The organism is Serratia symbiotica, from assembly GCF_000821185.2.
GTDB lineage: Bacteria > Pseudomonadota > Gammaproteobacteria > Enterobacterales > Enterobacteriaceae > Serratia > Serratia symbiotica.
In genome coordinates this window covers 1262693-1320363 of record NZ_CP050855.1, presented here as the reverse complement: position 1 = coordinate 1320363, position 57671 = coordinate 1262693, and the positions used below count along the sequence as shown (strand labels likewise).

Here is a 57671-nt window from a genome sequence, read left to right as displayed (position 1 = left end):
GCGTCGTCGCGGGTGAGAAAGCTGGTGCCAATAATCATTAGATTCGGCAAGAAGACGAACAGCAATAGCCAAACTACCACGCCGACGATCACCGCATTTTGAAATACTTTACGCGATTTCTTCATCAGCCAGCACCACCTCCCAGCTTTCGACCCAAGTCACGGCCACCTTTTGGTTCAGCGAGCGGTTGACATCCGGATCGTCTCCGTTAAAGAATTCGCTGACCATTACCATCTTGCCATTCTCCAGTTTGACCACTGATTCCAGCGTCATGCCTTTGTAGTTGCGCTCACGTACATAGCCGATCAGACCATCCGGCTGTGCACCGTCGTTCACTGCCTCCACCCGTAGGTCTTCTGGGCGCAGCAATACCTTCAGCCGCTGGCCTGCTTCAACCGGCAGTTCGGCATAGATGTCGCACTCGCGACCTTCGACATCAGCACGTACCCGCCGTGGATCAAGGCGCTGCAATACCACGGCGTCAAAGGTGTTGATCTCGCCGATAAAGCGCGCGACGAACAGGTTCTTTGGCTCCTCGTAAATTTCGCGCGGTGTGCCGTCCTGCTCAATGCGCCCGTCACGCATCACCACGATGCGGTCTGACAGGGTCAGCGCCTCTTCTTGATCATGGGTGACGAACACGAAGGTGATGCCCAGTTTGCGTTGTAGTGCCTTCAGTTCGCTTTGCATTTGCTTGCGCAGCTTGTAGTCCAGCGCTGATAGCGACTCGTCCAACAGTAGCACCTTCGGCTTATTGACCACGGCACGAGCGATAGCCACCCGCTGCTGCTGACCACCGGAAAGCTGGCCTGGACGGCGCTGGGCGAACTTATCTAATTGCACCATGCGTAGTGCCTCATCGACGCGGGGCGTCAGTTCGGCTGCCGGGATTTTCTGCATCCGCAAGCCAAAGGCGACGTTTTCAAACACCGTCATATGCGGGAACAAGGCGTAGCTTTGGAATACGGTATTGACGTGACGCTGCTCGGCGGGGATGGCGGTGATGTCTTGGTCATCAAGCAGGATGCGTCCTTGATCGACAGTCTCCAATCCAGCGATCAAACGTAGCACTGTGGTTTTACCACAGCCGGAAGGGCCGAGAATAGTAAGGAATTCACCGTGGTTAATTGTTAGGTTGAGATCGGCAATGATCGTTTTACCGTCGAACTCTTTGCTTAGGGCATGCAGTTCAATAAGAGGTATCAGAGAGGATTTCTCAGTCATTTATAGTGTCACTCTATCCCGTGGTCTAATGCAGATAGAACCGCAACTGGAAAAGACTGCCGAAGCTTCTAGGGTTGCCCCAATGATTGAATGGAGCTTCAAAACCAGTTGCGCCAATAGAAAACTTTAGAGCGCGCATGATAGACGCTGAAAGGCGGAATTGAAAGCCGTTCCGGCTCAGTGTCGCTTATTTCATCATGATGCGACACATAATCCCAGCAATGCCTGCTTTATCGCACCGAGGGTAAAGCCGATCTGCGGTGGCACCAATGGCACCCAATTGCATTCTGTCGTGTCCAAATTTGTTTATCGGCGGTTACAATTGCCTCGGTGTGTCACTGGTGGGGATGGAACAGGCAGTGGCAGTAATCATCAGCGCAGAGCGGGAAAATAGCGTTAAATCCCATAAGCACCTACGGCACTACCCTGAAAGCTGACAGTGCCGCCACCTTCTCAGCGCTAGGATCAGTGGGTGAAATACCAATATCCGCTGTTCACCAACATGGCCAGCAGCGCCATAAATGACGGATCGTCCACTGCTTCGCCAAGCAAGGCTGCATCAACACTGAAGTTATGGCACAACGCATCTACTGCTGGCAAGTGATCGGTGTCGATTACCTCACCATTGATGAAGCATTGACCGCCGATGCGCAGTACACGCAGTCCGCCTAATCGCTGAAGCGATTCACCTTGTTGCAGCAATTGGTAAATTTCACTGATTTGATAGGGCGGCTCCAGCGGTGCGATATCCAACTCGTGGCGTGACTGAGAGATGAACTCGCCGAACCATTGCTGAAAGTGTTGCGGTTGCTGCACCAGCTCCAGCATCATTTGCCGCAGGGTATCGACTTCATGCGGCAGCACGTCAGCCGGGAGTTCACGCAGCTTGATGTCCGGGTCGCTGTAGCGCCTGCTGCCCAAATCGTGTGCTAACACATAGTCGGCAAAGTCACTGATCAGTTCGCGGCCATTCGGTGCACGAAAGCCCACTGAATAGTTCAGCGCATTTTCCAGCGCATATCCTTCATGGGGGAAACCCGGTGGGATATACAGAATGTCGCCCGGTTCCATCTCTTCGTCGATAATGGCACCAAAGGGTTCAACCTGTAGCAGATCCGGGTGCGGAATGTACTGCTTCATTGGCACCTTTTCGCCCACGCGCCAACGACGGCGACCAACGCCTTGAATAATAAACACATCATATTGATCGAGGTGTGGGCCTACGCCGCCGCCCGGCATCGAGAAGGAGACCATTAAGTCATCCATCCGCCAGTCCGGCAGTTGGCGGAACGGCCGCATCAGCGCACTGGAAGGCTGATGCCAGTGATTGACCGCCTGCACCAGCAGCGACCAGTTATTCTCGCCAAGGTGGTCAAAGTTCTCGAAGGGACCGTGCGCCACCTGCCAATGACCATCATGATGGCTGATCAGACGGCTGTCTACATCGTTTTCCATCGCTAACCCGGCCAACTCATCCGGGGAGAGTGGATCGATAAAGTTTTTGAAGCCGCGTTTCAGAACCACCGGACGCTTTTGCCAATAGCGTTGCAAAAAATCGTCCCAGTCCAGATCTAATCGATAATCCATTTTCTATTCCAACACAGTGGAGTGAGCCTAAAGTGCGATTATAACGGAAGTTTGGGCCGCTGGATCGGTACCTGCACGAGAGAATTTACCCGTGCAGGCCCTTTGAATAGCAAGCAGCCACCGAAAGACAGTGGCTGAAATTTAGCGGCAGGGCATGACGTGCTTGCCTGTGAAGGAACGATGCAGCCAGGTCGCCCGATGAAGCACAGACCCACTGAGGTGAGCCAGACGCTGTAGGGTGTCTCGCTCTTTTGGGCCGGGAGAATGTCAATCGTGATGATGGGAATCATGCTGACGGGCGAAGGTCACTTGCATGCGTGCGCCACCGAGCGGGCTGTCGCTGATGGTGATCTGGCCGTCATATTGCTCGATGATCTCCGCTGCCACCGACAGGCCGAGGCCCTGGCCGGGGCGCAGCGTATCGACACGCTGGCCACGTTTGAAAATCAGCGCGCGCTTGCTTTCCGGAATGCCTGGGCCGTCGTCGTCGATGACAATAGTGAGGTTTTTATCGGAGTGCAGCGAGGTGATTTCCACAAACTCCAGGCAATATTTACAGGCGTTTTCCAGCACGTTACCCATCACTTCCATAAAGTCGTTCTTCTCCCCCATAAAGGTCACTTCTGGCGAGATATCTAGCGTTATCACCACCCCTTTACGCTGATAGACTTTGTTCAGCGCTACTGTGAGGCTGTCAAGTAGCGCTGGCGCTGAGTGGATCTCGCGCGTCAGCATCGTTTGCCCTGAGTTGATGCTGGCTCGGTGCAGGTAGTAGCCGATCTGCTGCGAGATGCGGCCGATCTGATCCAGCATGATCGGTTCGGCTTCCTCAATGGTGGTCTGCTTGCTGGAACGCAGCGATCGCAGGGTCGTTTGCAGCACCGCCAGTGGCGTTTTAAGGCTGTGGGTCAAATCGGACAGCGTAGTATGGTATTTGGTGTAACGCTGGCGTTCGTTGCGTACCAAAATATTCAGGTTGCGCACTAGCCCGCGTAGCTCGCTGGGGGGGTTCTCGTCCAACTGCTCCCGCTCGCCATTCTCCAACTCGCCAACCTGATTGACCAGCGTCTTGATTGGCCGCAAGCTCCAGTAGGCTGCTAACCACAGCAACGGCACCACCAGCAGTAGGTTGGCCAGTAATACATAGCTGAACCATTCCCACACCACATCGGAGCGATGCAGCTCTTGTGGAATACTATCGACGACCACGACGGTTAGCGCCGGTAGGTGCTCGGTGGCGGCGTATGTGCTGATCGCCACTGAGTGGGTGAGTGCATTCTTATCGGTGTTGTTATAACCTTTCAACTGATTTTGCGCTTTGGGGTTGTTGCCCAGCACTTCACTACTGATACGGGTATCGGTATCGATCTCGTAGAAACCTGACTCCCTGAGCCATTCTTTGTTAATCAGCTTTTCCAATTCCGGCACTCTGCGCTGGTTCCACAACAGGTTGCCCTTTTCGTCGTAAATAAAGACCAAAGTAGGGAAATTAAGGTCGATATCAGGGGGAACGGCGATGGTGAGGTTATTGTCTTTCCATTGTGCCAAGCTAAAGAACAGGTTGCTTTCGCCGCGTAGCAGACGAAAGGCGGTTTTGTCGAAACTGACGATATAACCCACTACCGCCACCAAGCCGTAAGACAGAGACAATGCTAGGATCACGCCAGCAGTCGCCATTAAAAAGCGGGCGCGCAATGAAAACGGTTTTATATCCTTATTAAGCATGCTGCTCATTTCACATCAAAGCGATAGCCTTGGCCACGCACGGTAGTGATCACGTCCTGCGGATATTCTGCCTGTACTTTTTTGCGCAGGCGACCCATCAGCACATCGATAGTATGGCTTTCGCGCAATTCGGCGTCCGGATACAGTTGTAGCATCAACGAATCTTTGCTGACCACTTTGCCGGCATTGCGGATCAGCGTCTCAATAATGGTGTATTCAAAGGCAGTCAATTTGATGTTCTGCTCATTAACGCTCAGTTCGCGGCGAGACAGATCGATCTGGAACGGCGGCAGCACAATAATCTGGGAGGCCAAACCGCTGTTACGGCGCATCAGCGCCTGAATGCGAGCGATCACTTCTTCTAAATGAAACGGCTTGGTGACATAGTCGTCAGCACCGGCCTCCAGTACTGCCACTTTGTCCTGCCAGCTTTCGCGCGCGGTCAGAACCAGAATCGGCAATTTCATTTGGTGAGCGCGCCAGCGTCGGATCAGGCTAAGGCCGTCTTCGCCCGGCAGTCCAAGATCAACAATGGCAATATCTGGCGCATGTTCTTGCAGGAAGTAATCGGCTTCTTTTGCGTCTTCAGCAGCATCAACCTGATGACCCATTTCACGCATCTGAACGGAAAGGTGGTGGCGTAATAAACCATTATCTTCGACAACCAGTATTCGCACGGTGAACTCCTATGGATATGCGGGTGAACAGGCCTGGCACCCACGTTATAAAAGGTAACACGCTTTCTGGCGAACACGCACGGACACCTTATCCATTCGAAGTTATGGTAGATATAGCCTGCTTTGTTCGCAAGGTAAGCGGAAAAAACGTTATTGATTTTTGCTCGGACTCATTATCGGCAACGGCTGATAAACGCTGAATAAACAGTTTTGGTGCAAAGTTTAATGAAATTTAAACTTAGCGTTTCATCCAAAGGTGTATGTGAGAGCAGAATTTTTGCAGATAGCCAGGGGATGACGGGCATGCCTGAAGTGTAGGGCAAGTTGAACTATCGGCATAAAAAATCCGGAAACCAACAAGGTTTCCGGATAATTTCACTGCCACTGGTTCCAACTTATATTGGCTCGGCGATTACCTGGTTATCGCGCATTTAGCTCGCTGACCAAGGTAGCGGCACGGCCGATATAGTTGGCCGGTGTCATCGCCTTCAGGCGGGTTTTTTCTTCTTCCGGCAATGCCAGAGCATCGATAAATGCCTGCATGCCAACCGCATCCACGCGCTTACCACGGGTCAGCTCTTTCAGTTTCTCATAGGGCTTTTCGATGCCGTAGCGGCGCATCACAGTCTGGATCGGCTCGGCCAGCACTTCCCAGTTGTGATCCAATTCGTTGAGCAGGTGCGCCTGATTTACTTCTAGCTTATTGATGCCTTTCATGGTCGCCTGATAGGCGATCAGCGCATAGCCCAGGCCAACGCCGAGGTTACGCAGCACGGTGGAATCGGTCAAGTCGCGCTGCCAGCGGGAAACGGGCAGTTTGCTGGCCAAGTGGCCCAGCACTGCATTGGCCAGGCCCAGATTACCTTCGGAGTTTTCGAAGTCGATCGGGTTGACTTTGTGCGGCATGGTGGAGGAACCGATCTCACCGGCGATAGTTTTTTGCGTAAAGTGGTTCAGGGCGATGTAGCCCCAAATATCGCGGTCAAAGTCGATCAAAATGGTATTAAAGCGTGCCATGCAATCGAACAGTTCGGCGATATAGTCGTGCGGCTCTATCTGGGTGGTGTATGGGTTCCAGGTTATGCCCAAAGAAGTGACGAAGGTTTCGCTGAACGAGTGCCAGTCCACTTCCGGGTAGGCAACGATATGGGCGTTGTAGTTGCCGACCGCGCCGTTGATTTTACCCATGATCTCCACATGCGCCAACTGACGAAACTGGCGTTCCATACGGTAGGCCACATTAGCGAACTCTTTACCGACGGTAGATGGGGTAGCCGGCTGACCATGGGTGCGAGACAGCAAAGGAATGTCGCGATATTCCAGCGCCAGGCTTTTGATCGCGTCGATAATTTTGCGCCAGTAAGGCAGCACCACATCTTGACGCGCGGTTTGCAGCATCAGCGCGTGCGACAGGTTATTGATATCTTCTGAGGTACAGGCGAAGTGGATGAACTCGGACACTGCATGCAGGGCAGGGATCGTCGCCACTTTTTCCTTCAGGAAATACTCGACCGCTTTCACATCGTGGTTGGTGGTGCGCTCGATGGTCTTGATACGCTGTGCGTCTTCTTCGCTGAATTCCTCGACAATTTTGTCGAGGAAAGCGTTGGTGTTGGTATCAAAAGCGGGAACTTCCTTGATTTCTGCACAGGCGGCCAGTTTTTGCAGCCAACGTACTTCTACCTGCACACGGAATTTTAGCAGACCGTATTCGCTGAAAATGGTGCGCAGTGCGCTGACTTTATCACCGTAGCGTCCATCAACGGGTGAAATGGCGGTCAGTGAGGATAATTCCATCGGTAGCAACTCCTGGGATCTATTAACAATCAGCAATGATATTTTGTGCCTGCTTAAGCAGACGATGACGGGAAAACATGAGCTGCAGGCGGCTACCGCCAACCTGTTGCCACAACACCGCTGCGCGGATGCCCGCCAGCAGGACGGCGCGAACCTTGGACTGCACCTGTGGATTCTGCAAGATCGCCGACGAACCGATAACCTGAATGCGCGGACCGAGCGGGCTGACTACATCGACATACATGCCAGCCAGCGCGCTGATGATCGTGTCTGACTCAAGGTCAAAATGTGCCAACTGGCGATCGAGCTGGCTGAGACGATCGCCAAGGGTTTGCATTGCCTGTTTATTGGCGTGGAGCTTGCGTTCCAACACCATCAGGCTGAGGGTGTAGCGGGTCAGTTCAGCCCCCGCCCCTTTATTACTGACGTTGAGTACGGCCATCAGCGTTTCGAGGCCGACCTTAAGTTTGCGCTCTTCGCCGCCGAATACCGCTAACGTGGAAGGGGAGTCCATTTGTAGCAGGCTGCTTAGTGAGGTATGAAGGGCTTTGTGATCACATTGCCCTTGGTGTGCCAACTGCTGAACCAGCCGTGCTGACTGACTAATTCCAGCTATCGCCAGCGTGATGTCATAATAATTCTTCGCCACGGCTACTCCTGTAAACACGGTTAATGGTACATGGCTTACTCTATAAAATTATGTGTATCGAAAGGGTGACGGCAGTGGCTACAGATCGGTGATGATCGGCCATGGCTGTAACAACAACGATGACAACAAATGTTACAGATCATGCCACAAAATCAGGGCTAAACCCAGTGCCTAGTACGCCGACGCTAAGGCAGAGCTGCCGTGTGACGTGGAGCAGCGCAAAAACCGGCATGCTCTGGCGGGGGACACAGGCATATTGTAGTGGTCAGTTCTTCTCGCACTGATCGTGTCGGAACTATTAGAGCTTGTGCCTGATTGGGTAATTAAACATTTTAAATAAAGGTGTTCAGGGGCTGCGGTGATTGCAGCACCTGACCCTGTTTTACGTCAGACGTTGTTCGATAATGCCGCCTCCAAGGCAGATTTCTCCCTGATAAAACACGGCAGATTGGCCTGGAGTCACGGCAGCTACTGGCTCGTCGAATCGCACTTCGATGCGCTGATCGTCAAGTGGGGTAACGCGGCAGAGGATGTCCTGCTGGCGATAGCGGGTTTTCACCGTGCAACGGAATGGCTCACTGCGCGGCATGCGATCAACCCAATGCAGTTGTTGCGCGATTAGGCCAGCGGACATCAAACGCGGGTGGTCATGCCCCTGCGCGACGACCAGCATATTGTTGGCCACATCTTTGTCCACCACGTACCACGGCTCCTCGCTGCTGTCTTTCATGCCACCGATGCCTAGCCCTTTGCGCTGGCCCAGGGTGTGATACATCAGCCCCTGGTGCTTGCCGACGGTCTGGCCATCAACGCTGACGATTAAGCCTGGCTGAGCGGGCAGATAACGCCCTAGAAAGTCGCGGAACTTGCGCTCGCCAATAAAGCAAATGCCGGTAGAGTCCTTCTTCTTGGCAGTGACCAGCGCCAACTGCTCGGCGATGCAACGCACTTGCGGTTTTTTCAGCTCGCCGACCGGGAACAGGCTTTGCGCCACCTGCTCGTGGCTCAGCGTGTACAAGAAGTAACTTTGGTCTTTGTTACTGTCGATACCGCGCAGCAGGCGGCTTTTACCGTCGACATCCTGGCGGCGCACGTAGTGGCCGGTGGCAATAAAGTCAGCGTCTAGATCTTCTGCGGCGAATTCCAGGAAGGCTTTAAATTTGATCTCTTTATTACACAAAATATCTGGGTTAGGTGTGCGACCTGCTTGGTACTCTTCCAGGAACAGCTCAAACACGTTGTCCCAGTATTCCGCCGCGAAGTTCACCGTATGCAGCTTGATGCCCAGCTTGTCACATACCGCTTGCGCATCGGCCAAATCGGCCGCTGCTGAGCAGTATTCTTCATCATCGTCCTCTTCCCAATTTTTCATAAACAGCCCAGCGACCTGATAGCCCTGCTGCTGTAACAAATAGGCAGTAACGGAAGAATCGACGCCGCCGGAGATGCCGACGATGACTTTTTTCTGGCTGTTGTCTGACATGGGAGTCTCATGAACCGGCTGATAAAAACAAGCGCAGGATTTTATCACGTCGGGTATGTGGGCGCACGGCCCTTCATAGGGAATCAAGATTTTTCCATTCACCGGGTTGCAGCTCACCTAATGAAAGGTTGCCCATACTGTAGCGAATCAGGCGCAGGGTAGGGAAACCGATATGTGCCGTCATGCGTCGTATTTGACGGTTTCGGCCTTCGAACAGAGTGATTTTCAGCCAAGTGGTGGGGATTGATTTGCGTTCGCGGATCGGTGGATTGCGCGGCCACAGCCATTGCGGTTCGTCCACCCGTTCCACTATAGCGGGTAAGGTGGGGCCGTCTTTTAAGGTGACGCCGTGGCGCAAGGGTGTCAGATCGCGATCTTGCGGCACGCCTTCTACTTGCACGAAGTATACCTTACCGATGCGTTTGCCCGGTTGGGTGAGCTGCGCCTGCAACTTACCCTCGTTGGTGAGCACCAACAGCCCTTCACTGTCGCGATCCAAACGCCCGGCGGCGTAAACGTCGGTAAAGGGAATAAATGCTTTCAAGGTGGTGCGACCGGCTGCATCGGTGAACTGTGGCAGCACATCAAATGGCTTGTTGAATAATACCACTCGGTACAGATCTTGCGCTGCCACATGCTTGCTGAATCGTTTAAATTTTTGATTTTTAATAAATATTTTATTCATGGCAGTTGAGATTATGGCTGATAAGGGCATTATAACCGAATCTATTTCGGATTGGATCGGGCGGAATATTCGATGTAGTATCTACCCACATCTTACAAAACATTAACAAAAATTGCGCGTATAAGGAGAGATTGATGGAAAGCAAAGTAATTGTTCCGGCAGAAGGTAAAAAGATTACGGTCGATGCCCAGGGTAAACTGATCGTTCCAAATAACCCCATCATTCCGTTTATCGAAGGCGATGGCATTGGCGTTGATGTTACCCCTGCTATGATTCATGTGGTTGATGCAGCTGTAGAAAAAGCCTACCACGGCACCCGCAAAATCGCATGGATGGAAATTTACACTGGCGAAAAATCCACTCACGTTTACGGGAATGATGTGTGGCTACCGGATGAAACCCTGGATCTGATCCGTGACTACCGTGTTGCCATCAAAGGCCCGTTGACTACCCCGGTTGGTGGTGGTATCCGCTCCCTTAACGTGGCTCTACGTCAGCAGTTGGATCTATACGTGTGCCTGCGTCCAGTACGCTATTATCAGGGCACCCCAAGTCCGGTTAAACAGCCAGAACTGACTGATATGGTGATCTTCCGTGAAAACGCTGAAGATATCTATGCTGGCATTGAGTGGAAAGCCGGTTCTGCGCAAGCAGATAAAGTGATCAAATTTCTGCGTGACGAAATGGGCGTGGAGAAGATCCGCTTCCCAGAGCAGTGTGGGATCGGCGTCAAACCCGTCTCCGAAGAGGGAACCAAGCGTCTGGTGCGTGCGGCGATCGAATACGCTATCACCAATGGCCGTGATTCCGTGACCCTGGTTCACAAAGGCAACATCATGAAATTCACCGAAGGTGCTTTCAAGGATTGGGGCTATGAATTGGCGCGTGAAGAGTTTGGTGGCGAGTTGATTGACGGTGGGCCATGGCTGAAAATCAAGAACCCAAATACCGGTAAAGAGATTGTGGTGAAAGATGTGATCGCCGATGCCTTCTTACAGCAAATATTGCTACGCCCAGCGGAATACGATGTGATCGCCTGTATGAACTTGAACGGTGACTACATTTCTGACGCCCTGGCAGCCCAGGTTGGCGGTATCGGCATTGCACCTGGTGCCAACATCGGCTCTGACTGCGCGCTGTTCGAAGCGACCCACGGCACTGCGCCTAAATATGCCGGCCAGAACAAAGTGAATCCAGGTTCCATTATTCTCTCTGCCGAAATGATGCTGCGTCATATGGGTTGGACAGAAGCCGCCGACTTAATTGTTAAAGGAATGGAAGGGGCGATTGCCGCGAAGACCGTAACCTACGATTTTGAACGTTTGATGGATGGCGCTAAGTTGCTGAAATGCTCAGAGTTTGGTGACGCCATCGTTAAACACATGTAAGTATTGTTGTTAGCATATAGCCAACATAAATTGTTAGTTTTATGTTGGCTTTTGGTCTTCGAGTCTTCCACCAAAACTCTTCCCCAAAACTGTATAAAAAAAGTACGGTTTAAACTGCGATTACCCTCCACTCTTTCCCTCGATCATCGTTATATTTATCCGTCATTTTTTGCGATTTATGCCCCAGCAGTTTTGCGTCTCCAGCCCCTGTTCCCGATACAGACGTTCAGACAGAGAACGTTGTTCATGGAAAGTTGGCGCGGTTCCCTCCGCGAAAGGGGCGGGTTACTGGCCTGAGGCGTATGCAGATCGTACCGGGCTGTGGCGAATCAACGCCTGACAGGTCGCAATGCGCGATGGAAGTGACCAACGGCCTATAACCGGCGGTCAATAGCGGAAACTGCTTTGTACAGGGAAAAACCATTGTTCGGCGATTCGCTGACGTTACATGACTATCAGGATCAGGTTGCAGAGGTTTTGGCCATAGTGCGTGCTCTGAATAAAATGACCAAGGCAGGTAGGCCAAAAGTGTACGCATTGCCTGAGCGTCGGAGCTGCTGACCCAAAATCCGATTTATTCAACAAAGCCGATCAAAATACTAACAAGCAATCGCTGACGGACTTTTATAATAAAGCTCAGAGAGGGAGCGCTTTTCCCTACTCTGAGTATCAAGGCTATTTTGCTACTGACACTTGGCAATCCCACCTTTTTCGTTTTTTCAATAATTCGCACCAGCAGAGGGTGGCTCAATGATCACCGAGGGTCTGGCGTGATGGCCGGCTTTTGCGCGCGGCTGAACGCCAGCTTTAGCGCCCAGTAGAGCAGGCTGGCGGCCAGCAGTGAGTTGATGGTCGGTACCCCCCACTCGGTAACCAACCCGACGATGCCGCCAACGATACTGGCACCGATCGCTGCCCAGCCGATAGTGACGGTTTCATCCGGCAATTTACCGGTGAGCTGGCTGTCATCCAGGATTTTGCGGCTGCTGCGTAACAGATAGTAATCCACCAGCATAATGCCGATAATCGGCGGGAACACCACGCCGAGCACGGTCAGGAAATCGACGAAACGATCCAAAATACCCAGCACTGACAGCGTGGTGCCCAGTATGCCGATGACCAGCGTGGTATAGGTATATTTCAACTTCTTGCCGGTGATGCCTTCGACCGCGTTAACGATGCCCAACGAGGAGGAATACAAGTTGAGATCGTTGACGCGCAGGGTGGAGAATACCACCACCAGCAAGCCTGCGCCGCCCGCCGCCTGCGACATAATGGTCACCACGTCCGCAGTGCCCAGCGTTTTGGCGATCAGGATCGCCAGGCCGTTGACCACAAACTCACCGGCGACGATGGTGAAAATCGTCACGCCCAGCACATGCTTGCTGTTTTTGGAGTAGCGGGTCAGGTCGGGGGTCATCAGGCTGGCGACAATGGCACCGCCCACGACGATGGTGATGCCGGCGCTGATGGTCAGCGGTTCGCCTGGTGACGCCAGTTGAATGATTTCCTGCAAGTTATGACTGGACAGGGCGGTGACGGAGATAAAGGCCACCAGTATGATAAACATCGGCACCGCAATGCGCGCGGCGATGCGCAGCGCCTTGAAGCCAAAGGCGACTAAAAGGGTCAGCAGGCTGCCGGACAGCCCGGCGGCCAAGCCAAACCCCAGTTTGTTGCCCAAGGCGAAATCGAGCGACTTGGCGAAGATGGCGTTCTGGATGCCAAACCAGCCCAGCAGACTAACGGCCACCACTACACCGATCAGCACCGAACCGATGCGGCCGAAGCCGCACCAGCGCGCCAGCAGGCTGCCGGAAATTCCTTCACGCATGCCTGCCAGCCCGAGGCCGTAAGTCACCCCGCCAAAGATCAGGCTGCCGATGACAATGGTGCTGAAGGCGTCGATCAGCGTCATCGAGTTGCCAAGCACCGCCCCTAGCATAAACTGATCGAGGGCGGTCAGCATGCCCATATGTACTATGGCCACGCTTAAAAACGAGACTCTACTATCCTGCGGCACGCGGCTGAGCGGATAATCTTCAATCTTTATCACGGTGAGGTATTCCTTGCTGTTCAAATAAATTGGATGCCTTTGGCTATCAGGCGATCGGGAATATAGTTGTCCAAGCAGGCGTATTTGCAAAACTCTTCGAATTGCTGCTGCGTATGGACGTTGGCTTTTTGATAAATGTTATATATTCGATTTTCTATCGTTTTATTGCTGATGCTGTATATTCTTGCGATCTCTTTCACGGTAAACCGCTGAAGCATTAAAAATATCACGTCGAGTTCGGCTCGGGTGAACAAGTCATTATTCACTTCGGTGGTCAGCACGCTGGGTTTTTGCTGGTTAATGTACTTCAACGGCGACAGGCTGTTCATCGGCTTGGCGTTCCACATCACGCCGATCACCTGTTTGTCATCGTTGTATATCGGCAGTTTCTCACTGATAAACGGCGTCAGGCTGTCTTTCCCGTACCAATAGTGGGTTTCAATCACCGTGACGCGTTCGCGCGACGCCTCGGTCATTTTGTCATGCTCGATGAAATCGGCAGCGCATTCGGCCCAGTCGGCGGGGAATTCATGATCAAGCTTGCCAGCAACGTCAAAATTCAGCGGCGTGTTGGTATAGCGGTAGGCGGCCCTGTTCATGTAGAGGTGGCGAGACTGCTGGTCTTTGATGCCCCAGGGGTCGCTCAGGTGCTCTATCATGGTAGTGAGGCTCTTAAAATAATATTTATTATTTTTATTGGGGGGATCCATGCTTACCTCAGATCTGCTGAAGCTGATTTAAAGGTTTTTAGCCAGGTAGTGGCGAGTGTGCCGATGCGCATAGCCGGGCAAATCGCCAAAGACTCGGTAGCCGAGTTTTTCGTAAAAGCCTTTGGCTTGAAAATCGAAGGTATCCACACAGGCCATGTGGCAGCCGCGTTTGCGAGCTTCTTCTTCGGCCTGCAACATTAACTGGCGGCCATAGCCACTTTGGCGGTATTGGTCGCCAACCCAGAGATATTGCACCTCAAGGCCGCCCCACCAGGTTCTGGCGACCAGACCGGCGACTATCTGGTTATCGTCATCGGTTAGGGTCAGGAACAATGGGTGAATGTCGACGGGCTGAGTTTTATCGTTATGGGCCCAGAGGCTATCGATAACGAATTCTTTATCATTCGGGTTTGGTTGATCGGTTACGTTGATATTCATTTTTATTACCTTGATTAAATAGTTCAAATCTAAACCAAATAGATATATCCCAATGGGGTTTGCTATCATTTTTATTAATATATTACAAGGGTGATTTTCACCCTTTAGGTTGGTGGGTCTGGCGCTTATAGTTACTTCAACAGGACGAAAGAATAGCGCCTAGCGCGGTAATAATAGTTGAAGTCCTGTCCCACAGATTTTTCCTGCTTGCGTCTCACCAAGGCATTATCAGGTTGGGAGTTGTCATTGACGGCACCCTCATAAGAGCAAGATACCTTGCCGTGAGGGTGCCGTGCTTTTGTTGCGGTTTGTGTGTTACCGTGTCCCGGCACCTTGTTAAGAATTTAAACTTGACTAATGACTTCATCAGTTGCAATGCCTGACAGAAACCTGATCGGCTACTATTGTTTACGGCTAACCTCATCAAACCCGATTGCACCGGGCCATCTCGATGGCATCGCCTTTTGATTGCGCAGGGTGTAATGCGTGGTGCCGAGGATACGCTGCTGCTCCCTTCGGTGATTGAAGCCCTGTCTCTGATATCATGCTGGTGATGAACGCCAGCATTTTCTTTGCTGCTACATGCTCTGAGTTAGCCTTTGCCGCTGATAATAATGGGGTAGGCATAGTTTAAAAAAACATCACTCATGATTTGAGTCGCAAATTTATGTGAATCATATTTTGACAAATGTTAGCGCAATCGATTATGTATTTAGGGGATGCATGATGAGATCACAGATTTCAATGAATCAATGATTTCTATTATGCGGATACACGCGTTACCTAAATGTGTTTTGCACAGGTAACGCCAGGACTCATCGTCATCATCTTTTCTAATCTTGTGGGCAAGAAATGGCCCTTTAAAGCATGTGGTATAATAAAATGAAAAAAATAACTCTCACAGCAGGTGTACTTCTTGCTGCCTCTTACAATGCGTCGTCAATGGCTGATAGCAAAAACGGTGAGTATGTCTCCGATTGGTGGCATCAGAGCGCGAACGTGGTGGGCAGCTACCACACACGTTTTGGGCCACAACTGAACAATGACGTGTACTTGGAATACGAAGCCTTCGCAAAAAAAGATTGGTTCGATTTCTACGGTTACGTTGATGTGCCGAAGTTCTTCGGCGTGGGCAATACCCCGGATCGCGGCATCTGGGATAAAGGCTCCCCAATGTTTGTGGAAATCGAGCCACGTTTCTCTATCGATAAGCTAACCGCCACCGATCTAAGTTTCGGCCTGTTCAAAGAGTGGTACTTTGCCAATAACTACATCTATGATCTGGGCCACAATGTCGATGGACGTCAAAACACCTGGTATATGGGGTTGGGTAGCGATGTCAACACTGGCCTGCCGATGAGCCTGTCGTTGAATATCTATGCCAAATACCAGTGGGAAAACTATCAGGCGGCTAACGAAAATAGCTGGGATGGTTACCGCTTTAAGGTGAAATACCTGGTGCCGCTGACTCCACTATGGGGGGGCAACCTGAGCTATATTGGCTTCACCAACTTTGATTTTGGTTCCGATCTGGGCAAAGACAACGCTGCCAGTAAGCAGGTGCGCACCCGTAACTCAATCGCTTCCAGCCATATTCTGGCGCTAAACTACGATCACTGGCACTACTCATTTGTTGCTCGTTACTTCCATAATGGTGGACAATGGCAGGATGGTGCGGATATTGGCACGCCGCAAGGCCCAATCAAGTCCACTGGTTGGGCTTATTACATTGTTGCTGGTTATAATTTCTGATTTTCCATGGTATCGGAATAGAAATCTGAAAGAGTCCCAGCAATGAGGCACTAAAACAACAGGACAGGCATAGCGAGAGAGGTGATCTTTATTGTGTCCCCCCATTTAGAGCCTATCCCGGCAGGCGTACATTGTTGCAGCCAGTTTGGAGCAGGACAGCGTGCAACAATCGGCGCGTACAGGGAGTAGCTGAGGATGGTGAGCACTATCCGGGTGCAAAATGGCAAATAAAATAGCCTAATGGGATAGGTTCTAAATGAGATCTCCTCTATGCCTGCTTACCATATTTAAAGCGGACTGCACTGGAGTCACATCAAAATTGATGAGTTGTTCATGGCTCATGTTTTCTGACTGCACAGGGTGGTGCAAATCGCCGTAAAAATGTTGCTGATGAATTCTACGCCATAGATCCTACTTGCTTGCAGCAGAGTGATCGTGGTTAATTCTGTTGCTTAACACTGAAAAGGGAACCGTTATGTTTAGGGTATTACTGATAGCTTGCTGTTTGTCCAGTTTCCCGGTGCTGGCAGATAGCGCCGCCGCTATTGGCGGTCTGGTAAACCAACGGCTGTCCTTTATGAAGGATGTGGCTGGTTATAAAGCGCAACAACATTTGCCGATTGAGGATGTCACGCAGGAGGCCAAGGTCTTGGCTGTCAGCGAGGCGGAAGCAGAACGGCTGGGCTTAGTTTCGACGTCGGTGCGGCCGTTAATTGTAGCGCAAATGGACGCCGCTAAGGCGATTCAGTATCGCTATCGTGCAGACTGGCTGGCGACGCCAGAGCCAGGCTGGCAGCCACGCCCGCTAGACAGCGTGCGCTCGCAAATTGCTCAATTGAGTAGCCGCATCCTACAACAATTGGTCAAGCAACTACACACCGGACCGCTGACTGATGCGGATCGTGGGGATTTTTTGCGTACGGTTAATCAGGTCAATCTTAGCGATGCGGATAAACAGCGTCTGTTTGATGCCTTGCTGGTGGTCAAAGTTGGCAAGACAGGTTGCTAAAGATATTTTCCGCCGATGCTGCGGTGCCAGCACGCAGATGTGCATCATGTATGGGCTGGCAACCCTTCAGTGACCTTAGAGCCTATCCCATTAGGCTATTAATATTCAACCACAAAGCTAAGGTTGTCCTGATAAATACCTACCGGCCTTTCAGGCTGTGCCGCATTGACTGCGGCTTTGTAAGTAATGCTCTGCACCAGCCCGGTACCCACACCACTGCGCTTGTTAGTACTGTCCCAGATGGTCGTGGTGTTGGGTAAATAAATCTGATACTGCATAAAGTCGCTGAGGCCACTCCTCATTTGCCGCCAGTTGCCGGTAGGGTTATTGCCGTTGGTAAAGTAAGTGTTGTATCCCTCGGTTTTTGTGCAAGTTAGGGTAATGCTCTGATTCACCGGGTTAAACTGGCCTAGCAGCGCCATGTTGCCGAAGTTAACATTTGGCGCAGTGCCGATCAGGCAATCCTTGGTAATCGCCATACTAACGTTCACCGTGCTGGTCTCGTTAACACCGTCCCACCCAATGCATAATCCGAGTAGGCCAAGCCCACAGATATGATAATTCCAGACCAGATGGATGGTGTCGGTATAGGTGCCGGCGCGCACATTGGCACCGGCTGATGTCTTGATGTATAGCGGGAAGTCAGCATTGGTGGAAATCAAGATCAACGACAATAAATTCAATGAATTGTAGTCGATGGTTTGCCCAACGCTATAGGGATCCTGATAGTTGGCATCAGGATAGATCAGATAAGGGATATGATCGCCGGATCCATCGATATTGGCCAGCGCCATACCGTGGGTGGTGGCAGCAATTTTCACCGTTACGCTATTTTGCGACACTATCGATAGATTCAGGCCGGTGCAGTTTAACCCTGCTGTACCCTGAGCGCTGGTCTGGCCGTTATACACCACGAAAGAACTGCTGCTAGGCAGGATCACAGTGCCATCGGTGGTGATACAGTCTGCCAGCGCCCACCGGCAGTAAAACAGCAACAAACTTAGCAGTAACACTTTCAATCCCCGAAACATATTTATTCTCCGTAGCTGGGCTACCGACAGGTGACCGGGCCGATACGTTGGATGCCTTGGCTTTTTGCCAAGCTGAACTGCGCCTGGCAAGGTGAGCCGCCATCGGCTGGGATCACACTCAGCCGATTATGTTGCTTAACGGGGTCGATATAGGTCATACCGTCCCAGCCGACATAGCTTTGCTGATTGCTGCCGACCACCGCCACCTGGCTACCGTTGGGCAACGGTTTGCCCTGCACATCAACCAGTTCGACGTCAGCAGCGGAAATTGGTTGGATCGGGAAATCAATCAAGAAACCGCTGTGGTCGCGGATTGCCACGGTTTTTTCCACCGTAGGGAGAGTCACATCGGCGGGTAGACTGAGCGGATCGATCTGGAATCGGGCGTGATAATAAGAGGTGACTGTTGGCACCAGCAGATAGCCTTGCGTATTGGTCACCCCGATAAGCTGGTTTTCGTAGCGTACTGGGATGCCGGGATGGCCTTGGGTAGAAACTAAGGCAAAAGCGTCGTTAATAGTATTGCTCGCGTACAGGCCGCCATTCATCATTACCAACGAGCCGCTTACATCTCCCCGATAGGTGTAATCGTTGCCGGTGCTGTAGAGGCTGGTCTGTGCCTCAAGCAGGTGGGTGCGCCAGGTCAAATCAGCCTGGCGGTAGGCACCGCTGGCCTGACCATTGGCGTAGGAAAAATTCCAACCCAGACCGCCGTCAGTTGGCGCGGCGCGGCTGTAACCGACGCGTTCACTCCAGCGGTTGCGGCTGTCGCGAGCGACGCTCAGACTGGCGGTGCCCCAATGATCAAAGGGAATAGAAATCTGCAATTGGGCGCTGCTGCCACGGCTGCCTATCTCGTGGTTAAGTGAGGCGTATAGGTTGATATTGTTCCACGGTGACAGGCTGTAGGACAAGTTTACTAAGCGGGTGCGTTGGTTGATGGCATCCTGCACGTCGAAATAGCCTGCGCCAATGTTGCCAAAGCGATTAAGGCTGACGCTACCGGTCAGTTGATCGGTGCGTCGGCTCAGCCGATAGTCGCTTTTATACACCGAGATATCGCCAAAGCTGGCGCTGCGCAGGATGCGCTGGGCGTTTAGGCTGAAGTGTTGATTGCTATAGGTATGACCGACGCTAGTTTGAGTGCCATGCGTAGCGGTATAGCGGTAGACTGGTGGTGGGGTGAATTCATTCGGTTTTCCGCCATTGAAAGCGTTATCGCCTGCTTGACTGTAGCTATATGAGGCATTGAGTACTCCTAGTTGACCTATGCGAATATTCGCGCCCAAGCCGCCAACGGCCAGTTTTGCTGCACCTTCTACCCGGTCTTCCATCGTCAGCCAGTCAGTGACGCCGTAACGCCCGCTAGCGCTAACCCCCCACTGCCCGTAATCTGCTGATGCCGTGCCATAATTGTGCCGCAACACTCCAACGGAAACACTGAAGTCACTCATGCCGGGTTGTAGCAGATTACTGGCGACGTAAAACGGTACCGTGGTACTGACCTGGCGACCCTGTATATCGGTAGTGACTACCGTAGCCTGGCCGGCACCATTGATATAAGGCATGCTATCGAGGGTGAACGGCCCAGGATTGATGTTGGTGGTGCTGTCTTTATAACTGTTGATATACAGATCGACACTACTTGGCAGTGCGGCCTGACCGGAAAACTGCGGCAGCGGGTAGGTGATCAGATCTGGACGCACGCCGAAATTGCGTGCCAACTGTACACCACCGAGACGGACTGCGCTGCTCCAAGACAGCGAACCGGTCGTAAAGTCACCGACGGTAAAGCTTAACAAACGCTGATCGTCAGTGTAACGCCATTGGCTATCGTAGCGGATGTAGCGGTGACCAGCGCTATCGCTGGCTACGCTGTTAAAGCTGCTGCGGAAAATACCGGTATTGGCGATCACCCCGAAACCATCGAACAGCCGCTGTTCGCTCCAGGCGGATAGATAACCTCGCTGCCTGCTACTTTGGTTGGCATAAATGTCGTAGTTGAACAGCATACCGAGGCTGCTGCGCGCGGGTAGCGGTTGCAGCGGGTGTTGAGCGCCGATCCTTTGCTGTGGCAACCAATCATTGGGCACATTGATCAGCAACTGCTGGCTTTCGCCATTGTAGCTGACATCGACCTTATCTAGATGATCGACCGCAATTTCCTTTGTTTGTTGATTAGCCAGCGGTAGCCCCGCATCATTCAATTGCTGCGGGGTCATGTAATAATGACCGCCGCGATAATTCACTGGCACCACCTGGCCGGTTTGGCGGCCATTAACTACCGGCTCCAAATACAGTGTCGTGTTCGGCATAGGGAGACGACTGGGTGGCGGTGGTAGGTCATCGGCGTACGTAAACAATGGCCAGACTCCAGCTGCCATGCTCAGCACAACGTAGGCTAGTGGCTTAAATCCGAATTGCCGATCGATAGCAAGCACATGGGCCTCAGTAAGACGGGATGACTACGGGCTGCTCGTTATCATTGACCGTCGCCAGCAATTTGCCATGGCTGAAATTGCCCGCTGAGGGTAGGGCAAAGCGCATCTGAGAACTGGGCAGTACGTACCCTAATAGACCAGGATTCAGGGTATTGCCCTGCATCGTCACTTTGGAAATACGGGCATGGACTATGCCCTGATTGCGTACTACCAGCCAGCGCTGGTTGCCTTGTTGCAGCAACCGGTAACTGAGCTGCGGCTGGCTGGCTGTGGTGAAATCGCGTGGTTTTCCGCTAACTTGCTTAGTCCATACGCCCTTGCCACTGACAAACAGCGGCACCGAGTAACGCATTTGGAATTTCAGCCCCATCTGCGTGTCACTGATGGGCTGATCCTTCATCGGTACTTCATCGATCAACACGCGATAGGCACGCTCTTGGCCGGCTGAGGGTGCCGATTGTTTGATTAGGCGAATAAGCTGGCGTTTACCTGGGGCGATCGAGGCCACTGGTGGGCTGGCTATCACCGCGCTTTGCGTGCTGTAATCGTCTTTGTCGGCCATTTGTTGCCAGCCTAACACGCGTATTTGCATATACACCGGCACCTTGTCGCGATTTTCCAGCCACAGCTCGGTACCCGGTTGTTGATCTTCAATCACAGGATCGATGGGCCAGATCAGAATGGATGCGCTGGCCAGCGCTTGGTTTGAGCTGGTCAAAAGCCACACCGCCATCAGCGACAGGCGCAAGAGTGTGCACATAGCTATATCCTTATTCAGAAATTAATAAATTATCGTCAATAAGACGGTATCGCTGTAAATGCCACTGGTGGGCAGAATACTGCTCGAAAACAAACGGGCGTAAACATTGATTTCTTGCGTGTTGCCAGTAGCGGTGATGGTTCGCACCATACCGCCATTGCTACCGTCACCCCATAAAATGGAATAGTTGCTGTCTTGGTAAAGCTGATATAGCAGCGTTTCTCCGCTAGTGGCGTTTTGTAATTTGCGCCCAGCGGTGATCGAGCCAGTGACATGGTTACCGATACTCAGTGCTAATATCACGTTCAGCTCAGGGTTGCAGCGCAACTGGACCGAACCGGCACCGATACGGGAAACGATGCGAATATCGCTGTCTAGAGAGGATATTTGACCAAAGTTCAGGTTGCCGAAAGTGTCGGTGTCACTGGCTCCGCTCCCCAGCACGCAGCCCTTCACCACCGATGCGTTGACGGTAAACGGATGGCTTTTAGTCATCTCGTTAGTGCCGATATCGCCCAAGGCCGCGCACAGGGGGAGGCAGAACAATAATCCGCAGATTGAAACGCGCATTGTCATTACCAATTGATCGTAACCTGTACTGTATCGGTGTAGCTGGCGGGGGGCGGGGTCGTTTGAGCGGGTATCAGGCCATACATGGGCAGCCAGTTATCCACGCCGTTGGCAGTTTGCGACACGCCCGTTACATTATCCCAAACAGTGCTGTGAGCGGCACTGATATAAAGGTTGTAATTCACCCGCTGACCGGTAGCACTCTGCAGGTAGCGTGCTGCGGTATTGCCGCTTCGCCCGCCACTTAGCAAGACAGTGTAGCTGGTGCCGTTATTGCATTTTACCCGAATGGCACCGGCATTCTGCTGGCTGGCAGCGCTGACGGCACTGCTGAGAGAGTACAATGCGCCAAAGTTTAGCGAGCCAAAGCTGTTGTTACCGCTTGACGTGCTGCCTGCCTCACAGGCGCTCACCACAGTGGCGCTGATACCAATAATGGCGGTCTTGCTGTCTGCCATCGTCGCTGGGCAGAGTGCCAGCATGGTGCAGCAAAAAAACGTCCGTAGCACTTTTACCAGGTGATCGTCATGGTGACGGTATCTTGATAAATGCCTGCCTCTGGCGTGGCGGCAGCGGGCAATACACGTCCATAGACGATCAATGGGACTGCGACACCGGTACCGACGTTGGTCATGGCTTGGGCAGCGCTGCCCCAGTTGGTTAAGTAGGTAGCATCCTGGAACAGCTTATAGCTGACGAAAGTACCAGTGGTGCTGGCCATTCGACGGGTTTCGCCGGTAGCGTTTCGCCCGTTGTCCAGCTCAACTTTGTAGTGGGTGCCGGTGGAGCAGGCCAAAGATAAAGGGGTGGCGCTACCTTCAATGGCTTTGTCCAGTGAGGAATGAGTCCCAAAGCTGAGTCCGGCAAACTCGCTGATGATGCTGCCGACTGGACTACCGCTTAACGCACAGCCAGCACCGATGGTTAAGTCTACCCCCATAGTGCCTTGAATAGTGCCTTCGGCGTTGGCTATTCCGTTGGCTGTAAGCAGGGTGAGTACCGAGGTCAATACCTTCAGAGTCTTTTTCATATTATTTCCTTACTACGTTAATAGAAAACTCTTAATGACGCCACCTAGACTTGAGTTAAACACATTAATTTACTTACAGTTTAATTAATAGAATAAGAATACCAAATTGTCTTGATAGTAGACTAAAAATTTTTACTTTGCCGATTTTCTGTATCTTACAGCCTGATAAAAAATGCGATAAATGGTTATCATGCTAATTGATGGTTACATAATCATCATTGGTTCTTATCTTTCTCCAGTAGAAATACCTATCGGTATGGGAAGTAAGAACCTATCCCAGTAGGCGTACATTATTGCAGCCAGTTTTGATCAGCAAAGCGCATAACAACCGCAGTGTACAGGGAGTCCGTGAGGATGGTGATTACAGCTCAGAACCAAAATGGCAAATAAAATAAATAGCCTATGGGATAGGTTCTGAGTCATAGATGAAAATCCAGCGCACCATTGCGCACCAGATCACGCGGCAGGCTGTTTTTTATCCGGCTACCAATGCGCTTGGCGATGCCCAGCGGCTGTTGTTGATAGGTCACAATGCACTCGTCGCATTCCGGTGGCTGCTGCGGGTAGAGATCGCGGCCGTGATACCACTCCTGAGCTAATGTGGCATCCAACTCAAAACGGAGTTTGCCATCCGCGCTTGCCAAGGCAATCACCGCCTCATGTTGCCAGCGGAAACCTTTCGAAAAACGTTCTGCGAGCTTCAAGCCGATGCGTGAAAAACGTACTTTGCCGATCAATGGCTCTAGCTCTGTTGGGAATAGCCATATTTCTTTATCCCGCGCCCACAACTGGCTGGTTTCATCCCAGGCCAAGCCTAAAGCCGCTGCTGCTTGGCTGATCTCGGCCGACTCTTTACCAGAGAGCGGGGTGAACGGAAATTTACCCAGTTTATAGTGCGGTTTTGCTGGTGGAGTGATGGTATGGTTCTTGCGCAACCGTGCCACGAAGAAACCCTCGCTGTCGTAAATTTGTGGGAACACATGCAGAAAACCCTCAGCAGTGAGTGCTTGTTGTGCGCCAGGGAACAGCTCGCCGAGCGGTTCGACGCTGACTGCGTTGCCGTATGTTGTCAGCAACCATTGGACAATTTGTTGATTTTCCTGCGCGTTGAGGGTACAGGTGGAATAGACCATCACGCCGCCCGGTACCAGCGCGTGGAGAGCGCTGTCGATCAATTCGCGTTGGGTGTCGGCGATCTCGGCAACGCTTTCTGGCGACCAGTTGCTCATGGCGTCTGGATCTTTGCGTACCACACCTTCGCCGGAGCAGGGCGCATCCAGCAGAATGGCGTCAAAGCTTTCCGGTAGTGCAGCGCCGAACACCCGGCCATCAAAATGGGTTAGAGCGACGTTTTTCACCCCACAACGGCTTAGGTTGGCATGCAGTACCTTGACCCGGCTGGAGGAGTACTCGTTGGCGACGATGCTGCCTTGATTGTTCATCAGCGCCGCAATCTGGGTGGTTTTGGAACCCGGTGCCGCAGCAATGTCCAGTACCCGGTGCGGCTTGCCGCCATCGGCAAACAACGCGCTGACCGGCAGCATCGAGCTGGCTTCCTGAATATAGAACAGGCCGCTCAAATGCTCGGCAGTGCTACCCAGCAGTAGTTCTTCATCTTCACGATCAATCCAGAAGCCTTCCGCACACCAAGGGATCGGCTCCAACCGCCAGTCGTAAGCTTGCACCAGCGTCAAAAAATCGGCGACGCTGATCTTGAGGGTATTGACTCGTAGACTGCGGCGTAGAGGGCGTTGGCAGGCGGCGATAAAATCGTCCATCGACAGTTCGGCAGGCATAACGGCTCGGATTGCATCGAGGAAAACGGGGGGAAGAACAACGGCGGCGAATTTGGCCACGGGCGAACTCTCAGGCAGCAATAGAGGCGCAGGAGTTTACCACAATGTGCAACTGGCATGCGCAAATCCCTGTGGGAAGTGGAAAGATAGCGGTGTTGCATGCCATTTCGGCTCTGGTAGATGCAGCAGGCAGTATTTGTTCGGCAAACATGCCTCGCTGGGGAGCGTTTTGCGAAGCAACCGAGGATTGACCTTGTGACTCTACGCATTTAGTGCTTATTTTATAGGTTCTCAGTTTTAGGCTTGTAGTTATATTTGCTGGTTTAATGGTTAACACATGATAAAAGAACAATTCTACGCGGAATTAAAACGTGATTTGAGTACGCTACTGGACGGGGAAACCAACTTTATCGCCGTACTGTCCAATGCCAGCGCGCTGCTAAACCAGCGGCTGGACAGCGTGAACTGGGTTGGTTTTTACCTGATGGATGGCAATCAGCTAGTGCTCGGCCCGTTTCAAGGCAAAATCGCTTGTGCGCGCATTGCGGTTGGCAAAGGTGTGTGCGGTACGGCCGTAGCGGAAAACCGCGTGCAACGGGTCGGTGATGTTCATGCGTTCCCCGGCCATATCGCCTGCGATGCGGCCAGTAATGCGGAAATCGTGCTGCCGCTGTGCGTTAGTGGCCGGGTTATTGGCATTCTTGATATCGATAGCACAGTTTATCAACGTTTCGATAAAGAGGATGAGCAGGGCCTAAAAGCAGTGGTGGCGGGGCTTTGTGCACAGTTGGAACAGTGTGATAGTGCGAAATACATTACTGTGGCCGCAAGTTGATCTACGGTTAGCGTGGCATTTACCGATTGCGTCATTATAATGACGCCTGTTCATGCCTGCACTGGTTGGCAAACCCGTTGTAATCAGGAAATTTCATGGAAAATCAACCCAAGTTGAACTCTAGTAAAGAAGTCATTGCCTTTCTTGCCGAGCGTTTTCCGCTCTGTTTTAGTGCCGAAGGTGAAGCTCGCCCGCTGAAGATTGGTATTTTTCAGGATTTGGTCGAGCGTGTGCAGGAAGAGAACCTCAGCAAAACGCAACTGCGTGCGGCTTTGCGCCTGTATACGTCAAGTTGGCGGTATCTGTATGGTGTCAAGGTTGGCGCGCAACGCATCGATCTGGACGGCAATGCGTGCGGCGAGTTGGAACAGCAGCATGTCGATCATGCTCGTCAACAACTTGAAGAAGCCAAAGCGCGCGTTCAAGCGCAGCGTGCCGAACGAAACGCTAAAAAGCGTGATGCTGCCGGTGCCGAGCCACACCCTCCGCGCCCAGCCGGTAAAAAGCCTGTTGCACGCCGCGAAGGTGTAACGGCAGCGGAGAACCGCAAGCCGCGCCCACAGCAAGCCCGTCAATCTCGAGCAGTATCCAAAGAGGAAAGCCAACCACGCTATGCGCCAGTGACGGATATCTCTAAACTGAACATTGGCCAAGAGATCAAAGTCAGGGCAGGTAAGAGCGTGATGGTTGCCACCGTACTTGAAATTGCGAAAGACGGTGTACGTGTGCAACTCTCCTCCGGTCTGGCGATGATTGTGCGCGCAGAACACTTGCAGTTCTGATACGGAGGCCAACTAGGGCATGAATAAATTTGTCAGATTAACAGTAGTGGTGGGGTTGTTGTGGGCGGGGGGCAGTTATGGAGAGGAAACAGCCAATACTCGTATCACTCAACTGCCTCAACTGCATCAGAAAGCGCAGCACGCTACGGTTAGTGAGCGTGTTACCTCGCGGTTCATTCGTTCTCATTATCGGCAGTTTACCCTTGATGCAGACTTTTCAGGTAAGATCTTTGATCGCTACCTGAATATGCTGGACTACAGTCATAACGTGTTACAGGCTTGCGATGTGGCACAGTTCGCCAACGGAAAAACCCAGGTGGGTGAAGCGCTGAAAAGCGGTATGTTGGATATTTTTTACGATCTGTACAATTTGGCATTGAAACGCCGTTTTGAACGTTACACCTATGCGTTGTCGCTGCTGGAAAAGCCAATGAACTTTACCGGCACCGACACTATCGATCTTGACCGCAGCAAAGCGCCATGGCCGAAAGACCAGGCTGAGTTAGATAGTCTGTGGGATGCGAAAGTCACTTACGACGAGTTGAACCTCAAACTGGCTGGTAAGACCGACAAACAAATCCGCGACACACTGACCAAACGTTATCAGTTTGCCATCAAGCGCCTGACGCAAAGTAACAGTGAAGACGTATTCCAGTTGGCGATGAACGCCTTTGCACGTCAAATCGACCCACACACAAACTATCTGTCCCCACGCAATACCGAGCAGTTCAATACCGAGATGAGCCTATCGCTGGAAGGCATTGGCGCAGTGTTGCAGATGGAGGATGATTATACCTTGATTAATTCTATGGTGCCGGGTGGACCGGCGGCGAAGAGCAAGGCGATCACCGTGGGTGACCGTATTGTGGGTGTCAGCAAGGAAGCCCAAGGTATGGCGGACGTGATTGGCTGGCGTCTGGACGATGTCGTCTCCCTGATCAAAGGGCCGAAGGGCAGCAAAGTGCGTCTGGAGATCCTTCCTGCCGGCAAAGGGGCCAAAACTCGCATGGTTACTCTGACGCGAGATCGCATCCGTCTGGAAGACCGCGCGGTAAAAATGACTATCAAGACCGTTGGCAAAGAGAAAGTGGGGGTGCTCGACATCCCTGGCTTCTACGTGGGGCTGACCGATGATGTGAAAGTCCAATTGCAGAAGATGGCTAAGCAGAACGTCAAAAGTGTGATCATCGATCTGCGTACCAATGGCGGCGGTGCGTTAACCGAAGCAGTATCGCTGTCCGGCTTATTCATTCCAAGCGGTCCAGTGGTGCAGGTGCGTGACAATAACGGGAAAGTACGTGAGGACGCTGATACTGACGGAGTCACTTACTATAAAGGCCCACTGGTGGTGTTGGTTGACCGCTTTAGCGCCTCTGCTTCCGAGATCTTTGCGGCAGCGATGCAGGACTATGGCCGTGCGCTGATCGTCGGCGAGCCGACCTTCGGTAAAGGTACGGTGCAGCAGTATCGGTCGCTGAACCGCATTTATGATCAGATGTTGCGACCTGAGTGGCCGGAACTAGGATCGGTGCAGTACACCATCCAGAAGTTCTACCGCATCAACGGCGGCAGCACTCAGCGTAAAGGGGTGACACCAGATATTCTGATGCCGACTGGCGTCGATCCGGCGGAAACTGGTGAAGCGTTCGAAGATAACGCCATGCCGTGGGACAGCATCAAAGCGACCAACTATATCAAAGCGGGCGATATGACGGTATTCGAACCTAAACTACTGAAAGATCATCAGCAGCGCATCGCCAAGAACCCTGAGTTTCAATACATTATGCAGGATATTGCACATTACAAGGCGCTGAAGGACAAACACAACATTGTGTCACTCAATCTAGCCGTGCGTGAGAAAGAGACCCACGACGACGATGCGACCCGCCTGCTGCGCTTCAATGATCGTTTGCTGCGTACTGGTAAGAAACCGCTAAAGTCGCTAGATGATCTGCCGAAGGATTATCAGCAACCTGATCCGTATCTGGATGAAACCGTCTATATAGCGCTGGATCTGGCGCATCTTGAAAAAGACCAGGTGACTCAACAGTTGGTGGCTGCCAGGTAAGCCACTAATGTATCGTTAAAAACGCACTTTCAGGTGTAATGCCAATCAGTAAAGCTACTGACTGGCATTTTTTGCATTGGCAGTTATCTGTGCGGCTTTACTTTCGCCATTCGCCCTATTTGTCGGTAATTTTATCCCTACCCGCACTTTGCTTACTTTAAGGAGCAGCGCTGCCGATTTCCTATAAAAACGCTACTTAAATGTAACAATTGTTTAAATTTTTAAGCTCAGATGACATACCACTTGTGTAAAGTTTCGTATTTCTAGTGAGCTAATAGTGCGCAATTCTTGAAACTGTGATAAATACCCACACGTTCTAGGGTAGTGTAAGTAGTATCCTGTTAACATTTACGAGGAAATAAATATTTTATGATGCGTATAGCTCTGTTCCTACTCACCAACCTGGCGGTGATGTTGGTTTTTGGGCTGGTGCTCAGCCTGACAGGGATCCAGTCTAGTAGTGTTCAGGGCCTGATGATCATGGCCGGTCTATTCGGCTTTGGCGGCGCTTTTGTATCGTTGCTTATGTCCAAATGGATGGCGCTGCGCTCCGTTGGTGGGGAAGTGATTGAACAGCCGCGCAACGAAACTGAGAATTGGCTGCTAGATACGGTGCGCCGTCAGTCGCAGCAGGTGGGTATCGCTATGCCACAGGTTGCTATCTATCACGCGCCTGACATTAACGCCTTCGCCACTGGTGCGCGTCGCGATGCCTCGCTGGTTGCCGTTAGCACTGGCTTGCTGCAAAGCATGAGCCGCGACGAAGCGGAAGCAGTGATTGCGCACGAAATCAGCCATATCGCCAATGGCGATATGGTGACCATGACACTGATCCAAGGCATTGTGAACACCTTCGTTATCTTCCTCTCGCGTCTGATCGCGCAGGTGGCGGCTGGCTTCCTGAATCACCGTGATGGCGAAGAGGAAAGTAACGGTAACCCGGTGATCTATTTTGCGTTGTCGATGGTGCTGGAGCTGGTGTTCGGCATTCTGGCTAGTATGATCACCATGTGGTTCTCACGTCATCGTGAGTTCTATGCTGATGCAGGTTCTGCCAAACTGGTGGGTCGCGAGAAGATGATCGCTGCGTTACAGCGTTTGAAAACCAGCTATGAGCCGCAAGAAACAGGCAGCTTGATGGCATTTTGCATCAACGGTAAATCCAAGTCGTTCAGCGAACTGCTCATGTCACACCCGCCGCTCGATGTGCGTATTGAAGCGCTGCGTTGCGGCCAGTACCTGAAGTAATTGCCTGAACAAAAAAACGGGGTAGTTCCCTAATGCTGGTCACTTAAGGTGACCAGCAGTTCTTTTGTCAGGATATTTTTTCGCTTTTGTCTTGACCTCCCGTGGATAACTTCTCTCCCTCCTGCCCGGTAATATCAGCCATTTTGCATGCTCATACAGACTCCTCAGTTCTCCGGGGATTTTACCCGGAGAGGCCAGCGGCAGCGCGTTATCAGCAGTCGGGTTATATGGCTTATCGCACCGCTTAAGCTCAGCTGATAGGGCAGGTCATTCCCCTTTAGGTGGAACGCCATTCTAACCATTTGATACCGTACCAAGTTATACATCAGGAGTACGCCCCAGCGCTCCTGTCGTACCAGTTTCGGCAACCGGCTGCGCAGAGTCCACCTGCTGTTCAGCATTCCCTGTTTGGTTTCCCTGTAACCCAACTCTATTTCCCAGCGATGTTGGTATAACTCGCTGATTGCATTACCCATATACCTGTTATGGTCGGTCAGTGAACTCAGCATCTGCCGCTCTTTTCCGCCCACTTTCCGGGGCAGTTGCCTGGCAGTGATTTCTGTCGGTAGTCCGGGCCACTGTTTTCGTGCATGTGAGGTGGTTTTCAGGCTGACGATTTCATCAGCACGCCCCAGGCGGCGAATAACTTCATACTGTGTTTTTTTTCTCAGCAGTAACAGCCAGTGACGGTTCTTTCCCGCCATCTGCCAGTGGTGGAGTAGCCCCAGTGAGTAAAATCCTTTATCGAACAGCGTGATGCCTCGCTGTCAAAGATGCTGGCATTTATCAGATGGCTGCTCAGCTCCATCAGGCAAACCATACGCACCTGTGGGTAGCCACCTTCACCATGCTGATTCTGCGGTTTACTGAAGGCAACCCGGTTCTCTGGTGTGTCCTGAGTTCGCCAGACCAACCCATCCACGCCGAGCAGGTGCAGCCCGTACCATTGCGGATGGGCGGCTTGCTGATTCCAGTGTTGCTGCGTGATATCAAACAGCTCCCGGATCACATCCTCTCCAAACTTTTTACGGCGCTGAATAACTGAACTGCGCGCAGTAAAAGGCGCACCGGTTCGCTCAGTAATACCCATAAGATTAACGATTTCAGTCATCGGGCGGTTACAGAAGACCGCCATACCAACGACCAGCCAGACCATGGATTCGAGGGGGAGTTTACGCTTACGCAGTGTCACGGTATCGGTAAGAGCCAGCGCTTTATGAATAAGCTCTGCGGGAATGAGTTTGGACAGGGAACGAACCTGCTCCGCTGAGGTGATATTGATAATGCCAAAAGCCTGAGAAAGTTCTATCAAAAAGGATCCATGCAGAAACATGAACCCTTTTTACAGCAGCTACAGGATTGTTCAACCGCTCCTTAAATGATCGGCATTAAGGTAGTTCCCCGCTTTTTTTCGCTTAAAGGGAGACTAGTGGTGAGCAAGCCTCACTTTATCCTCGTTGTTCATCACTGCTTTATCTGTTTGCTTCATCAACTGGCTGGTAATGGTGCCAGCAACCATGGAACCGTTGACGTTGAGCGCGGTGCGGCCCATATCGATCAGCGGCTCTACTGAAATCAACAGGGCGACCAGTGTCACTGGCAGGCCCATTGCTGGCAGTACAATCAGCGCGGCGAAGGTTGCGCCACCGCCAACACCTGCTACGCCAGCGGAACTCAGGGTGACGATACCGACCAAAGTGGCTATCCACACAGGATCCAGTGGGTTGATACCGACAGTTGGGGCGACCATCACCGCCAACATTGCCGGGTACAGGCCGGCACAGCCGTTCTGACCAATGGTGGCACCAAACGAAGCCGAGAAGCTGGCGATGGATTCCGGCACGCCCAAGCGGCGGGTCTGTGCTTCAACGTTCAGTGGAATGCTGGCAGCGCTGGAACGGCTGGTGAAAGCGAAAGTGATGACTGGCCATACTTTGCGGAAGAACAGTATCGGGTTAACGCCAGTGAGGGTCAGCAAGGCGGCATGCACCACAAACATAAGCGCCAGACCAAGGTATGAAGCCACCACAAAGCTGCCGAGCTTACCGATGTCATGGATGTTAGAACCAGCGACCACTTTCGTCATCAACGCCAGCACACCATACGGCGTTAGCTTCATCACCAGCCGCACCAGCTTCATCACCCAGGCCTGCAAGGTATCGATAGCCATCAGCACTCGCTCACCTTTCGGCTTATCGTCTTTCAGCAGTTGTAGCGAAGCTACGCCGAGGAAGGTTGCGAAGATCACTACGCTGATAATCGATGTTGGGCGGGTACCGGTCAGATCGGCAAATGGGTTTGCCGGAATGAAGGACAGCAGCATCTGCGGTACGGTAAAATCAGCCAGTTTGCCCACATAGTTAGTTTGGATAGCGGACAAACGTGCGCTTTCCTGTACCCCTTGAACTAATCCTGAGGCAGTGAGGCCGAACAGGTTAGTCATCAGCACGCCCACCAGTGCCGAGATCAGTGTGGTGAACAGCAGAGTGCCGATGCTCAGGAAGCTGATTTTGCCCAGTGAAGATGCATTATGCAGTTTAGCTACCGCACTTATGATCGAGGCAAACACCAACGGCATAACGATCATTTGCAGCAACTGCACATAACCGTTGCCGACGATGTTGAACCAACTAATGGATGCTTTCAGTACTGGGTTGTTCGAACCATACGTCAGTTGCAGCGCCAAACCGAATATCACGCCGACCCCCAGGCCGACCAAGACTTTTTTCGCCAGGCTCCATGGCTTGTGACGGGTTTGTGCTAACAGCAATAGAAGGGCGACAAAGATCGCCACGTTAATTACCAGTGGAAAATTCATCCACAATGTCTCCAATAAATTTTTTTCATATAAAAATGACCATAAACGCCCATATGTAGCGATGCAAATATCCTAACAGCTTGCTGCATGGCTTATTTATATCCAAATTGAATTGGATATAACTTTTTAGAATTATTGTATTATTAATATGCGCATTGGTGATTTATTGGTCATTTTGTGTGATTAAAATCTAATATTTTTATTTGCCCAAAATACGACTGTATTGGAATGATGCACCCGCCTTGCCAATAGAGAGCAAACGCCACCAAGCAGAGACACATAGCGCGTTCCAATTGATTACCTTTATGAGAATTTAGCAGCGGTAGGCGAAAACGCCAGCGGCAGGGCCACAGTAGCGGCACGCCGGCGGGGGTTAGCATGTCGGCCAGGAGATGACTGAAATAGCCGATAATCATGGCATGCAGTACGTCAGGAGGGATTGGCCAACTGCGTGGAAACTCCAACCGGAATAGCACTATACCACCGGTGATCGCCAGCAGGCTGTGGGTGAAGCCTCGGTGGCCAAAGGCGCGAGCGATGGGAATGGCAATCCAACTCAGGCGCTGGCCCAATACCGATTTGGGATGGTCTATATCGGGCAGCAGCGAAGTCAGCAATGCGGCCGGGATAATGTGCCACCAGTCGCCAGTGGTCAGTTCTAATGTCACCTCGGCCTTTTTGGCGAAGATCGCGCAAGCGACAGAGAATATAAGATGTCCTTCCGCAGTCATGCTGTGGTTATTCCGGCTGATAAACTGTTAATTTATCCAGTATATATAAAAATTCCTGGCAGCGGAAGCAGTTACCCTGTAACCAAATGCTTATTTTTCCCGTTTTTACAGCAGTTTGTTACTCCCTAATGGGGGAATTTTCATGTTATGAACATCAAAAAGGGTTTATCTGTCGGGTCAGGCGAAGGAAAGAAAGCGCTGGACGAGTTTCAGCGCCTTAGACCGATTAGGTTAGAGTTGCGCGGCGGCGAGTGCACGCCGCGCTGTTATCAGAGTTTATCTTTGAGCAATACCTGCTGATGATGCTGTAACGGTCGCAGCTTGCTGTAAAGCAAAGCGATGACGAACAGCATTGCTTGAACGATCACGATGCAGGGGCCGGTAGCGCCGTCGATATGGAAACTGATCAGGGTGCCGAGCACGCAGGAAAATACCGAAACCAGCGTTGCGACGATCAACATGCGGTCAAAACTACGGCACAACATAAAGGCAATGATGCCTGGTGCAATCAGCATTGCAATCACTAAAATCACCCCCACTGCCTGCAACGAGGCGACAATGGTCAGCGCCAGTAGGCACAGTAGTCCGTAGTGCAGCAGCTTCACCGGCAGGCCAATCACCCGTGCATGGTGTGGGTCAAAGCAGTAAAGCATGAAGTCTTTGCGCTTTAGCACCATTATCACCAGGGTGGCACCAGCGATCAACAGCGTTTGCTTCAATTCATCGTCGGTAATACCCAGCATATCGCCGAACAAGATATGGGTCAGGTGCTGATTGGTGTCGATACGCGAAAATAGCACCAGCCCGAAGGCGAACATGCCAGAGAAGACGATGCCCATTACCGTATCTTCCTTCACCCGGCTGTGCTCTTTCAGGTAGCCAGTAGCCACCGCGCAGAAAATGCCGGAAAGAAAGGCACCGATCGCGAGTGGAATACTGAGTACGAACGCTATTACCATGCCTGGCAGCACCGCGTGAGAAATAGCATCGCCCATCAGTGACCAGCCCTTGAGCACCAGATAGCAGGACAGTACTGCGCAGATCACGCCAGTGGCGATGGCAGCGATAATCGCCCGCTGCATAAACGGGTAAGCGAAAGGTTCACTGAACAGTTGATACAAGTTTTCCATCAGTGTCCCCCAGGGTATTCACGCGCCATACGACGTTTTGATGCTAGCAAACCGTGTTTAGGGGCAAAGAAGAAGGCCACCAGGAACACTAGCGTTTGCAAGGTAACGATCACACCACCGGTGGCACCGTCGAGGAAAAAGCTCAGGTAGGCACCGATACCGCTGGTCAACGCGCCTATAGTGATGGCGAGGAGCACCAACCGGCTGAAACGGTCAGTCAGTAGATAAGCGGTGGCTCCCGGCGTAATCACCATAGCGATCACCAAGATGGCACCGACGGTTTGCAGTGCGGCTACGGTACAGGCGCTGAGCAGGGTGAAGAACAAGATCTTAAGGCGCAATGGCGACAGGCCGATCGAAACCGCGTGATTTTCATCAAAGAATACCGCCAGCAGGTCTTTCCACAGTAAACACAGGATCAACAGCGATATGCCGATGATGATTTCAACCTGCTGTACATCTTTGTCGGCGATGCCAAGAATGTTGCCGAAGATAATTGACTGCACATTAACCGAAGTCGGATTGAGTGAAACGATCAGCAGGCCAACCGCAAAGAAGGTGGAAAAGATGAAGCCGATGATCGCATCTTCACGCAGGCGGGTGATGTGGCGCACCAGCGTCATCGCCAACGCCGCCAACATGCCAGTAAAGAATGCGCCTGCGGCGTAGGGCAGGCCAAGGGCATAGGCACCAGCCACGCCAGGCACCACCGAATGCGACAACGCATCACCCATCAGCGACCAGCCTTTCAGCATCAGGTAGGCCGAGAGGAACGCGCAGGCAGCACCGACGATGGCGCTGACCCAGATGGCTTTTACCATGTAGTTGTAGCTGAAAGGTTGCATCAGGAGTTCCATCATCTGGGGTGTTTCTCCTGTTGCTGGCTTTGTGATGGCGGGTCGTTTTTGGTATGGCCGTAGAATACTGCTGGCCGTTCGTCATCGGTCAACACAGTCACGGTACGCGGATCGTTATCGTCATGCAGATCCGTCCCAGACAGATTGATATGGCGTAGTACACCGCCAAATGCTTGTTCCAGATTGCTTTGGGTAAAGGTGGTTGCTGTCGGCCCGGCAGCCAGCACCGTGCGGTTAATCAGGATCACCTGGTCACAGAACTCCGGTACACTGCCGAGGTTGTGGGTGGAAACCAGGATCAGGTGGCCTTCGTCACGCAGCGCACGCAGCAGGTCTATAATTGCGTTTTCAGTTTTGACGTCAACGCCGGTGAACGGTTCGTCGAGCAGCAGCACTGTACCCTGTTGAGCCAGCGCCCGTGCCAGGAATACGCGCTTCTTTTGACCACCGGATAGCTCACCAATTTGCCGGGTACGCAATTCGCTTAACCCAACGCGCTCCAGTGCTTTGTCAACCCGCAGCCGATCCTCCTGCGCGGGGATACGCAGGAAGTTCATCTTGCCGTAACGGCCCATCATTACCACGTCTTCTACCAGCACCGGGAAGTTCCAGTCTACCTCCTCGGTTTGCGGTACATAGGCGATAAGGTTTTTTTTCAAGGCGTCTGACACTGGCTTGTCACTTAACAGCACCCGTCCAGCAGTGGGCCTGACTAGGCCCATGATGCTTTTGAACAACGTGGATTTGCCACTGCCATTAACACCGACCAGTGCGCAAATGGAACCACCTCTAAGGGTAAAGTTGGCACTGTGGATCGCGGTATGGCCATTGTTGTAGGTTACCGTCACATTGTCCACGCTCAACTCAGGGCGGACAAAAACCTCGCTGGTCATTGATTAAATCCTTTAGCGATGGTTTCTACGGTGACCCTAAGCAGGTCGATATAGGTAGGCACTGGCCCGTCTTGGGTAGACAATGAATCGACATACAGCACGCCGCCGTATTTGGCACCAGTCTCTTTCGCCACTTGCTTGGCTGGCTTGTCTGAAATGGTGCTTTCGCTGAACACTACCGGAATATGGTGGGTGCGCACTGCATCGACTACGCGGCGAACCTGCTGCGGTGACCCCTGCTCATCGGCGTTGATCGGCCACAGGTAAAACTCTTTTAGTTGGTAGTCCTTCGCCAGATAGCTGAAAGCACCCTCACTGCTCACTAACCAGCGCTGGGCTTGAGGAATGCGTGACAGGCGTTCGCGAAGTGGGGCATCGAGTGCGCTGATTTTAGCGGCGTAGGCTTTGGCGTTACGGTTATAGGTCGCTGCGTTGGCCGGATCATATTGTACCAGTGCCTTACGGATGTTTTCGATATACACCAGCGCGTTGCTTGGCGACATCCAGGCATGCGGGTTCGGGATACCGTTGTAAGGGCCTTCGCGGATCGGCAGCGGGGTAATACCTTTGGTCACGAACGCCGCTGGCACTTGTTTGATGTTCTCGAAAAAGCGCTGGAACCAACGTTCCAGATCCATGCCATTCCACAGGATCAGATCGGCATGCTGCGCTTTGACGATATCGCGGGGCGTGGGTTGGTAATCGTGGATTTCTGCGCCCGGCTTGGTGATGGATTCCACTACTGCGGCGTCACCTGCCACATTCTGTGCAATGTCCTGAATAATGGTGAAAGTGGTCACCACGCGGAACTTCTTCTCCGCCAAAGCGGTTTGACTAAAGAGACTGGCGCTTAGCAATAGACAGAGTAGGCCGAACGGTCGGAAAAAAGCGGCTGCCTGGCGCAGACAGTGACGAGTATAAGCAATATTTTTCAACAGCATAGTAGTACCTACCCGGTATTGTTATAAATGAAATTGATTATCAATTTCATTTATAACAAAGTCAAGCGACATCCATGGATAGAAAGTAAATTATTTCCGCTACTGAGAAAATAATACCAGTTAGTGACTTATAATATTTTATGTTTCAATATGTAACCTCTCAATCTGGTCACTCCAAGTGTAGGCTATATCCGGCAATGGCAGGTGAGCACTGCTGCGGGGCTTTCACAGGATATATGTTTGCTCAACTTGACCAACATATATCCTGCCACTCAGTAGCAAAGTTACTACAAAGCATGTAGGGACAGATTGATTGATAATTTACCTCTTGCTATACGCACAGCGAGGTTAGACTAAAAGTGAGTGTAAGTATCCTTACCATTTGTGTATGGTATGTGCTTCATTGAAGGGAGTGATATTTTCTGTGAAAATAAAAACAGGTTGTCTGGCAGCGATTCTGCTTTTGTCGGGGTGTGCTAAAAATCCGCAATCGGCGAACACTATTTCAAGCAGCGGTATGACCTGCAACGATGGGATAAAACTCCCTACGCAGGTTCCGGTAAACCGGACAGGCAAGCCAGTAGCTTACAATGATGACATTCGTCAGGCAGCCAGCCATTATGGTGTCGACGAAACGCTAATCAAGGCAATTATTCAAGTGGAATCCGGGTTTAACCCGAATGTGGTCAGCGCCTCGAACGCTGTGGGATTAATGCAGTTGAAACCTTCCACCGCTGGACGTGATGCCTATCGCCTTAAAGGCCTCAGTGGACAGCCAAGCTTGCGTGAGTTGAAGAACCCAGCAGTCAATATTGATCTTGGAACGGCCTATATCAATATTATCCAAAGCCAGCAACTCGCCGGGATCAACAACCCACAGACATTGCGTTACGCCACCATTGTGGCTTATGTCAACGGCGCGGGCGCTATGCTGCGTACCTTCGCGTTGGACAAGCGTGTCGCGGTGAGTCGCATTAATCAGATGAGTCCAGATGAGTTTTATCAGCACATTCAGAAAAATCACCCAGCCCCGCAGGCACCGCGCTATTTGTCTAAGGTGACCACCACTTATCAGGCGATGTTACAGTAGCCTCAAACCTTGGCAGGGTGCCTTTTGCATCGCGAAAAATCGCGATCTATCGCCATTCTCGCGATTTCTATCAAGATAAGAACCTCGCAATAGACTCTTTAATTCTATGATATTTAACCTATTGGCCTTATATCTCCGCTACTGTATCAAGTCTTGAGGCGTCGTGTGCTTAGAAGCTATTTTTATTTGCCATTTTAACTCTGGGCAGTGCTCACAATCCTCACATACCCTATGTGCGCTTAATGAGATAGATTTTTATTCTAAAGAGGCGCGGTTTATCGCATCCTTTTTAATGGTCAAATGTATCGCAATAACGGCCCCGTTCAGCCAGGGTTATTGCCGTATTAATCATGTAACTATCATTAATTATTTTTATCAATTTTTCTGGTTTTATCTCTTTGATATTTAATTGTGCCTATACTGGTAGGGATTTAGGGCGTTTTTTTAATCGAAAAGCTTAAAGGGGTTTTACTATGTCAGTGGCAAACGAATTGGTATCGGTGAGAAAAATTTCCTGGGGCAGCGTGATCGGCGGCGTGATGACCGTACTCGCGGTGTCACTGTTACTGTCTACCCTCGGTACCAGCCTAGGGTTCTCCATCGTTGACCCAACATCGGATGATCCGGTTAACGGAGCGGGCACCACAGTGGTGGTGTGGTCAGCGGTTTCTATCATCATTAGCCTGGCTGCGGGGGCATTTATTGCTGGGCGCTTGGCCGCCAATGACGGTCTTATCCATGGCTTCTTGGTTTGGGCCTCCTCGTTGATCGTCGCCGCAGTGCTTGGTGGACTACTGGTAGGCTCTGCAATGAAGGCTACTGGTCAGGTATTTAGCGCCATTGCTTCAACTTCCGGTAGCCTGATTTCCGGCACTGGGTCGATGATTGGTAAAGGAGCCTCAGGGCTGGCGGATGCCGGAGGCAATGTCTTCGATAAATTGGGCATTGATACTCAACTGGATAACAAGCAACTGCAAGGGGACGTGGTCGCCGCGCTGAAAAAAAGCGGAATTCCTTCGCTGCAACCTGAATTTATGCAGCAGCAGTTGAACGCCGCCAAGAATGAGTTAGGTGCTGCGGTGAAAACGCTGGCGCTGCAACCTGACAATAGTGATGCCGTTATTAAGGAACTGATTGGCAAGCTGAAAAAACATGGTGAGGCTATCTCACAGGATATTGATCAAGATGCACTGAAAAAATCCCTCGTGGAAAATACCGATATGACACGGCAGCAAGTCGATCAGATCGTCAAAAATCTGGTCGAGGCGAAAAATAAAACTGCTGAGCTAGTCAACCAGCGTTTAGATCAGGCGCAGGTGAAAATTAATCAGGCCGCACAAGAATATGACGAGTTGAAACAAAATGCGCGTGAGCAGGCGGCGGCAGCGGCAGAGGCCTTGTCACATGCGGCGCTGTGGTCGTTCTTCGCATTATTTATCGGCGCGGTGATCAGCGCACTGGCCGGGTTGTGGGGGGTAACCACCAACACCCAACGTGTGACCGAAAGTCAACCGTAAGTTGTCATTATCCCGGCCTCTTTTCGCATCTTTGTGTGGAAATGTGAGGCCGGGTGACAGCTAGGAAAGACTAGCTTCCTGATGTATCATTTCCCGCTTGCCATCAGCGCTCTGTATCTTTGGCACAATTTGATGATACCATCCACAAGCCGAACGCGGCTGAGTGGGGTAACCCCTTCATTCTGTACACCAAGTTAGGTTTCAATCTGGCAATTGTGGGCGAGATCTGCCACCTAACTGAGCAAACCCAAAACTCAATTTTTGTATTGCATGTGATCTGTCGTGTGGGTCACCACTGTAGATAAGGATTTTTAATGCCTGTTATTTCGCTTCCCGACGGAAGTCAGCGTCATTTTGATTACCCCATTTCCCCGTTGGATGTTGCCCGTGATATCGGCCCTGGTTTGGCGAAAGCCTGTATTGCTGGCCGTGTCAATGGTGAGCTGGTTGACGCCTGTGATTTGATTAAATCCGATGCGCAGTTAGCGATCATCACCATCAAGGATGCCGAGGGTCTGGAAATCATGCGCCACTCTTGTGCGCACCTGTTGGGACACGCCATTAAACAGTTGTGGCCGGACACTAAAATGGCCATCGGCCCGGTGATCGATAACGGTTTCTACTATGACGTTGACATCGAACGTACTTTGACGCAGGAAGATCTGGATCTGCTGGAAAAGCGGATGCATGCGCTAGCTGACAAAGACTACGATGTCATCAAGAAAAAGGTCAGTTGGCAAGAGGCGCGTGATACCTTCGCTGCGCGTGGTGAAAGCTACAAAGTGGCGATTCTGGACGAGAACATCGGCCATGATGATCGTCCTGGCCTGTATCATCACGAAGAATACATCGACATGTGCCGTGGTCCACATGTGCCGAATATGCGTTTTTGCCATCATTTCAAGCTACAAAAAACTTCTGGCGCATACTGGCGCGGCGACAGCAAAAATAAAATGTTGCAGCGTATCTACGGCACCGCTTGGGCGGATAAGAAGCAGTTGAACGCCTACCTGCAACGTTTGGAAGAAGCAGCCAAACGCGATCATCGTAAGATCGGTAAACAGCTCGACCTGTATCATATGCAGGAAGAAGCACCTGGCATGGTGTTTTGGCACAACGATGGCTGGACCGTTTTCCGTGAATTGGAAGCTTTTGTGCGCATGAAGCTCAAAGAGTATCAGTATCAGGAAGTGAAAGGTCCGTTCATGATGGATCGTGTGCTGTGGGAAAAAACGGGCCATTGGGAAAACTATAAAGACGCCATGTTCACCACCTCGTCGGAAAACCGCGAGTACTGTATTAAGCCGATGAACTGCCCAGGCCATGTACAGATCTTCAACCAAGGTTTGAAGTCGTACCGCGATTTGCCGTTGCGCATGGGGGAGTTCGGCAGTTGCCACCGTAACGAGCCTTCGGGTTCTCTGCACGGTTTGATGCGTGTACGTGGCTTTACGCAAGATGACGCCCACATCTTTTGTACCGAAGAGCAGGTGCGTGCCGAAGTGAACGCATGCATTCGTATGGTCTATGATGTATATGCTACCTTTGGTTTCGACAAGATTGCAGTTAAGTTGTCTACCCGCCCTGAGAAGCGTATTGGCACGGATGATATGTGGACTCGTGCGGAAGAAGACCTGGCCGCTGCACTGACTGAAAACGGTATTCCATTTGAATATCAGCCGGGTGAGGGGGCCTTCTACGGACCAAAAATTGAATTTACCCTGCATGATTGTTTGGATCGCGCATGGCAATGTGGTACCGTGCAGCTCGATTTCTTCTTACCGGGTCGTTTAGGCGCATCCTATGTTGGCGAAGACAACGATCGTGTCGTGCCGGTAATGATTCACCGCGCCATATTGGGTTCCATGGAACGTTTCATCGGTATCCTTACTGAAGAATACGCTGGATTCTACCCAACGTGGATAGCTCCGGTGCAGGTCGTGGTGATGAATATCACCGACAGCCAGTCCGATTATGTCCAGCAAGTGACCAAAAAACTGCAAGATGCCGGTATTCGCGCTAAAGCAGACTTGAGAAATGAGAAGATAGGCTTTAAAATTCGCGAGCATACATTACGTCGGGTTCCTTATATGTTGGTATGCGGTGATAAAGAGGTCGAAGCAGGCAACGTTGCCGTTCGTACCCGCCGTGGCAAAGACTTGGGAAGCCAAGACGTAAACGAAGTCGTAGACAAGCTGCTAAAAGAGATCCGCAGCCGTAGTCTTCATCAACTGGAGGAATAAAGTATTAAAGGCGGAAAACGAGTTCAACCGGCGCGTCCCAATCGCATTAACAGAGAAATTCGGGCGCAAGAAGTTCGCCTAACAGGCATCGATGGCGAGCAGATTGGTATTGTCAGTCTGAATGAAGCTCTTGAAAAAGCCGGGGAAGCGGGCGTTGATTTAGTAGAAATCAGCCCAAATGCCGAACCGCCAGTTTGCCGGATCATGGATTACGGCAAATTCCTCTACGAGAAGAGCAAGTCGACCAAAGAACAGAAGAAGAAGCAAAAAGTTATTCAGGTTAAGGAAATCAAATTCCGTCCTGGTACTGATGATGGCGACTATCAGGTCAAACTACGCAACCTGGTTCGCTTTCTGGAAGATGGCGATAAAGCCAAAATCACTCTGCGTTTCCGTGGACGTGAAATGGCGCACCAACAGATCGGTATGGAAGTGCTTAACCGCGTCCGTAGAGATCTGTGTGAAGAAGCTGATCTGGCCGTTGTTGAATCCTTCCCGACGAAGATCGAAGGCCGTCAGATGATCATGGTGCTCGCACCGAAGAAGAAACAGTAAGGCTTCCAAGTAATCGAACCCGCACAGCGATTGGGTTGTGTGGGTTTTATTCGCCTAACTGATTCGTTGTTTAACAATGCGAAGTGGATTTAATTAAAATGCCAAAGATTAAAACTGTACGTGGTGCAGCCAAACGCTTTAAAAAGACCGGTAGCGGTGGTTTTAAGCGCAAACATGCTAACCTACGTCATATTCTGACCAAAAAAGCAACCAAGCGTAAACGTCACCTGCGGCCAAAAGGCTTGGTGTCCAAAAGCGATCTGGTTCTGGTTATCGCGTGCCTGCCGTACGCATAAATCATCTTTTTGAATTTAGAATAAGACTTTAGGAGAGAGCATATGGCTCGCGTAAAACGTGGTGTAATTGCACGCGCACGTCACAAGAAAATTATGAAGCAGGCGAAAGGCTACTACGGTGCCCGTTCGCGCGTATATCGTGTTGCCTTCCAGGCGGTAATCAAGGCAGGTCAGTATGCTTACCGTGACCGTCGCCAACGCAAGCGTCAGTTCCGTCAGCTATGGATTGCACGTATCAACGCTGCTGCTCGCCAGAGCGGTCTGTCTTACAGCAAATTCATTAACGGCCTGAAAAAAGCCTCTATTGAAATTGACCGTAAGATCCTGGCTGATATCGCAGTCTTCGACAAAGTGGCCTTCAGCACACTGGTTGAGAAAGCGAAAGCAGCTTTGGTGTAGGAAAGTCAAAAGAGGGGGCCTGCTCCCTCTTATTTTATTCATCGTTTATAGCTACAAATATTGACTTTCATGGCCAATGGCTATAGCACAGGTGGGTAATCATCGATAAGGTAACGCAATCCATGTACGTCGCTATTTTTCGCTGCTTTTTTTGCTTTAGCGTCTGATTTCAGGAGGCTTGCGCATAAGAAAAGAAACGAAAAGTAGCGCCTAAGCCTCCCTTGTGGAGGCTTTTCTTTTTTGGGGTGACATCTTCTTCGGCTGTTGAGCCGTAGCGCTGTTCAAATCGGTTACTGACCGATTTGTCGCGAGTTAGCCCGCGAGCTACGACTTGAAAGTCTTTGAAGATAAACCAAAGGCGTGTTCGAATAATCGATAACAATTAATTAGGGCCATAGCGGCCAAAAGAAGAGGAAAGCAATGCCACATCTCGCAGAGCGTGTTGCCAATGCCAAGGCAGCCATAGAAGATGCCCAGGATGCTGCCGCGTTGGATTTGGTACGCGTCGAATATTTTGGCAAAAAAGGCCATTTTACCCTGCAAATGCAGTCTCTACGTGACGTGCCACCAGAAGATCGTCCAGCGGCTGGTGCGGTGATCAATCAGGCGAAACAGGCGGTACAGGATGCGTTGAATGCACGTAAAAAAGCACTGGAAACCGCAGTGTTGAACGAGCGTTTGGCTGCCGAAACCATTGATGTTTCTCTACCGGGTCGCCGTATGGAAAACGGTGGGTTGCATCCGGTGACTCGCACTATCGATCGTATCGAAACCTTCTTTGCTGAGTTGGGCTTCTCTGTGGCCACCGGGCCGGAAATTGAAGATGACTATCATAACTTTGACGCGTTGAATATTCCTGGTCACCACCCTGCGCGTGCCGATCACGATACCTTCTGGTTCGATGCCACGCGTCTTCTGCGTACCCAGACTTCTGGTGTGCAAATTCGCACCATGAAGAACCAGAAGCCGCCAATTCGTATTATTGCACCGGGCCGTGTTTATCGTAACGACTACGATCAAACTCACACCCCAATGTTCCATCAGATGGAAGGGTTGATCGTCGATAAAGAGATCAGTTTTACCAACCTGAAGGGAACGCTGCACGATTTCTTGAACAATTTCTTTGAAGCAGATTTGCAGGTTCGTTTCCGTCCGTCTTACTTCCCTTTCACCGAACCGTCCGCAGAAGTTGACGTGATGGGCAAGGATGGCAAGTGGCTGGAAGTGCTTGGTTGCGGCATGGTACATCTGAACGTTCTGCGCAATGTCGGCATCGATCCGGAAATTTACTCCGGCTTTGCCTTTGGCATGGGCATGGAGCGTCTGACGATGTTGCGCTACGGTGTCACGGATTTACGGGCGTTTTTCGAAAACGATCTGCGTTTCCTCAAACAGTTTAAGTAGGGCGGGAATATCACATGAAATTCAGTGAACTCTGGTTGCGCGAGTGGGTAAACCCGGCCGTCAGCAGCGAAGCATTATCCGACCAAATCACCATGGCAGGCTTGGAAGTAGATGGGGTGGAACCGGTCGCTGGTGCCTTTCACGGCGTAATGGTGGGCGAAGTGGTCGAATGCGGCCAGCATCCAAACGCCGACAAACTGCGCGTCACCAAAGTCAACATTGGCGACGATCGCTTGCTGGATATCGTCTGCGGCGCACCAAACTGCCGTGCTGGATTGAAAGTGGCAGTAGCTACCGTGGGCGCGACACTGCCGGGTGACTTCAAAATCAAGGCGACTAAACTGCGCGGCGAACTTTCGGAAGGCATGCTATGTTCGTTTTCCGAACTGGGTATTTCCGACGACCATGATGGCATCATCGAACTGCCACAAGACGCGCCGATCGGTACCGATATCCGTGACTATCTGCAACTAAGTGACAACACCATCGAAATCAGCGTCACGCCAAACCGCGCCGACTGCCTGGGTATTATCGGCATCGCGCGTGATGTCAGCGTGCTTAACCAAATGGCCTTGACCGAACCGGATATGAGTCCGGTTGTCGCTACCATTGACACTACGCTACCCGTTCGTGTTGATGCGCCTCAGGGGTGCCCGCGTTATCTCGGCCGTGTGGTAAAAGGCATCAACATCAAGGCTAGCAGCCCGTTGTGGATGCGTGAAAAACTGCGCCGCTGTGGCATTCGTTCCATTGATGCGGTGGTCGACGTCACCAACTACGTGTTGCTGGAGCTTGGCCAGCCGATGCATGCCTTTGATCTGAATCGCATCGAAGGCGGCATCGTGGTGCGCATGGCCGAAGAAGGGGAGGCCTTGACGTTACTGGATGGCAACGAAGTCAAATTGAATGCCGACACCTTAGTGATCGCCGATCATCATAAAGCGCTGGCGATGGGGGGGATCTTCGGCGGCGAGTATTCCGGGGTAAATGATGAGACTCAGGACGTGCTGCTGGAGTGTGCCTTCTTCAACCCGCTGTCGATCACTGGCCGTGCACGTCGCCAGGGTCTGCATACCGATGCTTCTCACCGCTATGAGCGTGGCGTGGACCCCGCGATACAATACCAAGCGATGGAGCGTGCCACCCGCCTGCTGATTGACATTTGTGGTGGCCAGGCTGGCCCAGTGATTGATGTCACTGATGAAAACGAACTGCCCAAGCGTGCGACTATTCAGTTGCACCGCAAGAAGCTGGATCGCCTGCTCGGCCATGTGGTGCCGAGCGAGCAGGTCAGCGATATTCTGCGTCGCCTTGGGTGCCAGGTTACCGATCAAGGCGACACCTGGTTGGTGGTTGCGCCAAGTTGGCGTTTCGACATGAAAATTGAAGAAGATCTGGTTGAAGAAGTAGTACGTGTTTACGGCTACAATAACATCCCTGACGTGCCGGTGCGCGCCGATTTGGTGATGACTAAACACCCTGAGGCTGATCTGACACTGGAACGTGTAAAGACCCTGCTGGTTGATCACGGCTTTCAAGAAGCGATCACCTACAGCTTTGTCGATCCTAAAGTGCAGGCGTTACTGCACCCTGGCGAGGAAGCACTGATCCTGCCTAGCCCAATCTCGGCTGACATGTCAGCGATGCGGCTGTCGTTGTGGACTGGCCTGCTGTCTGCGGTGGTATATAACCAGAACCGCCAGCAAACTCGCCTGCGCCTGTTCGAAAGCGGCCTGCGCTTTGTGCCTGATACTTCGGCAAATTTGGGTATCCGCCAGGATGTCATGCTGGCGGGGGTGATCGCTGGCCATACCCACGACGAGCACTGGGATTTGGCGTGTAAGCCAATCGATTTTTATGATTTAAAAGGGGAACTGGAATCTGTCCTAGAGTTGACTGGTAAATTATCCGAAATTCAGTTCTGGGCGGTGGCCAATCCAGCGTTGCACCCAGGGCAAAGTGCGGCAATTTATTTACACGGCGAATGCGTAGGTTATATTGGTGTGGTTCATCCAGAACTGGAGCGCAAACTGGATCTTAATGGCCGCACCCTGGTGTTCGAATTGCAATGGGACAAGGTCGCAAGGCGCGCCGTGCCTCAGGTGCGGGAAATCTCTCGCTTCCCGGCAAACCGCCGTGATATCGCTGTAGTGGTGGCTGAAAATGTCGCCGCAGAAGATATATTGGCAGAGTGTAAGAAAGTTGGCGTAAATCAGATAGTTGGCGTAAACTTATTTGATGTGTACCGTGGCAAGGGCGTAGCAGAGGGTCATAAGAGCCTGGCTATCAGTCTGATATTGCAGGACACAGCTTGTACACTTGAAGAAGAGGAGATAGCCGCTACCGTTGCAAAATGTGTAGAGGCTTTAAGACAGCGATTCCAAGCATCCTTGAGGGATTGAATCTATGGCGCTTACTAAAGCTGAAATGTCAGAATACCTGTTTGAAAAGCTTGGGCTTAGCAAACGGGATGCTAAAGATCTGGTAGAACTGTTTTTTGAAGAGGTTCGCCGGGCTCTTGAGAGCGGTGAACAGGTGAAATTGTCAGGTTTTGGCAACTTTGATCTGCGTGACAAGAACCAACGTCCGGGGCGTAACCCCAAGACCGGCGAAGACATTCCGATCACGGCGCGTCGCGTGGTCACCTTCCGTCCGGGTCAGAAGCTGAAAAGTCGGGTTGAGAACGCCAGCCCTAAAGAGTAGGTGATGTGAAACCCAAAAGGCCGCTTTTGCGGCCTTTTTCATCGCCAACCACGACAGGCCAGGATTCTTTTTCATCTATTTCTCTTGAAAACCATTGATGGCGTGCTAGGCTGTCTTCGTTGCAAAGAGAACAAGTAAATAGTTATTAATGACTAAGATAAATTATTTTTATTATCAAGTTTAAATAGAAGGTGACGGTTCCTTCTGCCAGAGAATCTAACTGATAACAATTTGCATCTTAAGGTTGCGGTCATAGCCCATCGGTAACGATTTTCTCTGGCGTTTAATATCAGTTAAATAAAAGAGATATACAGTGTCACCAAAAGAAGCTCGATACGTCTGGGGTTAACTATGGATCAATTTTTGCCCTTCTCGCGTCCCGCGATCAGCGATGAAGAAATCGCGGCAGTAGAAAAGGTACTGCGTTCTGGTTGGATCACCACAGGGCCGCAAAATCAGATGCTGGAAAGTGAGTTCTGTTCTACCTTCGGATGTAAGCATGCGATTGCCGTCTGTTCCGCTACTGCGGGAATGCATATTACCTTGATGGCACTGGGCATCGGGCCAGGCGATGAAGTTATTACCCCCTCGCAAACCTGGGTTTCCACCCTTAATATGATCGAATTGCTCGGTGCTACGCCGGTTATGATTGATGTTGACCGTGAAACGCTGATGGTCAACGCTGACGATGTTGAAGCTGCTATCACGGCAAAAACTAAAGCTATCATCCCGGTACACTATGCTGGCGCACCATTACAGATGGATGCGCTGCGTGCTGCAGCGCAACGCCATAATCTCCCGTTAATCGAAGATGCCGCCCATGCGGTAGGTGCTCGTTACAACGGTGAGTGGGTCGGGGCGCGCGGTACGGCAATTTTTTCTTTTCACGCGATCAAGAACCTGACCTGTGCTGAGGGGGGGGTGATCGCCACCGATGACGATGCACTGGCGGATCGTCTGCGCTGCCTGAAGTTCCATGGTCTGGCTGTGGACGCCTTTGACCGCCAGCAATTGGGGCGTCGGCCACAGGCTGAAGTGGTGGAGCCGGGCTATAAATACAATCTTTCCGATGTTCATGCGGCGATAGCCGTGGTACAACTGGCGCGTTTGCCTCAGTTGAATGCTCGCCGGCAGGTGCTGGCGAAACGTTACTTGCAAGCGCTTGAAGGTTCACCGTTCTTGCCCCTGGGACTACCGGCCTACCCGCACGATCACGCGTGGCACCTGTTTATGGTACGTGTCGACGTTGAGCGCTGTGGTATTGACCGCGATCTCCTGATGGAGCGCCTAAAAGACGTGGGGATTGGCACTGGCCTGCATTTCCGCGCCGCGCACACCCAGAAGTATTATCGTGAGCGTTATCCGCTACTGTCGTTGCCCAACACTGAATGGAATTCAGCGCGTTTGTGCACTTTACCATTATTCCCTAGTATGACCGATGCTGATGTTGATCGCGTGGTCAAAGCCTTATTTTCTGTTGTGGAGCCATTACGTGTCTTGTGTTGAACCAATAAAAAAAGTGTCGGTGGTCATACCAGTATACAACGAGCAGGAAAGTTTGCCTGCTTTGCTTGAACGTACCACTGCCGCCTGTAAGCAATTAACGCAACCCTATGAAATCATCCTGGTTGACGATGGTAGCAGCGATGGCTCTGCCGAGATACTGACTGCCGCTGCGCAACAGCCGGAAAGCCAGGTGATTGCCGTACTGTTGAATCGCAACTACGGCCAACACTCAGCGATCATGGCCGGTTTCAACCAAGTGACTGGCGATCTGATCATCACGCTGGATGCTGATCTACAAAACCCGCCGGAAGAGATCCCACGGCTAGTCAGCGTAGCGGAGGAAGGGTATGACGTAGTGGGCACGGTGCGCGCCAATCGTCAGGACTCATGGTTCCGTAAAAGCGCATCACGTGTCATCAACATGATGATTCAGCGTGCCACCGGCAAATCGATGGGTGACTACGGCTGCATGCTGCGAGCCTATCGCCGTCATATCATTGAGGCAATGCTGCACTGCCATGAACGCAGCACCTTTATTCCTATCCTGGCAAACACCTTCGCCAGACGCACTACCGAAATTGACGTGCGCCATGCTGAACGTGAGTTTGGCGATTCCAAATACAGCCTGATGAAGCTGATCAACCTGATGTATGATTTGGTTACCTGCTTGACGACTACACCGCTGCGTTTGCTCAGCGTTGTAGGCAGTGTAGTGGCGCTTTCTGGTTTTGTACTGGCACTGGTGCTGATAGCGTTGCGCCTGCTGCTGGGTCCTGAATGGGCGGCGGGTGGGGTGTTCACCCTGTTCGCGGTATTGTTTACCTTTATCGGTGCCCAGTTTGTCGGTATGGGGCTGTTGGGTGAATACATTGGACGTATCTATACCGATGTGCGCGCTCGTCCGCGTTATTTCGTTCAGAAAGTGGTTGGTGAACAGCAGATCCACAAAATTCAGGAAGAAGAATGATGAAAGCTATTGTCTTTGCTTACCATGATATCGGTTGTGCAGGTTTGCAAGTGTTGACTGAGGCTGGTTATGATGTGCAGGCTGTATTCACGCATACCGACGATTCTGGTGAGAACAACTTCTTCTCCTCCGTTGCGCATCTTGGTGCTGAGTTGGAACTACCGGTTTATGCACCGGAAGATGTGAACCATCCACTGTGGGTTGATCGCATTCGTCAGTTACAACCAGATGTGATTTTCTCTTTTTATTACCGTAACTTGCTAAGCGATGAGATCCTGTCTTTGGCACCTCAGGGTGGTTTTAACCTGCATGGTTCACTGCTGCCACGTTATCGTGGCCGTGCGCCGATAAACTGGGTATTGGTGAATGGTGAAAGCGAAACCGGTGCTACGCTGCATAAAATGGTCAAGCGTCCTGATGCTGGCGATATCGTCGGTCAACGCAAAGTGGCGATCGCCGCAGATGACACGGCCCTTACGTTGCATAAAAAAGTGCTGGAAGCCGCGCAAGAGCTGCTGAAAGAGGAATTGCCGAAGTTGAAAAACGGCACAGCCACCTTCACAGCTCAAAACGAAGCTGAAGCCAGCTATTTTGGGCGACGCACTGCCGCTGACGGCGAGATCCTGTGGCACAAATCGGCTCAGGAAATCAATAATCTGGTGCGTGCGGTCACCGAACCCTACCCAGGCGCGTTCAGTTACATCGGCCAGCGCAAGCTAATCATCTGGCGCTCCCGCGTGCTGGACATTCAGCATGATAAACAGCCTGGGACGGTGCTGAGTGCTTCTCCATTGACTATCGCCTGTGGTAAGGGTGTGTTGGAAATCGTCGCTGGTCAGAACGAAAACGGCCTTTACGTACAGGGTAGTCGGTTAGCGGATGAAATGGGCATTGTCACCGATGTGCGCCTGGCTGCCAAGCCTAATGCGGTGATGGAACGTCGTACCCGCGTATTGATCCTAGGGGTTAACGGCTTTATCGGCAACCACCTGACTGAACGCCTGCTGCGCGATGATTGTTACGATATCTATGGCTTGGACATCGGCTCCGACGCCATCAGCCGCTTCCTCGATAACCCACGTTTCCACTTTGTAGAAGGGGATATCAGCATTCACTCGGAGTGGATCGAGTACCATATCAAGAAATGTGACATCGTGCTGCCGCTGGTGGCGATCGCCACACCGATAGAATACACCCGCAACCCACTACGTGTATTCGAGCTGGATTTTGAAGAAAACCTGAAAATCGTCCGCGACTGCGTGAAATACAACAAGCGCATCATCTTCCCGTCCACCTCTGAGGTGTACGGCATGTGCGATGACAAAGAATTTGACGAAGACCACTCACGCTTGATCGTTGGGCCGATCAATAAACAACGTTGGATCTATTCGGTATCTAAGCAATTATTAGATCGGGTCATCTGGGCTTACGGAAGCAAAGAAGGGCTGAGATTCACTCTGTTCCGTCCGTTTAACTGGATGGGACCGCGTTTGGACAGCCTGGATGCCGCGCGCATCGGTTCTTCACGCGCTATTACCCAACTGATCCTCAACCTAGTGGAAGGTTCGCCAATTAAGCTGATGGATGGTGGGGCGCAAAAGCGCTGTTTCACCGATATTAATGACGGCATTGAAGCGTTATTTCGCATTATTGAAAACCGTGATGACTTGTGCGATGGCCAGATCATCAATATCGGCAACCCGACCAATGAAGCGAGCATCCGTGAACTGGCGGAAATGCTGCTGGATAGCTTCAACCGCCATCCGCTGCGTGATCATTTCCCACCGTTCGCCGGTTTCAAAGATATTGAAAGCAGTAGCTACTACGGCAAAGGTTATCAGGACGTTGAATACCGCACACCGAGCATCAAAAATGCTCGGCGTCTGCTGGACTGGCAGCCAACGATTGAAATGAAACAAACCGTTACACATACGTTGGATTACTTCTTGCGATCCACCGTTCAAGAGGGCAACGGTGCATGAAGAAAGTTGGTCTGCGGGTTGATGTCGATACCTTCAGCGGCACCCGAAAGGGGGTGCCGCTGCTGCTGGATCTGTTTGAGCAGTATCATATACAGGCCAGTTTCTTCTTCAGCGTTGGACCGGACAATATGGGGCGTCATCTTTGGCGCCTTTTACGTCCGAAGTTCCTGTGGAAAATGCTGCGTTCGAACGCCGCTGCATTGTATGGCTGGGATATTCTTTTGGCTGGTACCGCCTGGCCTGGGCGCAATATCTCACGTGCGTTAGGGCCATTGATCAAGCGCACCGCTGAAGCCGGTCATGAAGTGGGGCTGCATGCCTGGGATCATCAAGGCTGGCAAGCTAATGCTGGTCGTTGGTCTGAGGCCCAGTTGACACAACAGATCCAACTGGGCGTTGATGCTTTGAGCGCCAGCACCAAACAGCCGGTGAAATGTTCCGCCGTGGCGGGATGGCGGGCTGATAAACGGGTACTGGAGGTGAAACAGCGCTTCGGTTTCCACTATAACAGCGATTGTCGAGGTACTCACCCATTTAGGCCGGTACTGAGCAACAACCGACTGGGTACGGTGCAAATTCCTGTCACGCTGCCCACTTTTGATGAAGTGATTGGTAGCGAAGTCAGTATGGCTGGCTTTAACGACTACATCCTGAAGGCGATCGAAAATGATCGCGGCGTGCCGGTATACACCATTCATACCGAAGTAGAAGGGATGGCGCGGGCGGCGATGTTTGAACAGTTATTGCAGCGGGCGCAGCAGCAGGGCATTAAATTCTGTCCGCTGAGCGAGATGCTGCCACAAGATTTAGCATCATTGCCATTGGGCCACATTACGCGTACTTCTTTCCCTGGCCGCGAAGGTTGGTTGGGATGTCAAACCGAAGTGAAGGAAGATTGATGAAGGTGCTGCAAGGAACATGGGCCACATTGCTGACCGTTTTTTTTGCTCTGGCTTATTTAATTCCACTAAATGGCCGTCTGTTGTGGCAGCCGGATGAAACCCGCTACGCCGAAATCAGCCGTGAAATGCTGCAACGTGGTGATTGGGGGGTACCGCACCTGTTGGGGTTGCGCTATTTTGAAAAGCCGGTAGCCGGATACTGGTTCAATAACATCAGCCAATGGCTATTCGGCGACAATAATTTTGCGGTGCGTTTCGCTTCAGTATTTAGTACCGGAATAACAGCCCTGTTGATATTTGCTCTGGCGATGCTTATGTGGCGCAATACGCATCGCGCCTACCTGTCAGTATTAATTTTCTTATCGATGGTGTTGGTATTCAGCATCGGCACCTACAGCGTGCTCGATCCGATGATTGCCTTGTGGCTGACGGCGGCGATGGTCAGTTACTATCTGACGCTGAAAGCGACCTCAGCCAAAGGTAAGTTAGGCGGCTACGCGCTGCTTGGGTTAGCCTGCGGTATGGGCTTTATGACCAAAGGATTCCTAGCGCTGGCAGTGCCAGTGATTGCGGTGATCCCGGTAGTGATCCAGCAGCGGCGCATCAAAGATCTGTTGCTTTTTGGGCCGGTGGCGATCTTGGTGGCGCTATTACTCAGCCTACCTTGGGCGCTGGCTATCGCCCAGCGAGAGCCAGACTTCTGGAATTATTTCTTCTGGGTAGAACATATCCAGCGCTTCGCTGAGGATAATGCTCAACACAAAGCACCGTTCTGGTATTATTTGCCGATTTTAATGGCGGCGGTGTTGCCGTGGCTGGCATTGCTGCCGGGAGCGTTGCTCAAAGGTTGGCGTGAACGGGGGCAGCGACCAGAACTGTTCTTCCTGCTCAGTTGGGTAATGATGCCCCTGATCTTCTTCAGCGTTGCCAAAGGCAAGCTACCGACCTACATTCTGCCGTGCATGGCACCGTTGGCACTATTGATGGCGGCCTATGCGGAGGATGCTGCAAAGGCACTGCGCAGAAAAGTATTCAAGGTCAACGCACTGTTGAACGGGCTGTTTGGTCTGATTGGCATGGTAGTGCTGTTGCTGGGCTTTGGGCTGTTTCCCAAGGTGCAGTTGTTTAGCGCCCAAGAATGGCAGAAAGGTGTGATTGGCATTGTCGCTTTTGGCGGCTGGCTGCTGTTCGCGATTGTTTCCGCAAGCGACAAAGTTCAGCGGTGGCGCTGGGCAGCGGCTTGCCCGCTGTTACTGTGTCTGCTGATCGGTTACGCTATTCCGCAACAGGTGACCGATTCCAAGTTACCGCAGAGTTTTATTCGCGTTAACAGGGCAGAACTGGAACATAGCCAATACGTGCTGACCGACAGCGTAGGTCTGGCCGCTGGCTTGGCCTGGGAACTAAAGCGCAGCGACGTACTAATGTTCAGCCACAAAGGGGAGGTCGCCTACGGCTTGGAATATCCAGATGCCCAAGGTCATTTTATCAGCGATTCCAGCTTTCCACAGTGGTTGTTACAGGCGCGTAAGCAGGGAAATGTGTCGTTGGTTTTGCAGTTTTCACGCGGAGAAAGCCTTGAACAACAGCACCTGCCTGCGGCCGATAAGGTTCAGGTAATGAACCGCCTGGCGTTGGTTTGGTACAAGCAGCAGCCATGATCGGTTTTCTGTTGGTGATAGTGGTTAGCTTGCTCACATGTGGTGGGCAGCTATGTCAGAAACAGGCGGTGCACTGCTGGCAACTACCTGCTGAGGTGCGGCTGAAGAAGACGCTGCGTTGGCTGGCATTGGCAGGATTACTGCTGGCGCTCGGCATAGTGGTATGGCTCAAGGTGTTACAGCACCTGCCGATCAGCCTGGCTTACCCACTGCTCAGTCTTAACCTGGTGCTGGTGACACTGGCAGCGAGCTGGTTGTTTGATGAAGCTACCACTGTACGCCACTGGTGTGGCGTAGTCTCGATTATGCTGGGGATCTTGCTGATGAGCGTCCCATCATGAGGGGATATTTCTGGGGAGCCGCCAGCGTGCTGCTGGTGACGCTGGCGCAGTTGTTGATGAAGTGGGGCATGGTACAAATTCCGCAACTCTCCTTTGCCAGTCTCACACCAGCGTTGCTAAGTGAGTACGAGTTGCCGCTATTGGTGGTCAGTGGCGGTATCTTCGGTTATGCGCTATCGATGCTGTGCTGGTTCTTTGTGCTGCGTAATTTGTCACTTAGCCGTGCTTATCCTTTGCTGAGCCTCAGTTATGCGCTGGTTTATTTGGCGGCGGTGATGCTACCGTGGTTTAACGAACCCGCCAGTGTGCTGAAATCATTGGGGGTGCTGTTAATTCTGTTTGGCGTGTGGTTGATTAGCAGCAAGGCTGTTGCTAAAGCATCTGAACAGGGCTAATCGGGCATGATTACCGGCAATTGTCTCTGAGCGCGGCTGGTGGACACATGGGAGACAGTCTATTATTTCCTTTGCAGAATTTGCGTTTTTTCTCGTGTAGCAGATCAATTAACGCCAAATAGTCCCCCCGCAGGCCATATTTGCTAGGTAAGTCGTGTAGCAAAGCGAGATGGCATGATACGGTAACCAGTTTAATGAAGGGATATTATGCGCTTAGGTTTTTATTAGCTAGTGTGATCCTTGCCGGATGCAGCAGCCATGCGCCGCCTACTGGACGCTTGGCAGACTCCATTGTAGTGATAGCGCAATTGAATGAGCAACTGCGTCAATGGTACGGAACGCCTTACCGTTACGGAGGTATAGATCGCGGCGGTGTGGATTGCTCAGGGTTCGTTTACCGTACTTACCGTGATCGCTTCGATATCTCGTTACCGCGCTCAACCGAAGCGCAGATTTCACTCGGTACTCAGGTTTCGCGCGATGAGTTGAGGCCAGGGGATTTGGTTTTTTTTAAAACCGGTAGTGGAAAAAATGGGTTGCACGTCGGTATCTACGACACTAACCATCAATTTATCCACGCCTCAACCCGCCATGGTGTTATTCGCTCCTCACTGAATAACGTCTATTGGAAGCGCGTCTACTGGCAGGCCCGGCGCATCTAGCCTTAATTCAAATTTGCCAAGCCATGGGTATGCATTTTTTTTCGCAACAATTCGGCAAATAAGAAGGTGAATTGCGGTGTTATTAAATTTAATTAGTATTCACCATTCTGTTGATTGATGGTTTAAGAGACTTTGTTATGGCAGACTCTTTTTGTTGAACGGTTTTTTTAATAAAAACAAGGGCGGTAGTTCAAATTCCCCCACTATAAGTTAAATTCCTTTTTAAATTTGAATATTCCTAAATCAAGCGGTTTCTTTATACATTTCCATTTCAAGCTGGCAATTAAGTGTTAACTTGTTGATATTTATTATTAAATTACCAGGGATTGATCGACAAAATATATTGATATAGGATAAGCAGCTCGCCATTCAGCCTATGGCATTAAAATGACATTAAAATGAAAATCCAACTTGAAGCTGACTTTAGTAGTCGCTATGTTTTTCAACCTGTTTACTCAATGGAAGGTAAGTTGTTTGCGGTGGAAATGTTAAGCCGTTTCAACAGCTTAGATGACGATTTAACCCTGCCAGTCGGCATTGGGATTAATTTATTGAGTCCCGAACAAAGGATTGAGCTATTTAATGAGCAATTGATACTGGCGCATCGCTACGCAGCCTGGTTCAGCAAGCATGATGTGCTACTGACCATCAATATCGAAGAAGCCGTTGTCGAATCGATTCTTTCCGATCAACAGATGCGCCAACGCATAGCACATTGTCCCTTTATTGCATTTGAAATCAGTGAGGGTTTTCCAAATCTATCCGCTGGGAAGAACAATGAAAGCGTCAGCCGATTAAGCGAAATGTTTATGCTGTGTCTGGACAATTTCGGTTCGGGGCAGGCAACGCTGACGGCACTGTACGATGGCCTATTTGACTATGTAAAGATCGACAAACGATTTTACTGGCAGCTATTTACCCATCAGGGGTATGACGTGGTTATTGACGCACTGCTAAAGAATATCAATCTATTGTGCAAGGGAGTGATTGTCGGGGGAATAGAGCGAAAAGAGTACTTCAATAAGCTCAGGCATGCGGGTGTTTTTGGCCTACAAGGTTTTTTATGGCCCAGTGTTGGTGTAGACAGTCTACAGGCTTTGCAAGCGATGCCTGGCGAGTTCAATAACACTAAGGGATAAATATATGCCTATCATACGGCAAGTTGCCTATGCGTCAGCTTTCCTCACTCACCCCGTCAATTATCGGTGTCAGTGCTTGCGGATTAATGAACCGCATCTTTGAAGTTCAGCCTGAACCGCCCCGATCTTCTTGGAGAGAGATAAGTCAGGAAATTCAGGCTGCCAGATTGTTACTTTTTCTGGCAGCATAAAATGCTTCCATCCTGGTGTGCCCTTTGGCTATTCGCCTTGACGCATATTCCTGTGTTTTTGCATCGATACGCAATAGGGCGCTGGTTGACCAAAAACTGATGCAGGAATGTGGTTTACTCAACCGCCAGCCGGGGAAGCACCGGCATAGTGGGGGCTTGGGAAGAAGCACTGGCCTCGCCAAACCTATTGAAAAGGCGATTTATACCAGCCTCACCGAACCAGGTGTGGTGTGGGGACATCAGCTATATCCTTTTCGTGTCCAAGAGGTTCATCGTAAGCTTACGGGGTAGGCTCTAAGTTCTGCCTCCTTAATGCTTATTGCCGTAAATAGACTTGCGGCAATGCCACTTCTGGATGATGTACTACCCCTAAATCGGCCTGATACCATCGGGTGAGAATGCCCGTGCATAGCACCTCTTGCGGCGTTCCCGCTGCGACCAGCCGCCCCTGGTGCAATAACAAAATTCTGTCGGCATACAGTGCGGCCAGGTTGAGATCGTGCAGTACACAGCAGACTCCCAGCGGCTGTTGGCGTGTCAAAGCGCGCAGCAGCCGTAGCGTATGTTGTTGGTGATACAGGTCTAATGCCGAGGTAGGTTCGTCAAG

General features: G+C 51.4%; 52 protein-coding genes, 4 pseudogenes and 1 other annotated feature (2 of these 57 running past the window's edge). Of the genes and pseudogenes, 28 read left to right on the top strand and 28 right to left on the bottom strand.

Annotated features, from left to right (window positions below; translation table 11 throughout):
* Both potB and potA read right to left on the bottom strand, forming a co-directional pair.
* A protein-coding gene (gene potB, locus SYMBAF_RS06645) for a spermidine/putrescine ABC transporter permease PotB (RefSeq protein WP_040265813.1) crosses the window boundary here: on the bottom strand, window positions 1-125 show its 5' end (the start). 736 nt of this gene lie to the left of the window's left edge; 125 of the gene's 861 nt are visible here — the first part of the coding sequence; its start codon is at window positions 123-125; its stop codon lies off the left edge, out of view.
* Entirely contained in the window at window positions 109-1224 is a 1116-nt protein-coding gene (gene potA / locus SYMBAF_RS06640; RefSeq protein ID WP_040265815.1) for a spermidine/putrescine ABC transporter ATP-binding protein PotA, read from the bottom strand. Before potA ends, potB begins: the two co-directional genes overlap by 17 nt.
* Before the next feature lie 226 nt (window positions 1225-1450).
* Between potA and SYMBAF_RS06635 the strand changes: the two are divergent.
* A pseudogene (locus SYMBAF_RS06635) lies at window positions 1451-1661 on the top strand (peptidase T); the annotation flags it as partial.
* 28 nt (window positions 1662-1689) lie between these two features.
* On the opposite strand, the gene SYMBAF_RS06630 reads toward SYMBAF_RS06635, so the two are convergent.
* From SYMBAF_RS06630 to rluE, 7 genes are all read right to left on the bottom strand, one after another.
* Complete coding sequence (locus tag SYMBAF_RS06630; protein WP_040265817.1) at window positions 1690-2811, bottom strand: ribosomal protein uL16 3-hydroxylase; 1122 nt, start codon at window positions 2809-2811, stop codon at window positions 1690-1692.
* Between the two features lie 267 nt (window positions 2812-3078).
* A complete protein-coding gene (gene phoQ, locus SYMBAF_RS06625; protein WP_040266255.1) occupies window positions 3079-4536 on the bottom strand; it encodes a two-component system sensor histidine kinase PhoQ in 1458 nt (485 codons plus the stop codon).
* Window positions 4537-4541: 5 nt separating this feature from the next.
* Window positions 4542-5213 (bottom strand): two-component system response regulator PhoP, encoded by a 672-nt coding sequence (gene phoP, locus SYMBAF_RS06620; RefSeq protein ID WP_040265818.1) that lies wholly within the window; start codon window positions 5211-5213, stop codon window positions 4542-4544.
* Window positions 5214-5633: 420 nt separating this feature from the next.
* On the bottom strand, window positions 5634-7010 hold the full coding sequence (gene purB, locus SYMBAF_RS06615) for an adenylosuccinate lyase (protein WP_040265820.1): 1377 nt from the start codon (window positions 7008-7010) through the stop codon (window positions 5634-5636).
* A 22-nt stretch (window positions 7011-7032) separates the two neighbouring features.
* Window positions 7033-7659 (bottom strand): high frequency lysogenization protein HflD, encoded by a 627-nt coding sequence (gene hflD, locus SYMBAF_RS06610; protein WP_040265822.1) that lies wholly within the window; start codon window positions 7657-7659, stop codon window positions 7033-7035.
* Between the two features lie 382 nt (window positions 7660-8041).
* Entirely contained in the window at window positions 8042-9142 is a 1101-nt protein-coding gene (gene mnmA / locus SYMBAF_RS06605) for a tRNA 2-thiouridine(34) synthase MnmA (RefSeq protein ID WP_040265824.1), read from the bottom strand.
* A 73-nt stretch (window positions 9143-9215) separates the two neighbouring features.
* Window positions 9216-9827, bottom strand: coding sequence for a 23S rRNA pseudouridine(2457) synthase RluE (gene rluE / locus SYMBAF_RS06600; protein ID WP_040265825.1), 612 nt, complete (start codon window positions 9825-9827; stop codon window positions 9216-9218).
* A gap of 134 nt (window positions 9828-9961) precedes the next feature.
* Here rluE and icd point away from each other — a divergent pair, with 134 nt between their 5' ends.
* The gene (gene icd / locus SYMBAF_RS06595; protein WP_040265827.1) at window positions 9962-11215 is read left to right on the top strand and encodes an NADP-dependent isocitrate dehydrogenase; all 1254 of its coding nucleotides are present in this window, start codon (window positions 9962-9964) and stop codon (window positions 11213-11215) included.
* Between the two features lie 109 nt (window positions 11216-11324).
* Here the strand turns inward: icd and SYMBAF_RS06590 are convergent.
* Window positions 11325-11485 (bottom strand): annotated as a pseudogene (locus SYMBAF_RS06590) (integrase); the annotation flags it as partial.
* Here SYMBAF_RS06590 and SYMBAF_RS17605 point away from each other — a divergent pair.
* Window positions 11478-11776 (top strand): annotated as a pseudogene (locus tag SYMBAF_RS17605) (IS5/IS1182 family transposase); the annotation flags it as partial. The pseudogenes SYMBAF_RS06590 and SYMBAF_RS17605 overlap by 8 nt on opposite strands.
* 193 nt (window positions 11777-11969) lie before the next feature.
* Here the strand turns inward: SYMBAF_RS17605 and SYMBAF_RS06585 are convergent.
* From SYMBAF_RS06585 to SYMBAF_RS06575, 3 genes are read right to left on the bottom strand one after another with little or no spacing between them, the layout of a single operon-like run.
* Window positions 11970-13271 carry a cytosine permease gene (locus tag SYMBAF_RS06585; RefSeq protein ID WP_040266257.1) on the bottom strand — a complete coding sequence of 434 codons (1302 nt, stop codon included), beginning with the start codon at window positions 13269-13271 and terminating at the stop codon, window positions 11970-11972.
* 20 nt (window positions 13272-13291) lie between these two features.
* The gene (locus tag SYMBAF_RS06580; protein WP_040265828.1) at window positions 13292-13981 is read right to left on the bottom strand and encodes a helix-turn-helix transcriptional regulator; all 690 of its coding nucleotides are present in this window, start codon (window positions 13979-13981) and stop codon (window positions 13292-13294) included.
* Between the two features lie 27 nt (window positions 13982-14008).
* Window positions 14009-14419 carry a GNAT family N-acetyltransferase gene (locus SYMBAF_RS06575; protein ID WP_040265829.1) on the bottom strand — a complete coding sequence of 137 codons (411 nt, stop codon included), beginning with the start codon at window positions 14417-14419 and terminating at the stop codon, window positions 14009-14011.
* A gap of 882 nt (window positions 14420-15301) precedes the next feature.
* Between SYMBAF_RS06575 and SYMBAF_RS06570 the strand changes: the two genes are divergently transcribed.
* On the top strand, window positions 15302-16171 hold the full coding sequence (locus SYMBAF_RS06570) for a nucleoside-specific channel-forming protein Tsx (protein WP_040266258.1): 870 nt from the start codon (window positions 15302-15304) through the stop codon (window positions 16169-16171).
* A 475-nt stretch (window positions 16172-16646) separates the two neighbouring features.
* Window positions 16647-17180, top strand: a complete 534-nt coding sequence (locus SYMBAF_RS06565; protein ID WP_040265831.1) for a chorismate mutase — start codon at window positions 16647-16649, stop codon at window positions 17178-17180.
* A gap of 98 nt (window positions 17181-17278) precedes the next feature.
* Here the strand turns inward: SYMBAF_RS06565 and SYMBAF_RS06560 are convergent, their stop codons facing one another.
* The 7 genes from SYMBAF_RS06560 to rsmF form a co-directional block, all read right to left on the bottom strand.
* Complete coding sequence (locus SYMBAF_RS06560; protein WP_040265836.1) at window positions 17279-18211, bottom strand: Csu type fimbrial protein; 933 nt, start codon at window positions 18209-18211, stop codon at window positions 17279-17281.
* Between the two features lie 20 nt (window positions 18212-18231).
* Window positions 18232-20595 carry a fimbria/pilus outer membrane usher protein gene (locus tag SYMBAF_RS06555; RefSeq protein ID WP_404829937.1) on the bottom strand — a complete coding sequence of 788 codons (2364 nt, stop codon included), beginning with the start codon at window positions 20593-20595 and terminating at the stop codon, window positions 18232-18234.
* Window positions 20596-20659: 64 nt separating this feature from the next.
* Window positions 20660-21412 (bottom strand): fimbrial biogenesis chaperone, encoded by a 753-nt coding sequence (locus SYMBAF_RS06550; protein WP_040265838.1) that lies wholly within the window; start codon window positions 21410-21412, stop codon window positions 20660-20662.
* 21 nt (window positions 21413-21433) lie between these two features.
* Entirely contained in the window at window positions 21434-21982 is a 549-nt protein-coding gene (locus SYMBAF_RS06545) for a Csu type fimbrial protein (protein WP_173424343.1), read from the bottom strand.
* A gap of 5 nt (window positions 21983-21987) precedes the next feature.
* Complete coding sequence (locus SYMBAF_RS06540; protein WP_040265841.1) at window positions 21988-22464, bottom strand: Csu type fimbrial protein; 477 nt, start codon at window positions 22462-22464, stop codon at window positions 21988-21990.
* A gap of 29 nt (window positions 22465-22493) precedes the next feature.
* The gene (locus SYMBAF_RS06535; protein ID WP_040265843.1) at window positions 22494-23012 is read right to left on the bottom strand and encodes a Csu type fimbrial protein; all 519 of its coding nucleotides are present in this window, start codon (window positions 23010-23012) and stop codon (window positions 22494-22496) included.
* A gap of 419 nt (window positions 23013-23431) precedes the next feature.
* Window positions 23432-24868 carry a 16S rRNA (cytosine(1407)-C(5))-methyltransferase RsmF gene (gene rsmF, locus SYMBAF_RS06530; RefSeq protein ID WP_040265844.1) on the bottom strand — a complete coding sequence of 479 codons (1437 nt, stop codon included), beginning with the start codon at window positions 24866-24868 and terminating at the stop codon, window positions 23432-23434.
* A gap of 277 nt (window positions 24869-25145) precedes the next feature.
* On the opposite strand from rsmF, the gene SYMBAF_RS06525 reads away from it, so the two are divergent.
* From SYMBAF_RS06525 to htpX, 4 genes are all read left to right on the top strand, one after another.
* Complete coding sequence (locus SYMBAF_RS06525) at window positions 25146-25643, top strand: GAF domain-containing protein (RefSeq protein WP_040265846.1); 498 nt, start codon at window positions 25146-25148, stop codon at window positions 25641-25643.
* A gap of 95 nt (window positions 25644-25738) precedes the next feature.
* Window positions 25739-26425: an RNA chaperone ProQ gene (gene proQ, locus SYMBAF_RS06520; protein WP_040265848.1), complete on the top strand. Its 687-nt coding sequence runs from the start codon at window positions 25739-25741 to the stop codon at window positions 26423-26425.
* 19 nt (window positions 26426-26444) lie between these two features.
* Window positions 26445-28493, top strand: a complete 2049-nt coding sequence (gene prc, locus SYMBAF_RS06515; protein WP_040265850.1) for a carboxy terminal-processing peptidase — start codon at window positions 26445-26447, stop codon at window positions 28491-28493.
* 369 nt (window positions 28494-28862) lie between these two features.
* A complete protein-coding gene (htpX, locus tag SYMBAF_RS06510) occupies window positions 28863-29741 on the top strand; it encodes a protease HtpX (RefSeq protein WP_040265852.1) in 879 nt (292 codons plus the stop codon).
* Between the two features lie 39 nt (window positions 29742-29780).
* Here the strand turns inward: htpX and SYMBAF_RS06505 are convergent.
* The 7 genes and pseudogenes from SYMBAF_RS06505 to SYMBAF_RS06475 form a co-directional block, all read right to left on the bottom strand.
* Window positions 29781-31050, bottom strand: a pseudogene (locus SYMBAF_RS06505) (transposase domain-containing protein).
* Window positions 31051-31167: 117 nt separating this feature from the next.
* Window positions 31168-32559, bottom strand: coding sequence for an L-cystine transporter (locus tag SYMBAF_RS06500; protein ID WP_040265854.1), 1392 nt, complete (start codon window positions 32557-32559; stop codon window positions 31168-31170).
* 170 nt (window positions 32560-32729) lie between these two features.
* Window positions 32730-33290: a metal-dependent hydrolase gene (locus SYMBAF_RS06495; RefSeq protein WP_040265856.1), complete on the bottom strand. Its 561-nt coding sequence runs from the start codon at window positions 33288-33290 to the stop codon at window positions 32730-32732.
* Window positions 33291-33559: 269 nt separating this feature from the next.
* Window positions 33560-34420 carry a metal ABC transporter permease gene (locus SYMBAF_RS06490; RefSeq protein WP_040265858.1) on the bottom strand — a complete coding sequence of 287 codons (861 nt, stop codon included), beginning with the start codon at window positions 34418-34420 and terminating at the stop codon, window positions 33560-33562.
* Window positions 34420-35280 carry a metal ABC transporter permease gene (locus SYMBAF_RS06485; RefSeq protein ID WP_006708226.1) on the bottom strand — a complete coding sequence of 287 codons (861 nt, stop codon included), beginning with the start codon at window positions 35278-35280 and terminating at the stop codon, window positions 34420-34422. Before SYMBAF_RS06485 ends, SYMBAF_RS06490 begins: the two co-directional genes overlap by 1 nt.
* Window positions 35277-36170, bottom strand: coding sequence for a manganese/iron ABC transporter ATP-binding protein (locus SYMBAF_RS06480; RefSeq protein WP_040265859.1), 894 nt, complete (start codon window positions 36168-36170; stop codon window positions 35277-35279). The genes SYMBAF_RS06485 and SYMBAF_RS06480 overlap by 4 nt, the downstream gene beginning before the upstream one ends.
* Window positions 36167-37111: a metal ABC transporter substrate-binding protein gene (locus SYMBAF_RS06475; protein ID WP_040265861.1), complete on the bottom strand. Its 945-nt coding sequence runs from the start codon at window positions 37109-37111 to the stop codon at window positions 36167-36169. Before SYMBAF_RS06475 ends, SYMBAF_RS06480 begins: the two co-directional genes overlap by 4 nt.
* 424 nt (window positions 37112-37535) lie before the next feature.
* On the opposite strand from SYMBAF_RS06475, the gene SYMBAF_RS06470 reads away from it, so the two are divergent.
* From SYMBAF_RS06470 to SYMBAF_RS06380, 19 genes are all read left to right on the top strand, one after another.
* Complete coding sequence (locus SYMBAF_RS06470; protein ID WP_040265863.1) at window positions 37536-38201, top strand: transglycosylase SLT domain-containing protein; 666 nt, start codon at window positions 37536-37538, stop codon at window positions 38199-38201.
* 473 nt (window positions 38202-38674) lie between these two features.
* On the top strand, window positions 38675-39718 hold the full coding sequence (locus SYMBAF_RS06465) for a hypothetical protein (RefSeq protein WP_040265864.1): 1044 nt from the start codon (window positions 38675-38677) through the stop codon (window positions 39716-39718).
* Between the two features lie 314 nt (window positions 39719-40032).
* A complete protein-coding gene (gene thrS / locus SYMBAF_RS06460) occupies window positions 40033-41961 on the top strand; it encodes a threonine--tRNA ligase (protein WP_040265866.1) in 1929 nt (642 codons plus the stop codon).
* Between the two features lie 3 nt (window positions 41962-41964).
* A complete protein-coding gene (gene infC / locus SYMBAF_RS06455) occupies window positions 41965-42516 on the top strand; it encodes a translation initiation factor IF-3 (RefSeq protein WP_071985750.1) in 552 nt (183 codons plus the stop codon).
* Between the two features lie 98 nt (window positions 42517-42614).
* Entirely contained in the window at window positions 42615-42812 is a 198-nt protein-coding gene (rpmI, locus tag SYMBAF_RS06450) for a 50S ribosomal protein L35 (protein WP_006708231.1), read from the top strand.
* 42 nt (window positions 42813-42854) lie between these two features.
* Window positions 42855-43211 (top strand): 50S ribosomal protein L20, encoded by a 357-nt coding sequence (gene rplT / locus SYMBAF_RS06445; RefSeq protein ID WP_006708232.1) that lies wholly within the window; start codon window positions 42855-42857, stop codon window positions 43209-43211.
* Window positions 43212-43327: 116 nt separating this feature from the next.
* Window positions 43328-43451 (top strand) — a sequence feature (Phe leader region).
* Window positions 43334-43378: a pheST operon leader peptide PheM gene (gene pheM / locus SYMBAF_RS18360; protein ID WP_152609158.1), complete on the top strand. Its 45-nt coding sequence runs from the start codon at window positions 43334-43336 to the stop codon at window positions 43376-43378. Its footprint overlaps the feature before it by 45 nt.
* A 180-nt stretch (window positions 43452-43631) precedes the next feature.
* Entirely contained in the window at window positions 43632-44615 is a 984-nt protein-coding gene (pheS, locus tag SYMBAF_RS06435; protein WP_040265868.1) for a phenylalanine--tRNA ligase subunit alpha, read from the top strand.
* Between the two features lie 14 nt (window positions 44616-44629).
* Entirely contained in the window at window positions 44630-47017 is a 2388-nt protein-coding gene (pheT, locus tag SYMBAF_RS06430) for a phenylalanine--tRNA ligase subunit beta (RefSeq protein WP_040265870.1), read from the top strand.
* A gap of 4 nt (window positions 47018-47021) precedes the next feature.
* Window positions 47022-47318, top strand: a complete 297-nt coding sequence (gene ihfA / locus SYMBAF_RS06425) for an integration host factor subunit alpha (RefSeq protein ID WP_040265872.1) — start codon at window positions 47022-47024, stop codon at window positions 47316-47318.
* Window positions 47319-47669: 351 nt separating this feature from the next.
* Entirely contained in the window at window positions 47670-48824 is a 1155-nt protein-coding gene (gene arnB / locus SYMBAF_RS06420) for a UDP-4-amino-4-deoxy-L-arabinose aminotransferase (RefSeq protein ID WP_040265874.1), read from the top strand.
* The gene (gene arnC / locus SYMBAF_RS06415; protein ID WP_040265876.1) at window positions 48811-49791 is read left to right on the top strand and encodes an undecaprenyl-phosphate 4-deoxy-4-formamido-L-arabinose transferase; all 981 of its coding nucleotides are present in this window, start codon (window positions 48811-48813) and stop codon (window positions 49789-49791) included. Before arnB ends, arnC begins: the two co-directional genes overlap by 14 nt.
* Window positions 49791-51773, top strand: a complete 1983-nt coding sequence (gene arnA, locus SYMBAF_RS06410) for a bifunctional UDP-4-amino-4-deoxy-L-arabinose formyltransferase/UDP-glucuronic acid oxidase ArnA (RefSeq protein ID WP_040266262.1) — start codon at window positions 49791-49793, stop codon at window positions 51771-51773. Before arnC ends, arnA begins: the two co-directional genes overlap by 1 nt.
* A complete protein-coding gene (gene arnD, locus SYMBAF_RS06405; protein WP_040265878.1) occupies window positions 51770-52672 on the top strand; it encodes a 4-deoxy-4-formamido-L-arabinose-phosphoundecaprenol deformylase in 903 nt (300 codons plus the stop codon). The genes arnA and arnD overlap by 4 nt, the downstream gene beginning before the upstream one ends.
* Window positions 52672-54336: a lipid IV(A) 4-amino-4-deoxy-L-arabinosyltransferase gene (arnT, locus tag SYMBAF_RS06400; protein ID WP_040265880.1), complete on the top strand. Its 1665-nt coding sequence runs from the start codon at window positions 52672-52674 to the stop codon at window positions 54334-54336. Before arnD ends, arnT begins: the two co-directional genes overlap by 1 nt.
* Complete coding sequence (gene arnE, locus SYMBAF_RS06395; protein WP_040265881.1) at window positions 54333-54677, top strand: 4-amino-4-deoxy-L-arabinose-phosphoundecaprenol flippase subunit ArnE; 345 nt, start codon at window positions 54333-54335, stop codon at window positions 54675-54677. Before arnT ends, arnE begins: the two co-directional genes overlap by 4 nt.
* On the top strand, window positions 54674-55072 hold the full coding sequence (gene arnF / locus SYMBAF_RS06390) for a 4-amino-4-deoxy-L-arabinose-phosphoundecaprenol flippase subunit ArnF (protein ID WP_040265883.1): 399 nt from the start codon (window positions 54674-54676) through the stop codon (window positions 55070-55072). The genes arnE and arnF overlap by 4 nt, the downstream gene beginning before the upstream one ends.
* A gap of 194 nt (window positions 55073-55266) precedes the next feature.
* The gene (locus tag SYMBAF_RS06385) at window positions 55267-55734 is read left to right on the top strand and encodes a C40 family peptidase (protein ID WP_040265885.1); all 468 of its coding nucleotides are present in this window, start codon (window positions 55267-55269) and stop codon (window positions 55732-55734) included.
* Window positions 55735-56132: 398 nt separating this feature from the next.
* Complete coding sequence (locus SYMBAF_RS06380) at window positions 56133-56873, top strand: EAL domain-containing protein (RefSeq protein WP_040265887.1); 741 nt, start codon at window positions 56133-56135, stop codon at window positions 56871-56873.
* Between the two features lie 507 nt (window positions 56874-57380).
* Here the strand turns inward: SYMBAF_RS06380 and SYMBAF_RS06375 are convergent.
* Window positions 57381-57671: the 3' portion of a heme ABC transporter ATP-binding protein gene (locus SYMBAF_RS06375; RefSeq protein ID WP_040265889.1), read on the bottom strand. 495 nt of this gene lie beyond the right edge of the window; 291 of the gene's 786 nt are visible here — the last part of the coding sequence; the start codon falls outside the window, past its right edge — the gene reads right to left on this strand; its stop codon occupies window positions 57381-57383.

Excerpts from the sequence above, each read along its gene's own strand:
- potA (WP_040265815.1), bottom strand. The coding sequence starts at position 1,224 with ATGACTGAGAAATCCTCTCTGATACCTCTTATTGAACTGCATGCCCTA.
- SYMBAF_RS06630 (WP_040265817.1), bottom strand. The coding sequence starts at position 2,811 with ATGGATTATCGATTAGATCTGGACTGGGACGATTTTTTGCAACGCTAT.
- phoQ (WP_040266255.1), bottom strand. The coding sequence starts at position 4,536 with ATGCTTAATAAGGATATAAAACCGTTTTCATTGCGCGCCCGCTTTTTA.
- purB (WP_040265820.1), bottom strand. The coding sequence starts at position 7,010 with ATGGAATTATCCTCACTGACCGCCATTTCACCCGTTGATGGACGCTAC.
- mnmA (WP_040265824.1), bottom strand. The coding sequence starts at position 9,142 with ATGTCAGACAACAGCCAGAAAAAAGTCATCGTCGGCATCTCCGGCGGC.
- rluE (WP_040265825.1), bottom strand. The coding sequence starts at position 9,827 with ATGAATAAAATATTTATTAAAAATCAAAAATTTAAACGATTCAGCAAG.
- icd (WP_040265827.1), top strand. The coding sequence starts at position 9,962 with ATGGAAAGCAAAGTAATTGTTCCGGCAGAAGGTAAAAAGATTACGGTC.
- SYMBAF_RS06580 (WP_040265828.1), bottom strand. The coding sequence starts at position 13,981 with ATGGATCCCCCCAATAAAAATAATAAATATTATTTTAAGAGCCTCACT.
- SYMBAF_RS06575 (WP_040265829.1), bottom strand. The coding sequence starts at position 14,419 with ATGAATATCAACGTAACCGATCAACCAAACCCGAATGATAAAGAATTC.
- SYMBAF_RS06570 (WP_040266258.1), top strand. The coding sequence starts at position 15,302 with ATGAAAAAAATAACTCTCACAGCAGGTGTACTTCTTGCTGCCTCTTAC.
- SYMBAF_RS06565 (WP_040265831.1), top strand. The coding sequence starts at position 16,647 with ATGTTTAGGGTATTACTGATAGCTTGCTGTTTGTCCAGTTTCCCGGTG.
- SYMBAF_RS06560 (WP_040265836.1), bottom strand. The coding sequence starts at position 18,211 with ATGTTTCGGGGATTGAAAGTGTTACTGCTAAGTTTGTTGCTGTTTTAC.
- SYMBAF_RS06555 (WP_404829937.1), bottom strand. The coding sequence starts at position 20,595 with ATGGCAGCTGGAGTCTGGCCATTGTTTACGTACGCCGATGACCTACCA.
- SYMBAF_RS06550 (WP_040265838.1), bottom strand. The coding sequence starts at position 21,412 with ATGTGCACACTCTTGCGCCTGTCGCTGATGGCGGTGTGGCTTTTGACC.
- SYMBAF_RS06545 (WP_173424343.1), bottom strand. The coding sequence starts at position 21,982 with ATGCGCGTTTCAATCTGCGGATTATTGTTCTGCCTCCCCCTGTGCGCG.
- SYMBAF_RS06540 (WP_040265841.1), bottom strand. The coding sequence starts at position 22,464 with ATGCTGGCACTCTGCCCAGCGACGATGGCAGACAGCAAGACCGCCATT.
- SYMBAF_RS06535 (WP_040265843.1), bottom strand. The coding sequence starts at position 23,012 with ATGAAAAAGACTCTGAAGGTATTGACCTCGGTACTCACCCTGCTTACA.
- SYMBAF_RS06525 (WP_040265846.1), top strand. The coding sequence starts at position 25,146 with ATGATAAAAGAACAATTCTACGCGGAATTAAAACGTGATTTGAGTACG.
- proQ (WP_040265848.1), top strand. The coding sequence starts at position 25,739 with ATGGAAAATCAACCCAAGTTGAACTCTAGTAAAGAAGTCATTGCCTTT.
- prc (WP_040265850.1), top strand. The coding sequence starts at position 26,445 with ATGAATAAATTTGTCAGATTAACAGTAGTGGTGGGGTTGTTGTGGGCG.
- htpX (WP_040265852.1), top strand. The coding sequence starts at position 28,863 with ATGATGCGTATAGCTCTGTTCCTACTCACCAACCTGGCGGTGATGTTG.
- SYMBAF_RS06500 (WP_040265854.1), bottom strand. The coding sequence starts at position 32,559 with ATGAATTTTCCACTGGTAATTAACGTGGCGATCTTTGTCGCCCTTCTA.
- SYMBAF_RS06495 (WP_040265856.1), bottom strand. The coding sequence starts at position 33,290 with ATGACTGCGGAAGGACATCTTATATTCTCTGTCGCTTGCGCGATCTTC.
- SYMBAF_RS06490 (WP_040265858.1), bottom strand. The coding sequence starts at position 34,420 with ATGGAAAACTTGTATCAACTGTTCAGTGAACCTTTCGCTTACCCGTTT.
- SYMBAF_RS06485 (WP_006708226.1), bottom strand. The coding sequence starts at position 35,280 with ATGATGGAACTCCTGATGCAACCTTTCAGCTACAACTACATGGTAAAA.
- SYMBAF_RS06480 (WP_040265859.1), bottom strand. The coding sequence starts at position 36,170 with ATGACCAGCGAGGTTTTTGTCCGCCCTGAGTTGAGCGTGGACAATGTG.
- SYMBAF_RS06475 (WP_040265861.1), bottom strand. The coding sequence starts at position 37,111 with ATGCTGTTGAAAAATATTGCTTATACTCGTCACTGTCTGCGCCAGGCA.
- SYMBAF_RS06465 (WP_040265864.1), top strand. The coding sequence starts at position 38,675 with ATGTCAGTGGCAAACGAATTGGTATCGGTGAGAAAAATTTCCTGGGGC.
- thrS (WP_040265866.1), top strand. The coding sequence starts at position 40,033 with ATGCCTGTTATTTCGCTTCCCGACGGAAGTCAGCGTCATTTTGATTAC.
- rpmI (WP_006708231.1), top strand. The coding sequence starts at position 42,615 with ATGCCAAAGATTAAAACTGTACGTGGTGCAGCCAAACGCTTTAAAAAG.
- rplT (WP_006708232.1), top strand. The coding sequence starts at position 42,855 with ATGGCTCGCGTAAAACGTGGTGTAATTGCACGCGCACGTCACAAGAAA.
- pheS (WP_040265868.1), top strand. The coding sequence starts at position 43,632 with ATGCCACATCTCGCAGAGCGTGTTGCCAATGCCAAGGCAGCCATAGAA.
- pheT (WP_040265870.1), top strand. The coding sequence starts at position 44,630 with ATGAAATTCAGTGAACTCTGGTTGCGCGAGTGGGTAAACCCGGCCGTC.
- ihfA (WP_040265872.1), top strand. The coding sequence starts at position 47,022 with ATGGCGCTTACTAAAGCTGAAATGTCAGAATACCTGTTTGAAAAGCTT.
- arnB (WP_040265874.1), top strand. The coding sequence starts at position 47,670 with ATGGATCAATTTTTGCCCTTCTCGCGTCCCGCGATCAGCGATGAAGAA.
- arnA (WP_040266262.1), top strand. The coding sequence starts at position 49,791 with ATGAAAGCTATTGTCTTTGCTTACCATGATATCGGTTGTGCAGGTTTG.
- arnD (WP_040265878.1), top strand. The coding sequence starts at position 51,770 with ATGAAGAAAGTTGGTCTGCGGGTTGATGTCGATACCTTCAGCGGCACC.
- arnT (WP_040265880.1), top strand. The coding sequence starts at position 52,672 with ATGAAGGTGCTGCAAGGAACATGGGCCACATTGCTGACCGTTTTTTTT.
- arnE (WP_040265881.1), top strand. The coding sequence starts at position 54,333 with ATGATCGGTTTTCTGTTGGTGATAGTGGTTAGCTTGCTCACATGTGGT.
- arnF (WP_040265883.1), top strand. The coding sequence starts at position 54,674 with ATGAGGGGATATTTCTGGGGAGCCGCCAGCGTGCTGCTGGTGACGCTG.
- SYMBAF_RS06385 (WP_040265885.1), top strand. The coding sequence starts at position 55,267 with ATGAAGGGATATTATGCGCTTAGGTTTTTATTAGCTAGTGTGATCCTT.
- SYMBAF_RS06380 (WP_040265887.1), top strand. The coding sequence starts at position 56,133 with ATGAAAATCCAACTTGAAGCTGACTTTAGTAGTCGCTATGTTTTTCAA.